The organism is Flexivirga lutea (assembly GCF_054778955.1).
The window spans coordinates 1017636-1072776 of sequence record NZ_BAAGZB010000002.1 but is presented as its reverse complement, the minus strand read 5'-3'; the positions used below and the strand labels follow the sequence as shown (position 1 = coordinate 1072776).

Genomic DNA, 55141 nt, shown 5'->3' with positions numbered 1-55141 from the left:
GATGCAGGACATGCTCGGCTTGGTGGAGCAGGCCGGCATCGAGGCGATCCGGGAGAAGTCGATCCGGCTCACCGAGTTCGTGGTCGACGTCGCGGACCAGGCGCTGGGACCGTTGGGCGTCACGGTCGCGTCGCCGCGTGACCCCTCGCTGCGCGGTGGGCACGTCACGCTCGAGCACGACGCGATGCAGGACGCCATCGCCCAGTTGTGGCAGCGTGGCGTCATACCCGACTTCCGGCGGCCGCGCGGTTTGCGTGCGGGTATGTCGCCGCTGTCGACCAGCTTCGTGGAGGTGGCGACCGCACTGGCCCACTTGCATGAGATCCTCAGCAGCCAGCACGAATGACAGGAGCAAAGTCATGCAGCAGGTGAAAGCCGTTGTCGCCATGGCCAAGGGCGAGCCGGTCAGCATCCAGACGATCAACGTCCCCGACCCGGGGCCGGGCGAGGCACTGGTCAAGATCCAGGCGTGCGGGGTGTGCCACACCGACCTGCACTACCGCGAGGGCGGCATCAACGACGACTTCCCCTTCCTGCTCGGGCACGAGGCCGCCGGCATCGTCGAGGCGGTCGGTGAGGGCGTCACCGACGTGACACCGGGCGACTTCGTGATCCTCAACTGGCGCGCCGTCTGCGGGGAGTGCCGGGCCTGCAAGCGCGGTGAGCCGCAATACTGCTTCGCCACTCACAACGCCACTCAGAAGATGACGCTGGAGGACGGCACCGAGCTGAGCCCCGCGCTCGGCATCGGAGCGTTCGCCGAGAAAACGCTCGTCGCGGCGGGCCAGTGCACCAAGGTGGACCCGGACGCGCGCCCGGCCGCGGCCGGTCTGCTGGGCTGCGGCGTGATGGCCGGCTTGGGCGCCGCGATCAACACCGGCGGCGCCACTCGTGGCCGCTCGGTCGCCGTCATCGGCTGCGGCGGTGTCGGAGTCGCGGCTGTCGCCGGCGCGGTGCTCGCCGGCGCTTCCCCGGTCATCGCGGTCGACATCGACCCGCGCAAGCTGGAGGCGGCGAAGCGGGCCGGCGCCACGCACACCGTCGACTCCTCCCAGGCCGACCCGGTCGAGCAGATCAAGGCGATCTGCGAGCAGGTCTACCCCGGCGCCGAGGGTGCCGACATCGTCGTCGACGCGGTCGGCCGCCCGGAGACGTGGAAGCAGGCGTTCTACGCACGCGACCTGGCCGGCACCGTGGTGCTCGTGGGCGTGCCGACACCGGACATGAAGCTGCCGGACCTGCCGCTCATCGACGTCTTCGGCCGCGGCGGAGCCCTGAAGTCCAGCTGGTACGGCGACTGCCTGCCCAGCCGCGACTTCCCGATGCTGATCGACCTCTACCAGCGCGGCCGGCTCGACCTCGACGCGTTCGTCAGTGAGGAGATCGCGCTCGACGAGGTCGAGCAGGCGTTCGCCAAGATGCACGACGGCAACGTGCTGCGGTCGGTCGTCGTCTTCTAGGCACCCGAGGACGGGAGTCTCGGCGCTAGCGTTGGGGGCCCACGGTCCGGCCGGCAGGAGGAAGCGCGCCAGATGCAGCAAGGTGACCTGTCGGAGCTGTTCCGGATCCTCGACCTGACCGGCGTCTTCGCCAACGCGATCCTCGGCGGGCTGGTCGCCCGCCACGAGCGCCTGGACCCGATCGGTTTCCTCACCTTCGCGGTGCTGTCCGGACTCGGCGGCGGGATCGTGCGGGACGTCCTGTTGCAGCACGGGCCGCCGGTGGCACTGCAGGACTACGCCTACCTGCTCACGGCGTTCGCCGGAGCGGCGATCTCGTATGTCGCCAACGTCAGCGGCCCGCTGTGGGATCGCGTGTGGCCGGTCGTCGACGCCATCGCGCTGGGCACCTGGGCCGCCGCCGGCGCGCAGAAGAGCCTGGCCGTCGGCATCGGCTGGCTCCCGGCGATCCTGCTCGGCACGATCACCGCGGTCGGCGGCGGCGCCATACGCGACATCGTGACGCGACGCATCCCCACCGTGCTGGGTGGCAACACGCTCTACGCCTCGTGTGCGATCGTCGCCAGCGGGGTCCTCGTCGTCTGCTCCGAGAACGGTCGGCCGACCGTGGGTCTGGTGGCGTCCACGGTCACCGGCGCGGGGCTGTGTCTGGTCGCCCGATGGCGCGGGTGGATGCTGCCGGACGCCGATGCGTGGACCGTGGCCCCACGACGGGTCGCGGCCAAGGCCGGCCTGGACCGCGCCCGCCGGGAGAAGCTCGCGCGGGCGTTGCAGACCAGGAGACGTCCAGCCGGGCGGCGCAGGGTGGATGCCGAGGCGACCGACCACGAGGAGGAACCATGACCAGCACCGACTCCGCCCGGAACGTTCTGGCCGGACTCGACGGCATGCGCCACGATCTCGAGGACTTCTACCGCGATCTGCACGAGCACCCGGAACTCTCGCACCAAGAGGCCAGGACCGCGAGCAAGGTCGCCGACCGCCTGCGTGCCGCGGGGTATGACGTCACGACCGGCGTCGACGGGACCGGCGTGGTCGGCGTCCTGCACAACGGCGACGGGCCCCGTGTGCTGCTGCGCGCCGACATGGACGCGCTCCCGGTGCAGGAGGCGACCGGTCTGGCCTATGCCAGTGACGTCACCACCACCGACGCTGCCGGCGACACGGTCCCCGTCATGCACGCGTGCGGGCACGACGTGCACGTGGCCTGTCTCGCCTCCGCGACGGCGCTGCTCGCCGCCGCACGAGACCAGTGGTCCGGCACCCTGGTCGCGCTTTTCCAGCCGGCCGAGGAGGTCGGCGACGGCGCCCGCGGCATGCTGGACGACGGTCTGCAGGAGGTGGTCGGGCCCGTGGACGTGGCGCATGCCCAGCACGTCCTGGCGATGCCGGCCGGGATCGTCGCAACCCGTTCCGGCCCGGTTCTCGCCGCCGCCAACAGCATGCGGGTCACCGTGCACGGCCGCGGGGCGCACGGCTCGATGCCGCAGGCCGCAGTCGACCCGGCGGTGCTGGCGGCGATGATCGTCGTCCGGCTGCAGACGATCGTCTCCCGCGAGATCGCACCGACCGAACCCGCCGTGCTCACCGTCGGTGCGATCCGGTCCGGCACCAAGAGCAACGTCATCGGCGACAGCGCCGTCCTCGAGCTCAACGTCCGCACCTACAACGACCGGACCCGAGAGCAGGTGCTGGACGCCATCCGGCGGATCGTCGCGGCGGAGTGCGCGGCGTCGAACTCGCCGCAGGAGCCGGAGTTCGAGCTGTATGACGAGTTCCCGCCGACGGTCAACGACGAGGCCACCACCGAGTTGCTCGCGGCGGCGTTCGCCGACTTCTTCGGCAACGATGCGCAGGAACTGCCGCTGCAGAGCGCCAGTGAGGACTTCAGCGACATTCCGACGGCACTGGGAATCCCTTACTCCTACTGGGGAATCGGCGGCACCGACGCCGATGCGTATGCCGCCGCGGAACAGGCCGGTCGGGTCGGTGCTGACATCCCGGTCAACCACTCGCCGTTCTTCGCTCCCGTCATACAACCGACCTTGGATCGTGGTGTGCAAGCGCTCGTCGTCGCGGCGCTGGCACACCTCGGTAAGGACGAGTGACCGAATCCGCTGAGCGGAGTGGGGTGTTCGGCGCCGGCGCGCGGTGCGCTGGAATGGCTGGAGTGGCGCATTTCCGTACCACCGATACGCTTTACCGAAAACGTGTTCGATGAATTCCTCGCATCGTCCACGCGTCTAGAGTACAGTGAAGGTACGTCGAAAGCATTGCGCGGGAGGGAGGTTCGCGACATGGATGCCTATTCGGGACTGCCCGGCGCACCTTTTACGCTCTCCCCGTGGGCACCGGTTCTGGAGACGTTGTCACACCTGCCGCGCCCGGTCGGGGACCGGAGCTACTCGCCGCCCTGCACGATGTGGCGGACCTATTGGACGAGGTGCCGGGGGCGGTGCACCAGCTCGGCACCGCCCAGGAGGACGAACTGGTCTCGGTCCTGCTGCGGTTGCACGGCCGGTCCGCGCAAGTGGCGACCCTGGTGACCGCCGACGCGGTCGACCGGGGTGTCGTCTCACCCTCGGATGCGGCCACCACCAGCCAATGGATCACCGGACACCTCACCGGACAGCAGGGCGGTGGGGTGCCGGTCGAACCGCGCACGATCCGGGCGATGGCAGCAGTGGCCGACGCGTGCCAGCACCGCCAGAACACCGTCATCACGCACGCGTTACGGCAAGGGTCGTGTTCGGTGGAATCCGCCCGGACCGCGCTAACCCAAGCCGACAAAGTGGGTCCGGTGATCCCCACCGCCGACCGCGACGACATCCTGGGCTGGTTCCTGCAGATCGACCCCGGCCTCGGCTGCGCCGGGCTCACCCTGCTGACCCGCCGCATCATCGCCCGTTTCACCCCCGAACAACTATCCCTGGGCGACGAGAAACTCGAACGGGTCGAAACCCTGACCTGGGGCACCACACCGACGGGCATGACCCGGCTGGTGGCCGAACTGGCACCCGCCAACGCCGCAATCCTCCAAAACGCGATCACGGGTGCACCTTCCCCGGCTGCGACCGACCACCCGGCTTCTGCGAAATCCACCACCTCACCCCCTGGTGGGCCGGCGGCCACACCTCCGTGATCAACTCCGCACTCCTGTGCAGCCGCCACCACCACACCGTCCACCGGCAGGGCTACACGGCCGAGGTCCGACCCGACGGCGTCCACTGGGACCTCACACCCGGCCGCATGCCCGCACACCACACCGCAGCAGCGTGAACTCGAGGAGAGCCATGCCCGACCGGCCCGAGATCATCTGCCTCTGCGGCTCGATCCGGTTCGCCGACGAGCTGGATGCGGCGAATCGTGCGCTGACCCTGGAGGGTGTCATCGTCGTCGCGCCGAGTGTTCCACCGCGGGCCGACGCTCACGGCGACGGGTCGATCACCGAGGAGCAACGGGAGACGCTCAGTGCCCTGCACCTGCGCAAGATCGACCTCGCCGACCGGGTGCTGGTCGTCAACCCTGGCGGCTACCTCGGTGAGTCCACGAGCCGGGAGATCGCCTACGCGCGCGAGACCGGCAAGCCGGTCTCGTTCAGCGACGATCGCCGGGCGGAGTGAACGCGGCCAGGGCGGCGGCATCACTGTGTGCCGCGCGGATGTACTCCTCGGCCCACGATCGCCGCAGCGGGTACTCCGACTGCGCGACCACGGCGTCGACGGTGGCCTCCACGTCGATCGATGTATGCCGCAGTGACACACCGCCGTCGTGGAGCAATGCCCAACTGCCGCCTGCACGTCCGTAGGGCATTCCGATGCTGCCCGCGTTGACGACGAGACGGCGATCGACCAGTCGAGCGAACGGCATGTGCGTATGACCGCACACCACTGTGCGGTGCTCCGTGGACAGGCCGGCGAATGCCTCCGACCACCTCTGCAACGGTGAGTCGACGAGCAGGATCTCATCGTGGCGGCGCGGGCTGCCATGGCAGAAGACAACCGGCCCGAAACCGTCGACATCGACAACCCATGGATGCGGCAGTCCGGCGAGCAGAGTGAGGTGAGCCTCGGTGAGCTGTTGCGCGGCCCACGGTGTCACCTCGTCAGGCACGTCGACGTGCTGCCCGCGACGTAGCGCCACGAGTTCACGGTCGGCGTTGCCCTGCACCAATCGCAACCTGTCGCCCTCTGCCAGCAGCCGATCGAGAACACCGCACGGCTGCGGACCTGACGCGTGATCACCGGTGACGACGAGCAAGTCGGCGCCGCGCACCTCCGGCTCTGCCAGCACTGCTTGCAGAACCGGCAGCACGCCATGGACATCCGAGAGCGCTGCGACCGTGGCCACCATGAGTCGATGATCCCAGACCTGCGGCGGGACAACAGCCGGTCAGACCCAGGGCTCGCCCCTCAGCTCAGGGAGCGGTGGCGGCGCGCCAGCAGCACCAGCGCGACGAGCAACGCACCGAGCGCGCCGGCGACGGGTATGTCGCCGACGCCCAGCCCGTGACCGAACGACGGCGGCTTCGCGAAACCGTCCGCGAAGGAGGCACCGAGCGGACGAGTCAACACGTAGGCGCACCAGAACCAGCCGATCTCATGCCGCCCGGTGAGCTGCCACCCGATCGCCGGGATGAGGATCATCGCACCGAAAAGCAGTGCGGACGGGAAGAACCCGAGGCCCAGGGTGGCCGCGGTCAAGTCACCGACGGCGGTGCCCAGCGCGAAGGTGCACATCACCGCAGCCCAGTAGAAGCGTTCGCGACGCGGGTTGTCGATCCGGTGGATGGAGATGGTGCCCTCCGACCGCTTCCACATCACGAAGACGGCCGCGGTGGCGACAGCATACAGCGTGCTGGTGAACGGATAGGTGAGTCCGAGCGCGACGTGCAGTCCGTCGGCGAGCATCGTGCCGAACACCGCGACGGCTGCGACGGCCGTCCAGTAACGCTCGGCGACGTAGCCGTGCGTGCGCAGTTGCCAGCGCAGTGCCGCCGCAAGACCGACGACGCCGACCAGGACTGCGAGGGCCGGGCTGATCCCGGCGAGCCCGTCCGACGCGGCCTCGCCGAACGCCGTCGTGGTCAACTTGAGGACCCAGAAGAGCACTCCGACCGGCGCAACCCACGAGGTGGTCGTCGCCGCGCGCTCGGCGCGCGAGGAAACAGTAGTCACCAGCGCAGGGTGCCCGCACAGCACTGAGGAAACGCTGAGATGTTCCGCGCCGCAGCGGTTCTCTGGCGCAGTATGGCGGAGTGGACCTCCTCACGGCGACTCGCGCACACCGCCGCGCACGCGGACTGCGGGCGCGTCTGGCGGCGGTCACCGCGGTCGCCGTCATCGTGCCGCTGCTGGTCGGTGTCTTCGTCCTGGCCACCTTGCTGCAGCGCTCGCTCACCGGCAGCCTGACCTCCCGGGTGGAGCAGCAGGTCGAAGCGGTCGCCACCGCGGTCCGGCAGGACGGCGTGCGGCCCTCGGTGCTGACCGACGTCGACCCGGCGATGCGGACCGTGATCCTGGACTCCGCCGGCCGGGTCCGGGTGTCGCAACCCGCCGGGCAGACCCGTCCGCTGAGCCAGGACCGGCCGGCCGGCGAGCACCGGTCGGTGCGGAACGCGCGTCACTGGTGGCGGCCCGGTGACGTCGACACACCGCTCGTGGTCAGCCGCGGCGTGCGCACGCCATCCGGGACCTACGTCGTCCAGGTCTCGGCGTCCCAGGAGCCACAGCACGAGGCGATCAGCACCGACGCCAAGATCCTGTTGCTCGGCACCCCGGTGCTCGCGCTGCTGGCTGCGGCACTGGCCTGGTGGGTCGCCGGCCGGGCGCTGGCCCCGGTCGACCGGATGCGCGCGGAAGTCGACGCGGTCGAGGGCGGCCACCTCGACACTCGTGTCGAGGTGCCACCCCAGCAGGACGAGATCGCCGCATTGGCAGTCACGTTGAACCGCATGCTGGACCGGTTGCAGTCCGCACAGGCCCAGCAGCAACGCTTCGTGGCGGACGCCAGTCACGAGTTGCGGTCGCCGCTCGCGACCTTGCAGGCAGCGACCGATCTCGCCTCGGCCGATCCCGCCGGCGAGTGGCCGGTGGTGGCGCCCACGGTGCAGGCCGAGCTCGAGCGGATGAACGCACTGATCGGCGACCTGCTGCTGCTGGCACGCCTCGACGAACGCCGGGCTGCCTCGCCCGTCGGCGAGGTCGATCTGGACGACATCGCGCAGGCGGAGGTCGGCCGGTGGCGCGCCGGCACCACGGTGACCGTGCGGTATGCCGGGACGCCGAGCCGGGCCCGGGCACGGGAGGCCTCGGTGCAGCGCATCGTGCGCAATCTGGTCGACAACGGCACCCGGCACGCCCGGCACGAGGTGCTCGTGACCACCTCGACGGTCGCCGGCCGCGCGGTGCTGACCGTCGACGACGACGGGCCGGGCATCGCCGCACGGGACCGCGAGCGCATCTTCGACCGGTTCGTCCGGCTGGACGCGAGCCGCAGTCGTGGCGAAGGCGGTTTCGGCCTCGGCCTGGCGATCGTGCGCGAACTGGCCCGCAGCACCGGCGGCGAGGTGAGCGCCGGCGAATCACCCTTGGGCGGCGCGCGGTTCACCGTGGTGTTGCCGCTGCCTCAGGAGTCGCGGGCGTCCTCCGTCGACGCGCCGCGGACGTCCTCGAGCCGGTAACCGACGCCACGGACCGTGGTGATGGTGTCCGTCCCGAACGGCCGGTCGATCTTGCGGCGCAGATAGCCGACGTAGACCTCGACGACATTGTCGTCCCCGCTGAACGCGGGGTCCCAGACGTGCGCGAGGATCTCGGACTTGCTGATCGTGGTGTCCGGCCGGCGCATCAGGAAGTGCAGCAGGTTGAACTCCCGGGGTGTCAGCTCGATCTCGTCGTCACCGCGGAACACTCTGGCGGCGGCCGGGTCGAGCCGCAGCCCGCCGGCCGTGACGGTGACCGGCCGGGACACCGGCGTGCGGCGGGTGAGCGCCCGCAGCCGGGCGACCAGCACCGGGAAACTGAACGGCTTGGTCAGGTAGTCGTCGGCGCCCAGGTCCAGGGCGTCGACCTGGTCGAACTCCCCGTCCTTGGCGGTCAGCATCAGCACCGGCGACCACACCTCGCGCTCGCGCAGCCGGCGCAGGACGTCATACCCATGGACACCGGGGAGCATGATGTCCAGCACGATCGCGTCGAAGGTCTCCTCGGTCGCGTGCCACAGGCCGTCAATGCCGTTGTGGGCGACCTCGACGACGAAGCCGGCCTTGCTCAGCCCGCGTTGGATGAGCTGCGCGAGCGGCACCTCGTCCTCGACCACCAGAACCCTCATGGTGCAGGAGTATCGCCCTTCGGGTCTCGTATGACGAGGCGGTGCAACCAGGCCGGCAGGAACGTCGGACCGGGACCGGCGAAGCCGAGGGCCACGCCGACGGCGATCGAACCCCACGCCAGCAGCGGTGCGGCGACGACGTCGGCCAGGAAGTGCGCGCCGATCACCAGCCGGCTGGCGGCGACCACGACGACCAGCGGGAGCCCCACCAGCAGGATGATCCGCTGCAGGGCCCGGTGACCGGCCACGGCGAGGAAGACCCCCCCGACGAGCGAGGCGGTGAAGGCGGTGTGCCCACTGGGGAAGCTGTCCGGTTTGGTCTCCACCACCAGGGCGTGCACCAGGTGCGTCGGCGGACGGTGCCGGTGGAAGAGGAACTTGAAGATCTCGATGGACAGCCAGCCACCCAGCGTCAGGATGGCGGCGCGCAGCGCCACGACCCGGCCCAGGGTGCGCCACAGCACGACGCAGATCAGGATCAGCCACAGCGGACCGACAACCGGGCCCAGCACGACGTTGATCACCTTGCTGATGTCGGCCAGCACGGCGCCCCGGTCGGCAGCCAGCGTCTCGTCGAGACGCAGTTCGCCGGTCCCGCGGGACCCGGTCCCGACCGCCCAGATGCCGATGCCGAGGCCGAGCGTCCAGAGCACCACGGTGGCCAGCAGCGCCCGCGCGCGCGGGAAGGGGGTACTGGCAGACGTTCGGTGTTCCGACGTCATACGGTCGGCATCGGCCTTCAACATGACGGCCAGCCTGACATGCCGCCGCTGAGACGACGCTGAGAGTCAGCCGAGAGGCCGCCCGCGGTAGATCGTGTGGCCGTCGACGGTGAGGATCGTGCCGTCCTGCGCGAGTCCGTGGCGCACCTGCGCCAGGTAGCGCGGGTCGTCCGGCCAGAGCACCACGGCGTCGGCCGAGCGCAGATAGCGCAGCTCCACGTCCTGCCAGCTGCGGCCGCGCGCCCGCAGCGCGGCCGGGTCGTCCGGGCCCATCACCCGCCCGCCGACGTCGATCCATTCGGGACAGCCGGCCGCGAGGTCCTTGCTGAGCACGCCCAGGCGCAGCAGCACCGTCGCGTTGTTGGACGAGACGCACCGCTCGTGCCGCACCGCGCGGGCGAGCTGCGCGGCCCCGGCATACGCGGGTATGGCGGAGGCGCCGGTGATCGTGATCAGGGCGCTGACCACGGCCGTGGTCGCGGTGACCAGCGACGCGGGCACCCGCACCCACTGCTCACCGCGGATGGCGACCGCGGCGGCGCCCATCGTGACGGCGAGCCCGACCGCTGGGTAGTCGTTGTAGTAGGGGAACCACGACGGCGCCGCGAGCAGCACCAGGACCTGCGCCAGGGTCACCACGACCAGCCACCGGGCGCGCCGACTGCCCCGCCAGGCGAGCGCGCCGGTGAGGGCGAGCACGGCGACGGCGACGATCGCCAGCACCGTTCGGGCGGTACTGCTGGTGTGCAGCAGCACCGGGACGGTGGTCATCTCGGCCAGCCGGCCGATGATTGGGGAAGTGCGCGGGCGACCCAGCTGGCCGGTGATCACCGACTGCCACATGGCGGCCGGGTCGGCCAGGAAGAACGGCAGGCAGACGGCGGTCACCGCCGCGGCGGCGCCGAGGAGGGCGTGCACCGCCGGACGAACGCTGCGCCGGCAGTGGCCGTGCCAGACGATGATCAGCAGCACTGGGACGACCCACCAGATCTTGACGGTCAGCGGCAGCCCGATCACCGCGCCGGCCAGGACCGCGGACCACCGTCCCGGCCGGCGCTGGTCACGCAGCAGTGCCAGCAGTCCGAGGAGCAGGAAGAAGTTGCCCAACGGTTCGAGCTTCACCTCGAACTCGGCGATGACCGACCCGAACCAGGCCGCGTAGAAGAGGCCGGCGACCAGGGCGCCGCGGCGCGCCATACCCAACCGGCGGCAGAGCAGGACCACCAGCACCGCGTTCGCCGCGCCCAGCAGACAGAAGAAAAGGGTCGCCACGATGAACGCGTGCCAGTCGGTCATCAGCCGCGTCAGCGCCGCGAACGGCGTCAGCACCAGCGTGATGGCGGGCGGGTGCACCATCGTGAAGTCGCGGTACGGCAGCCGCCCGTGCAGCAGGGCGTCGGAGCCGGCGAAGTAGACACCGCAGTCGTATCCGATGATCCCGTGGAAGCCGCCCTTGCGCAGGACGACCCCGAGGCGGAGGACCAGCGCCAGCGCGAAGACGGCGATCGGTCCGACCCGGACCCGGCGGCGCGGCGGCGCGACGGAGGGAGCTGTGTCGTCCTCGACGATCAGCGCATGCACCGCGTCACTGTCGCTCGGCGCCCTGGCAGTTCCCTCCACGGATCCTGTATGCCGCCCGCTGCACGGACTACGTCGTGTCGCTGGATCGGGATGGCAGCGCCCGGATCTGCACGGTCTGCTCCTCGATGCCCGCGGCCACCCGGTCGAGGGCCGCGGCGACGTCCGCGCCGGCCCGCTCGAGGGCGGCGGCGAGGCGCTCATCGGAGGTGGCGAGCAGGGCGGCGCCGTTGTCGCTCATCCGCACGACCGTCTTGCGACGGTCTGTCGGATGCGCCGATCGGGTTGCCAGACCTGCGGATTCGAGGCGGTCCAGCAGCGCGGTGACGGTCGACGGGGTGAGGCCGACGCGGTCGGCGACTTCGCGCGGGGTGAGTGGCCCGGCCAGTCGCAGGTGCGTCAGCGCCATGGTCTCGGACTCGGTGACGCCGAAGTGGTCGGCGATGGCGTGCCGGAACTGCTCACCCGCGGCGATCAGGTGTCGCAGGGCGGTCGTCGGCTGCACCTCGTCGGGACCCTGGGGACGCTCGGTGGGGGGCATGGCGGCCCGTCCTTCCCGGTGAACGATTGACTGAGTGAGGGCGAGAACGTTCGTTTGTGACATTGTTTGACAGTCGAAGAGCTTACCATTACTTTACTCGCCGTTGACCTTTTTGTGGTCATGCTGGGACCCAATCACCGGCGCCCGCTCCTGCTTCGCGTCCGCCTCGAAAGGTGTTGCCATGCCTGCTTCCTCCCGCCCCCGCCGCCGTACCGCCCACGTCGCGACGGTCGGCGCCCTGCTCGCCGGTCTCGGTGTGTCCGCTGCCTTCGTCTGGCACGCGTCGTACTCGGCGTTCTCGGCCACCACGGCGAACCCGACCAGCAACTGGTCGGCCGGTAGCGTCCAGCTGTCCGACGACGACAGCAACACCGCGCTGTTTTCGGCCACCAACCTCAAGCCGGGTGCCACCGGCACCAAGTGCCTCGCGGTCACCTCGACCGGCTCGCTGCCGTCCGCGGTGAAGCTCTACGGCACCAACCCGGCCACCACCAACGCGCTCTCGTCGTCGATCAACCTGACGATCACGCAGGGCACCGGCGGCGGTTTCGGTTCCTGCTCCGGTTTCACCCCGGCGACGACCGGCCCCACGGTCTACAGCGGCACCCTCGCCGGCTTCGGCAGTGCGGCGTCGAGTTACGCGACCGGCCTGGGCTCCTGGGCGCCGACCGGCAGCGCCTCGGAGACTCGCGTCTTCCAGGTCACGTACACGCTGGACCCGGCGACGCCGAACACCGCGCAGGGCGGCACCGCGTCGGTCGGTCTGACGTGGGAGGCGCAGAACAGCTGAGCCGCCTGAAGCTGCCGGCTCCGGTGCGCATCCGCACCGCCAGGGCCTGACGACCACCGACGAACCCACTGACAGGAAGCCGATCCGTGTCCATCACTCAGATCGCCGGGCCGCTCGCCGCCGCACGCCTCTCGGCGCGGCGGTCGGCCCGGCGCTCGGGCCGGCGCTCGGGCTGGGCCGCCCTGCTGCTGACGGCCGTGTCGCGCGCCGTGCTGACAATGCTGGCCGGACTGCTGCTGTGGTCGGTGGTCCCGTCGCTGCTCGGCTGGCACTCGACGGTGGTCATGAGCGACTCCATGGCGCCGCGGCTGCGCGTCGGGGACATCGCGATCTCCCGCCCGGTCGCGGCCGGTCAGCAGTTGCGCCTCGGCCAGGTGTTGCTGGTGTCTGACCCGGACCACCCGGACCGGCTCCGGCTGCACCGCCTCGCGGCCATCCGTCCCGACGGGAGGCTCACTCTCAAGGGCGATGCGAACCGGGCCGACGACTCCAGCCCGGTGGCGCGCAGCGCGGTGCACGGGATCGGTTCGTTGCGCGTGCCCTTCGTCGGCACACCCGCCTATTGGGTGTCGACCGGTCATCAGGCCCGACTGGTCCTGCTGGTGCTGGCGTTCGGCGGTCTGCTCGCCGGCGCGGTGGCGTTCCGGCCCGATGAGATTCCGGAGGACGACGACGCGGACGACGCGCACGGCGGCGCGCACGGCGACGCTGACGACGATCCGGTCGGCCATGCCGACGGCCGCGCCGACGGCTCGTCCGGTGCCGACGGTCGGGGCGAGCCGGCTGGCACACCGGAGCAGCCCGGGCCGTCCCGCCGCCGGCGGGCAGTGGCCGCGTTCGCCGTCACCACGATCACCGCCACGGGAGTGGGCGTCGCCGGTCCGGCCGATGCCGCCACCACATTCAGTGCGACCACCACCGAGAGCGCCGGCTGGGCCGCCGCCACCTACTTCAGCTGCACGGGAGTGGTGCTGGGCGATCAGGCGAATCCACCGTTCCTCTACTACGAACTCACTGACAGCAGCACCCGGAGCGGGAAGGCCGCCGCGGACTCCTCCGGCAATGCGCGGACCGGGACCTATCAGGGCACGGTGACGGCCGGTGCCGCGGGGCCGTGCAGCCCGGGCGGAAAGGGCGCCACCCTCAACGGCAGCAGCGGCTGGATCTCGACGCCCACGAAGGTCGCCGGCCCGAACACCTTCACGCTGCAGACCTGGTTCAAGACGACGTCCACGTCAGGCGGGGAGCTCATTGGCTTCGGCGACTCGCAGACCGGCCAGCCGAGCAACTATGACCGGCACCTCTACCTCACCGACAGCGGGCAGGTCGTCTTCGGCGTCTACCCGGGCTCGGTGCAGACGATCAACAGTCCGGGCACGTACCGGGACAACGCGTGGCACCAGGTCACGGCGACCTTGTCCTCGGCCGGAATGCAGCTGTACGTCGACGGGGTGCGCGTGGCCGCGAACGCCGCAGTGACGACTGCCCAGAACTACGACGGCTGGTGGCACATAGGCTGGAACAACCTCACCAACTGGGGTTCCACGACGCCGACGGGCCGCTACTTCGCCGGATCGATGGCGGGCGTCGCGGTCTACCCCACCGCGTTGTCGTCGAACGTCATCGCCGCCGGGTACGCGCTGCGGAACGGACCGCAGTAGACCCCGTCAGCGGGTGTCCCCGGATCCGCTCAGCACACCCCGACGCTGCCGGTCGGCCAGCTTGTCGACGTTGCGCTGGGCGATGTCGTCCAGCGAGAGGTCCAGGAAATCGGCGAGGACGGCGGCATACCAGAGCACGTCACCGAGTTCGGAGGCCATGTCGTCGCGGTCCAGCTGCGCCAGGTCGCTGTGCTTGTCGCGCACCAGCTTCTTGACCTTCTCGGCGATCTCGCCGGCCTCGCCGACCAGGCCGAGCACCAGGTGCATGAACTCGTCGGGCGCGTCCTTCGCGCGTGCGGTGCGCAGCGCGGCCTGCTGGTAGTCGTTCATCTGCATCGGGCAACCGTAGTCCGGCCGGCGATGCCGCCTCGCCGGGTACGCGGCTGTCGCCCGGCGGACGATCCGCGCGACCCGGAGACACGCCTGTCGGCCCGGGGTTACGTTGGAAGTTCCACTTCACGACGTAAGAGCCGTGATCGACGCAGATCGGAGCGATATCCCATGACTGGAAACCGAGTCGTCGTCTACAAGGGTGCGGGCGAGGTCGCCGTCGAGTCGATCGACTACCCGAAGCTCGAACTTCCCGAGGACGTCGCGTCCGGGTTGAAGCTGAAGAAGAAGGCGCCGCACGCGGCGATCCTCAAACTCGTGACGACCAACATCTGCGGCAGCGACCAGCACATGGTGCGCGGACGCACCACGGCGCCGGTCGGGCAGACCCTCGGTCACGAGATCACCGGTGAGGTCGTCGAGACCGGCGATGACGTGCTCTTCGTCAAGGAGGGCGACATCTGCTCGGTGCCGTTCAACATCGCCTGCGGCCGATGCCGGATGTGCAACGAGGGCAAGACCGGGATCTGCTTGAACGTCAACCCCGCTCGCGCCGGAGCGGCATATGGGTATGTCGACATGGGCGGCTGGATCGGCGGCCAGGCGGAGTACGTGATGGTGCCGTATGCCGACTTCAACCTGCTGCGCTTCCCCGATCGCGATCACGCGCTGGAGAAGATCCTCGACCTGACGATGTTGTCCGACATCTTCCCGACGGGCTACCACGGCGCCTACACCGCCGGCGTCACGACCGGCTCGACGGTGTATGTCGCGGGCGCCGGCCCGGTCGGCCTGGCGGCTGCGCACGCTGCACAGGTGCTGGGCGCGTCGGTCGTGGTGGTCGGCGACATGAACGCCGACCGGCTCGCGCAGGCGCGCAGTTTCGGCTGCGAGACGATCGACCTGTCGACCGACGCGAGCATCGAGGACCAGCTCGAGCAGTTGCTCGGCGAGCCCGAGGTGGATGCCGCGGTCGACGCCGTCGGCTTCGAGGCGCGCGGCCACGGGTCCGGTGCCGCGGAGGCCCCTGCCACCGTGCTCAACGACATCATGAGCATCTCGCGGGCCGGTGCCTCGCTCGGCATACCCGGCCTCTATGTGACCGGTGACCCCGGTGCGGCCGACGAGAACGCTCAGGTCGGGCAGCTGGGCGTGCGTCTGGGGCTGGGTTGGTCCAAGTCGCACTCCTTCACGACGGGCCAGTGCCCGGTGAAGAAGTACAACCGCCAGCTGATGAACCTCATCCTGGCCGACAAGGCGCACATCGCGAAGGCGGTCAATGCCACGAAGATCAGCCTCGACGAAGCGCCGCAGGGCTACGCGGACTTCGACAAGGGCGCGGCGAAGAAGTATGTGATCGACCCGCACGGCATGGTCGCCTGAAGCCACCTGGTGGTTGGCGAACGTTGAACGGTGGCATGGATCCTTCCGCCGAGGGTCCATGCCACCGTGGGATGTGCGGCGTCAGCGACGGTAGAGCAGGTACTGCCGGCGCGTCCGCTCGAATGCCTTCAGCTCCGGCTGCCAGGCCGCCACGATCTGTGCGGCGCTGTCGCCGGCGGTGAACATCTTCAGGAATCGGTCGGAGCCGGTGAGCAGATTGATCCACCGGCCGGCGTCACCGCGCCAGTCGAAGTCGTCATACAGGTCGCGCAAGGTGGTCATCATCGTGGTCGCGGTGCGGATCGCGTCGACGCGGTGGGGCTCGATGATGTGCACCTGCACCCCGCCGCACACCGTGCCGGCGTTCTTGGAGAAGGTCGGGTTGAAGTAGGCCTCGCGGAACTCCACGCCGGGCAGCCGCTCCTTCGAAGGCCGCCCAGCCCACTCGTAGTCGACGTATGGCGCGCCGATCAGCTCGAAGGGCCGGGTGGTGCCGCGGCCCTCGGAGAGGTTCGTCGCCTCGAACATGCACAGTCCCGGATAGAGCAGGGCGGTGTCGGTGGTCGGCATGTTCGGTGACGGCATGATCCAGGGTGCGCCGGTGTCGGCATACAGCTCGTCGGGCGACCAGCCCTCGACCTCGACGACGTGGAGGTCGGTGACCTTGGCGCCGGCGACGGTGGGCATGAACTCGCCGTTGAAGAACCGCGCCAGTTCGCCGACGGTCATGCCGTGCTGCTGGGCGATCTTGTCCAGGCCGACACCGGAGGTGAAGCCGTCCCGGAGGACCGGGCCCTTGGCCTCTCCGCCGACCGGGTTCGGCCGGTCCAGCACGACGAAACGCTTGCCGAGCTTCGCGGCGGCGGCCATCGCGTTGTACATCGTCCAGATGTAGGTGTAGAACCGGGCGCCGACGTCCTGGATGTCGAAGACGATCGTGTCGACCTTCGCAGTGTCGTAATAGCCGGCGAACTTGTCGATGCTTGCGCCGTAGGCGTCATACACGGTGACGCCGGTGCGTTCGTCGACGTAGGTCTCCTCGGACTCGCCGGCCTGGGCGGTGCCGCGGAAGCCGTGCTCCGGTCCGAAGATGCCGCCGATCTCGACCTTGCCCGACTCGACCATGACGTCGACGATGCTGCGCAGTCCGTCGCGGATCACGCCGGTCGGGTTGGTGATGACGCCGATCCGCTGACCGGAGAAGACCTTCCAGCCGTCGGCGGCCGCGACGTCGGCGCCGCACCGGAACCGGTAACCGTGCCGTCTGTGATGCGCGGCCGTGGTTGCGCTCGCCCGCTCGGTGCCGCCGATCGACAGTGCGCCGGCGCCGGTGACCGCCGCTGCGCCGAGGAAACCGCGGCGGCCCATCCGCTTCTTGGTGAAATCGCTGGTGTTGTCCATCGTCCGAGCCTGCCGCACCGGGACGCGCCATGGACGTGCGAAGGACAATTGTTTTCACGCACCGACTGAGCGGTGGTAACGAACCACTCTTCGGATGCGGGCTGAGCGGTGGATGATGCTCAGGCGAGCGGGGTCAGTGGATGGATGGCGGGCGGTGCGGCGAGGTGCTCGCCCGCCGCACTGAGTGCCGTCTTGACGTGCTCGGTCTCCAAGTGCGCGTCCAGGTCGGACGATGCTCGCCACTTCTCAGTGGTGATGAAGACCGTGGGGTCCACCGTAGAGACGGCCAGTTGGTAGTCGACACAACCGGGCTCGGCACGGGTGGGTTCGACGAGCGCGGTGAGTGCGGCCTGCACGGCCGTCTCCGATCCGGGTTTGGCGGTGATGATCGCGGTCACGGCGATGTCTGGCATGGCGCTCCTTCGGTGATCGGCGGCCGAGGTCTTCGTCCGGTCGATGTCCACCGTATGCCGGTCTGACGGGCCGCGCCGGTGAATGCGGACCCGGCATCGGCGGTGTTGCGGTGCCATGGCCGCGGTCAGCGACGCGACAGCAGGCCGAGCCGGACGGTGCGATCGAGGATGCCGAGGGTCGCTCGCAGCCCGACCTCGGGGATCACCGGGAAGACCGAGGCTTCGATCCGCCCCGGATCGACCTGCGACCAGTCATAGAAGCTCGTCACCCGCGTCGCGTCGCCGGCCGGCTCGAGCGTGTATCCGTAGATGTGCCGCAGCGGTGGCTGGATCGTGCCGTCGATGGTCCAGGCGATGCGCCGGTCCGGCTCATAGTCGGTGATCACGACGGTGACGTCATACCGGCCCATCCGGGGTATGTCGTTCAGCGGCTCGCGGTCCATGTGCACCAGGAAGCGGTCGCCGACGGCACTGACCGGATCGCCCTCGACGTCCTGCAGCATGCCGGAGGCGTCGATCGCCAGGTGACCGCGCGGGGCGCGCAGCACGGCGAAGATGTCGCCGGCCGCCGCCGGGATCGTGCGGGTGATGGTGAAGCGCTTGGGTTCGCTCATGGTGCTCAGCGTCGCATGCCGGCGTATGGCGCGGTATGCCGTCCTGGCGGCGGGACCGCGTGTGCGGAATCTCGACGAGCGCGGGCGCCACATCGGTGGCTTCAGCACATAGTGCCGCCAGCCCCTGGACAGAGTGCGTCGGGTCGTCAGTCAGCGCGCTCCCACACCGGCGCTGCGCCTGGCTCGAGCACTTTGTAGTCCGGTGCTCCTTGCAGCTCCGCCTCGGCGCCGCCGGGGCTGTAGATCGCGATCAGCCGCAGCTGCCGCCAGCCGGTGTTGAAGGTGGAGTGCTCGGTGCCGCGCGGGATGTAGACGCTGTCTCCGGCTCTGACCGCGAATTCGCCTGAGTCACCGACGGTTTGCACGCCTTCGCCTTCAATGACGTGCAGCACCTCGTCGGACTCGGGGTGCGTGTGTATGTCGTGGCCCTTGGTCGGGTTGATCACCACCTCGCCGACCGTGATCGGCGCGCCGGGGAACCGGTCGGCGGTCACGCCCCATTTGATCGAGCCCCAGGAGAACGTCTCGGTGCTCAGGTCCTGCTGGCTGCTGTGCGTTGTCGTCATACGCCTGCTCCTACTTGTCGCCGAAGGTGACTGCCTTGAACTTCTCCGTCTGTGCCCGTATGGCGACCTCGGTGGGCAGCCGCTCGATGGAGCTGGCGCCGAAGAAGCCGACGACGCCGTCGGTGCGTTCCAAAACGTATTGAGCATCCTCGGGTTCGGCGATGGGACCGCCGTGGCACAGCACCAGCACGTCGGGGTTGATCTCGACGGCCGCGTCGCGCATGGCCTGGACACGGTCGACGCACTCGTCGAGGGACAACGCGGTGCTGGCACCGATGGATCCCTTGGTGGTTAGGCCCATGTGCGGCACGAGCACGTCGGCGCCTGCCTCGGTCATCGCGCGCGCCTGGTCTGGATCGAAAACGTATGGCGTGGTGAGCAATTCGCGCTCGTGGGCCGCGCGGATCATGTCGACCTCGAGGTCGTAGCTCATCCCCGTCTCCTCGAGGTTCGCGCGGAAGACGCCGTCGATGAGCCCGACGGTCGGGAAGTTCTGGACGCCGGCGAACCCCACGCCCTTCACCTCGTCGAGGAAGCGGCCCATCACCCGGAACGGGTCGGTGCCGTTGACACCGGCGAGCACCGGCGTGTCCTGCACGACGGGAAGCACCTCGTTGGCCATCTCCATGACGATGGCGTTCGCGTCGCCATACGCCAGAAGTCCCGCGAGAGAGCCACGTCCAGCCATCCGGTAGCGACCCGAGTTGTAGATGATGATCAGGTCGATGCCGCCGGCTTCGGCCGATTTCGCGGAGAGTCCGGTGCCGGCGCCGCCGCCGATGATCGGCCGGCCGGATGCTGCGGTTTCGCGCAGTCGGGTCAGCGCCGTATTGCGATCCATGTTCCAGCTCCTTGGTGCTGCGAGATGCGTGGTCAGTGCGCGTTGGTGATGAGGGCGTGCAGTCGGCGCGCGGCGTCGCGGCCGAACCCTTCGTCGTTGAGGTGCTGGTCGATCTCGACCACCTCGACGGCGTCGCCTGCTGCGGTGCGAACAGCGTCGAAAAGCGCTGTATCCGCTGCGGAGTCGCGGAATGGCCCGCCCTCGATGTCGATCCCGCTCAGCCCGCGCAGCGGCAGCAACAGCGTGGTCGGTCCCTTGGCAGCCGCGAGCTTGGCGCCGATACGCCGGCCCAGCTCGGCGTTCTCCTCCGGCGTGGTGCGCATCAGCGTCACCGTCGGGTTGTGCACGACGAAGGTGCGGTCGTCGAAGCGCTCGGGGACGAGTTCGCGTGGCCCGAAGTTGACCATGTCGAGTGCACCCAGGGAGACGACCTGCGGGATGCCGGCCGCACCGGCCGCTTCCAGCCGATGGGGTCCGGCACTGAGCACGCCGCCGACCAGGTCGTCGGCGAGTTCGGTTGTGGTGAGGTCGAGTACGCCGGCCAGCCGTCCGTCGGCGGCAAGTTTTTCCAAAGCCCGGCCGCCGGCGCCGGTGGCGTGGAAGACCAGCGGCTCGTAGCCCAGCTCCACCAGCTCGGCACGGGCCTCGTCGACCGCGGGCGTGGTCAGCCCGAACATCGACAACCCGATCAGCGGCTTGTGGTCACCGCTGTCCGGCGCGTGCCGCCGCTTCTCTTCGGCTGCGGCCATGGCGGCGATGGCTGCCGCCGCGTTGCCGAAGACCTGGGCGGAGACCGAGTTGATCCCGGCGACATCGACGACCGAATACATCATGGTCACATCGGATTCGCCCACGTATGGCGCGACGTCGCCGGCCGCCATGGTGGAGACCAGCAGCTTCGGCACCCCGACCGGGAGGGCGCGCATCGCACGGGACGCGACGGATGATCCACCGGACCCGCCGAGCGCGAGCACGCCGTCGACCTTGCCCTCGCCGAAGAGCCGCAGCAGCACATTCGCCGCGCCGTCGGCCATCGCGTCCATCGCCGCACCGCGGTCACCGCTGTCCCGGAGTTGAGCCAGGTCGTGTCCGGCAGCCTGCGCGACTTCGGCCGGGGTGATGTCGGCGTGCGCGTCGGAGTAGGTGCCGACGTCCAGCAGCAGCGCCTGCGCGCCATACCCACGGACCTGCTCGGCCAGCCACGCGTATTCCGCACCCTTGGTGTCCATCGTGCCGATCAGAGCCACAGTCGCCATGCCACGTTCTCCTTGGAGTCCCGACGTCGTGGCAAGCTCATCATGTTCGGCGGCGAACCGGAAGGCCTGCGCACAGACGCCTAAGCTCGAAGTCGTGGACGAACGCACACGATTCGACGAGGAAGCAGCAACGTGGGATGACGACCCCGGGCACGAGAAGCGTCAGGTGGCCGTCGCGCGTGCCATCGAACGATCCGTGGAGCTCAGCCGCGAGATGCGCGCCCTGGACATCGGCGGCGGCACCGGTCGGCTGAGCATCCTGCTCGCGCCCCGTGTTGGTTCCGTGGTGGTGACCGATCCCTCGGCGGGGATGGTGGAGGTCGCCCAGCAGCGGATCGAGGCCGCCGGCCTCGCTGACCAGCTGCGCGCCATACGAGCGGACCTCACCAGGGAGACGCTCGTCGGACGGTATGACGTGGCCTGGAGCTCGATGGCGCTGCACCACGTGCACGACGTCGATGCGCTGTTGCGCTCCGTGGCCGGCCTACTCGCCACCGGTGGGCGGCTGGCCCTCGCGGATCTGGACGCCGACCCGGATGGCGCCTTCCATGCGGGCAAACCCGACTTCGACGGCCATCATGGCTTCGACCGGGACAACCTCGCCACGCGGTTGACCCGCGCCGGGTTCACCGACATCGGCTTCGTGGACGCGACGACGATCACCAAGGACGACCGGGAATTCGGCTTGTTTCTGTGCACCGCGACCAAAGCGTAGCGCGCTCAGAACCCGGGAAAGACCTCACGTAACTCGTCGAGCGTGACGTTGCCGGTGACCGTCACGTCGGCCGGTGTGTATGCCGGACCGAGCCGCCCGAAGACCAGCCGCAGCGCGGCTTCCGGCGCTCCGGTGAACGTGGCGGTCGCCTCTTTCGCGCCGGGTTCGAGGCGCACGCTGTCGTCGATGCGGAGGGCATACCCGGTGTCGCCGACGGCGAGGACGACGCGCCGATCGATGCGGTCGGCCTTGCCGGCGAACCCGACCAGGACCGCGAGGTCGCCCGAGAGCTGTTCGAGCAGGGCAGAGGTGCTGTCGTCGGAGAGGGCCGCGTTGCGATCGGTGGCGACCCGGACGTCCCAGCTGTGATGAGCGACCTCGTTGAGCCGCAGGCCGGCGAACGTCGCCACGCTCGCCGGTGCCGGCAGGAATCCGATCGGCAAGGTGAGCGACGCATGCTGCTCCGGCGTCAGCGCCTCCAGCGCTTCGACGAGGCGGCGGTCGTGTTCGATGAACGCGTCACGTTGTTCGGCAGGCGTCGACGCGTCCCAGCGGTCCCACACCGACCGGTTGAAGTCATCGCCGGGCGCATCGCCCTCGCCGAGCTCGGCGCGGAGGATTGCAAGCGAGATCTCGGCGCCGCTGCCCAAGTGCGAAAGCACCTGCGCGACGGACCATTCGCTCGCGCCCGATGGTCCGGACGGTTGGTCGTCGGTGAGGTTCTGCGCGATGCCGACGAGTGCGTCGTGCTCCTGGCGGAGGGCGTCGATGGTCCGTATGGCGAGAGTGGTCATGGGAGTGCCAACCGCGATTGCCCGCACGATGTTCCGTGCGCCGCCTGCGCTGAGTGGTGCCGGGTATGGCGTCACCGTGTCCCACCCAGGTGCCGGGCGAAGAACCGGCCGACGTCCTCTCCGGCGAATGCGGGGACACCCGTGTGCCCGCCCAGATTGGCTTGGAGCGTCTTCTCCTGCGAGCCGAAGGCGTCATACAACTCGAGCGCCCGGGTGCGGTCATTGCCGCGGTCGTCCCACTGCAGCAACACGTGCAGCGGGATGGTGACGTGCCGGGCTTCCTCGAGGGTGGCGCGCGGGATAAAGCTGCCGGCGAAGAGTCCCGCCGCGGCGATGCGCGAGTCGACGGCGGCGAGCCGGGTGCCGACGGCGATGACGCCACCCGAAATCCCCACGGGGCCAGCAATGTTCGGCAGCTCCAGCAATGTGTCGAGGGCTGCCTGCCATTCGGGGACGGCCTGGTCGACCAGCGGCCGGATGAAGGAGTCGATGGCGTCCTCGCTCAGCCGGCTACCGTCCTTCAGCGCCTTGTGCAGCGCGGCCCGCCCCGCCTCGATCGGAGCGGATCGTGCACGTTCGCCGTTGCTGGGGAGTTCGATGGCGGCGGAGGCAAACCCCAGCGCGGCGGTGGCGCGCGCCCGCGCGGCCAGGCGGGGATGCATCGGCTGCAGCCCGCCGGGGTGCCCGATCAGGACCAGCGGCAGCTTTGTTGCGGCAGAGGCAGTTTCGGGTGTCCACAGGATGCCCGGTATGTCGCCGAGCGCGAATGCGCGCTCGACGATGCCGTCGGCTGAGTGCGCTTCAGAGAGGAAGTGCATGGTCGTGCCTTTCGGGAGAGCTCAGGTATGGCGCTCCCGGACGACCTATCGCCCGACCGTGACCCCCGCAGGGAGCACCCATGTCGTTGTGTTCATGGGTACCACCTCCTCGGTCACGTGCACGGTTCACGAACAGTAGCAACGCGCTAGCGGTGGCGTCGCTTCAATTTCGTGTGCAGCTTCAACGCTGCTTGGTGTTGTCGTCCACAGCGGGCCATCAGCGCCCGCAAGGTGATCGACACGACCACCGCCGGCAACGCCGCATCCGGGTCACCCACGGGTCGAAAACCTCCGAGCCCCGTGCCAAGTGAGCACCGGCACGTCGGTGTCGGTGAGCAACAGCGCGAGATCGCCCGGGTCGGACGTGACCACGACGGCAGGTGCCGCGAGGCCTGACGCGGTGGCGGCGACGATCGCGTCGACCGTGATGTCGCGTGGCTTCCTGCGACGGCGTGCGGGACCGGCACGCAATGCGCCGGCTCGGTAGCCGATGGCGTCATCGACGTCGACCAAGCGGACCAACTTCGCCACCTGCCGGATCCGCGCGTCTCGCGACGATCCGTCGGTGATCCCCACGAGGGTGGCAGCGGAGGCATAGAAGATCGAGTCGGTACGACGCGCAACCTGGGCCCAGGGCTGCATCCGTCGCTCGCCCGACGCCAACGCCGACAGCGCCTCCGCGTCGAGCAGGATCGACTGCGGGCCGACGATCGCGTCGTCAACCGGTTTCGAGATCTCGGTGACTTCGGCGATTTGCGGCAATCGGACGGAAGTCACTGTCGCCGACCATGAGTCGGTCATTGACCGGGCCGTTTCTTATTGGGTTGACCACGGCGAGTCCAGAGGGTCTCGCGTTCTACGTCATCGGTTGCGGATTGCGCTGGCCAGTTCAACGAGCTGGTTGTCGACGATGTCGAGGATGACGTCGGGATTCACGCGGAAGTACTCGTGCACGACGATGTTCCGCAAGCCCGCGATCGCAGCCCACGGCACGTCAGGCATCGTCCTTCGAGTCTCGACGGGCAGCGACCGCACGGCCTCACCGATGACAGCCAGGTTGCGCAGAAGAGCGTCGTACGCCATCGCTTGCAGATCGTTGGAACGCAAGTGCGGCGCATAGTCCTGGCATCGCTGAATCGCGTCGAGGATATCCGTGAACCGCTCATCCTCTGACCGGGTCACACGGCCACCGCGTCAGCCAGTGCGCTGGAGGAGACCTCGGTGCGAAGCAGCGATGCAGCCACGACATCCACTCTGGTCCCAAGAAGTTCGCTGAGCTCCTCGGCGATGCCCGAAACTCGAAGCAATTCGTTGCCGCCACCGGGCACAAGATCCACCAACAGGTCAATGTCGCTGTCCGCCGTGGCGTCGCCGCGTGCAACCGAACCGAACAGTCGCGGGTTCGTCGCCGCGTAGCGCTGGCAAATCTCGTCGAGGGCACGACGATGACGCAGGATCGTTGCGCGAAGCGCCTCGCTCTGTGCCGTGACAGTGCTCATGCCCCAAGGGTAGACGGGCAACGGCCTCCCGACCCATCTCGGACTCGCCTCGCCGTGATGCGGCCTGTGCGATCGACTCAGAACGAAATCAAGCAGCGTCATACCGCCGCGAATGTGGTGGTCACCGAGGCTGCAGACGCCGTCAGCTGACGCTACGCAGGTACCTGCCGAAGTGCGGGACGGTGAACGCGATGCGGCCGCGTTCACCGGAGTAGATGAGGCCCTTCTTCAGCAACGCGTCACGGGCTGGCGAGAGCGACTGCGGCTTGCGGCCGAGGACGCTCGCAACGGCGGACGTCGGCACGGACTCGACGTCGTCGCGTTCGTCAGCGGGTATGTCGGTCGCGGCGTCGGCCATGGCTCGCAGATACTCCCGTTCGCCGGGAGTGGCTCGCTCGTAACGGGATCCGAAGAACCCGACGGCCAGTTCGGCCTCGGCGGCGGGTGCTGCCACGTCGATGTCGGCCGCACTGACCGGCGAGCCGGGCGCCACGTCCCACGCCACCTTGCCGTAGGCCTGGATGAAGTAGGGATAGCCGCCGGTGGCGGCATACATCGCATCGAGCGCGGCATCGTCGAACTTCGCGTCCTCCTCCTGCGCCGGCGACTGCAGCGCCTTGTCCGCGGCTTCGCGCGGGAGGCGGTCGATGCGTGCGTAGCGGAAGAGGCGTTCGCTGTAGGACTTCGACGCCGACAGTACGGCGGGCAGGTGCGGCAGGCCGGCGCCCACGACGATGATCGGCAGTGATGCCTGGCTGATCTCGTGGCACGCGGCGCACAGCGCCGACACGTCCTCGGGGTCCAGGTCCTGCATCTCGTCGATGAAGATCGCGATCCCGCGCCCCATGTCGGCGGCCAACCCGCCTGCGTCCGACAGCAATTCGACCAGGTCGATCTCGATGTCGCCAGAGTCGGCGCGGCCGGACACTGCCGGCGCGTCGATGCCGGGGCTCCATCGGTCACGCAGCTTCGCATTCGCCGGGGCGTCACGCTGCGCGAACGACTTGATGACGCCGAGCACCTGGTCGACGTCCTCCTGCTGGGAGTGACCGAGTTCGCGGACCGCCTGGTGCAGCGCCGACGACAACGGGCGCCGCAACCGCTGGTCCGGGCGAGCCTCCAGCTTGCCGGTGCCCCACTTGGCACGAACAGCCGCCGAGCGCAAGGCATTCAGCAGGACCGTCTTGCCGACGCCGCGTAGGCCGGTGAGTACGACGGAGCGCTCCGGGCGGCCGCGGGCGATGCGCTCGAGCACCACGTCGAAGGTGCGCAGCTCGTCGTCACGTCCGGCCAGCTCCGGTGGGCGCTGCCCGGCACCGGGCGCGTAGGGATTGCGTATCGGGTCCACGCGAGGACTGTATGTGCATATCTAGGTTCGCCCTGATACATCCTTAGCGTGTCGCATCGAATGGCCATCTACTCCACACCCACGCCATCGAGCTATCCGAAATATGTTCGGGAAACTCTGTACGGTGTCATGCCTCGCTGGTATCCTGTAGATACGCGAAAACGCCTCAGAGTGAAGGAGATTGGGCGATGCACTCGAACTCGTCGGCGCCTGCTTCTACCTTCACGAGCCTTCCGACCGAAGCCATCACCCCAGCCGTCGCCGAGCCGGGACGCGGACCTGAAGTGCTGGCCTTGTTGCAGGCTGCGGCGGCCGTCCTGGACGAGGTCCCCGGCATCGTGCATCAACTCGGTGCCGACCAGGAGGACGAGTTGGTGTCGGTGCTGCTGCGGATGCACGGCCGCTCGGCGCAATTGACGACCGTAGTGACAGCAGATGCCGCGGAGCGGTGCGCGGTGACCGAGTCGGACGCCCCGAACACGAGCCAGTGGCTGAGCGCGCACGCGGCCGACGGACCGCCCGTGGAGCCTCGCACACTGCGCGCGATGGCAACCGTGGCGGATGCCTGCCGGGCACGCAGGAACACCGTGCTCGCCGGCGCGCTGCGCGAGGGATCGTGCTCGGTCGACTCCGCGCGCACCGCACTGGCCCAAGCGGACAAGGTCGCACCCGTCATCCCGACCGCGGACCGTGACGAGATCCTCGGCTGGTTCCTGCAGGTGGACCCGGCGCTCGGCACCACCGGACTGACCCAGCTGACACGACGGATCATCGCCCGGTTCGCACCCGAGAGACTGTCCCACGACGACGAGAAACTCGAGGCCACCGAGGCGCTGACCTGGTCCACCACACCGACCGGCATGACGCGTCTCGTCGCCGAGCTGTCGCCGGCAAATGCGGCGATCGTCAAGGACGCGATCAACGCCACCTCAGCGCCCCGCCCGGCGGCGCCCGGCGACGGCACCGCATCGGTGCGCGACGAGCGCACGCCCGGCAAACGACGTGTCGACGCACTGATGGATTTGCTCGCGGCTGGTGCCCGCACCGCGACCGGCGACGGTGTGCAGGCAGGCGCCGCCACCGTCCTGCTCACCATGGGCCTGCGCGAACTCCTCGACGGCCACGGCGCGACCACTGTCGACGGGGACGTGCTCGACGCCGGGGCGGCCAGGCGATTCGCCTGCAGCGCCGACCTGATCCCCGCAGTGCTCGGCGGACCCAGCAAACCGCTGGACGTCGGCCGACGAGAACGGCTGGCGACCAAGGCGATCCGTGCAGCGGTGATCCTCCGAGACCGAGGATGTTCCTTCCCCGGCTGTGACCGACCACCAGGATTCTGCGAGGTCCACCACGTCCGGCCCTGGTGGGCCGGAGGTAAGACGTCTCTCGCGAACTCCGCACTGCTCTGTTGCCGGCACCACCAGACCGTTCATCGACAGGGCTACACCGCACTCGTTCACCCCGATCGGGTCGAATGGTGCCTGACGCCTGGGCTTCTGCCCGGCCACCAGACGACTGCTGCGTGACTCCGGCAGAAGCTCAGCCGAGCGGCATCGCCTTCAGAATCACCACGGCCGCAGCACCATTCCACGAGTCGACCGTTGTCGGCTCGTCGAGCTGCACCAAGTCGAACGTGCCGAGCTCCAGGCCGCAGGAGACCGCGCCGTCCATGCAGCAGACGAAGACTTCCGCGCCGGTCGGCACCTCGACATCACGGCGCGCGCCGACCACGGTCGTGACGTCGGCGACATACACCCCACGCCGGGTCATCACGTTGAAGTCACGCGTCGGGCCGTCCGGCACCTTGCAGTCGATCTGAGTCCCACCGTCGAAGGCGTATGGCGAGAAGCGTTCCAACGGCTGGGGTTCCGGAGTGTGCAGCACCATCCGGCCGGGCGAGCAGAGCACGATGACGCGGTCGACGCCGTCCAGGCGGGAGAATGCTCCGTCCTGCTGGACCTCCGCGACGCTCAACCGCCAGGCGAAGTCGCCCTCCGCCGGTTGACGCGCGAGCTCGTGCGTGATGCCGCCACCGCCGAGCCACGACATCGTCGTGGCGTCGGTGAAGCGAATGATGTTGTGGGACATGAGTTCTCCTGGTTTGGGCACGTGGTCTCGATACACCTCCCCCGCTTCGCTCCTCCGGCACTCGACCAGCGTGCTCCACGGGTCTCGATACGGCCTCGCCTAGCGGCTCGCCTACTCGACCAGCGTGGGTGGGTGCTCGACCGACGCTGAGCTCACATCATGTGGGCGGGGCCGTGGTAATCGTCGTCGGTCAGGTGCTCCTTCCAGACCGTCGTGTCGGCGGGGTCGTCGCCCGACTCGAGCATCGCGAGGTGCTCCATGAAGCAGTCCGGCGGTGCGGCGTGCCAGTGGTCCTCGCCGGGCGGTGTGTAGATCGTCTGCCCGGCGTGCACCTCGAACACCGTGCCATCGCGCTGGCCGAACCACGCGACACCCTGGGTCACCCGCAGATACTGCCCGCGGGCGTGACAGTGCCAGGCGGTCCGCGCGCCGGGCGCGAAACGCACCAACGCCACGGTCATCCGCTGATCGGCCTCATGCGGCACCGCGATCGGATCCAGCCACACGTCACCCCGGAACTGCTCCGGCGGATTCTTGACCGTCGGCGCCGTTTCCTCGATCCTCATCACCGCTCCTCTCACACCGTCAGCAGCGTCTTGATCGCCCGCCGCTCGTCCATCGCGCGATAGCCCTCGGCGGCTTCCTCCAACGGCAACGTCAGATCGAAGACCTTGCCGGGGTTGATCTTTCGCGACCAGATGAGCTCGATCAGCTCCGGCAGATAGCGCCGCACCGGCGCCGGCCCGCCGTGCAGATGTATGGCGGAATAGAACATCTCCTGCCCCGGCAGTTCCACACCGTGCGACACCCCGACGAAACCGACGTGGCCGCCGGGACGCGTCGACCGGATCGCCTGCATCATCGACTCCTGCGTGCCGACCGCCTCGATGACCGAGTGCGCGCCATACCCGCCGGTGAGATCCTTGATCCGCTCGACGCCTGCGTCGCCGCGCTCGACCACGATGTCGGTGGCGCCGAACTCGCGGGCCAGCCGCTGGCGTGACTCGTGCCGGCTCATCGCGATGATCCGCTCGGCGCCCAGCTCCCGCGCGGCGAGTATGCCGAGCAGCCCGACCGCGCCATCACCAACAACCGCAACGGTTTTGCCCGGTCCGACGGCCGCAGCGTCGGCGGCGAACCACCCGGTGCCCAGCACGTCGGACGCCGCGAGCAGCGACGGGAGGAGGTCGGCGTCCGGCATACCAGGGGTGGCGACCAGGGTGCCGTCGGCCCACGGGATGCGCGCTCGTTCGGCCTGGGTGCCGATCGCACCGACGGGTTGCACGTGGGCACAACGGGACTGGTAACCGGCCCGGCAGATCTCGCAGGTGCCGTCGGACGCCATGAACGAGCCGACGACGAAATCACCCGGCTTCACCGTCCTGACGTCGGCCCCGACCTCCTCGACCACGCCGACATACTCGTGACCCATCGGGGACGGCTCGGTGACATCGTTGACCCCACGGTAGGACCACAGGTCGGACCCGCACACGCAGGTCGCTGCCAGACGGATCACCGCATCGGTCGGCAGCTCGATCCGCGGCTCGGGCCGCTCCTCGACCCGCACGTCGCCCGGGCTGTGCAGCACCACTCCACGCATTGCTTCTCCTTCGCCACCATGGCTGATTGACGTCTATCGACGATTATCGTTCCGTTGCTAGAAACCGCTAGATCACCCGATCAAGGCTCCGCGTGGCTCACGATCGGTGGCAGCGCGACCAGCATGCCGCTCGACCACACCACATGCACCACCACCGGTGCCAGCACCGAACCGGTCCGCGCACGTTCCCAGCCGGCGAGCGTGCTCAGCAGCCCCGAGGCGACGACCAGCACCGGGTTGCCGATCGTCGCGGTCACCGCCACGTGCAGCGCGGTGGTGGCGGCCACTGGGTGCAGCTTCGCCTCCGCCGCCAGGTCGTATGACGCCCCCCGGAAGAACAACTCCTCCGCCGCGCCGGTGAGGAGCGCGAGACCGGCAACCGGCAGGACCGGCCCCTTGCGGGCGTGGTCCATCACATCCGCGATCTGATGACGCACGAACGGGATTCGTGCTCCGACGAATGCGCCGGCGGCGCAGACGCCGACGGCGGCGCCCGCGGTGAGCGCCGGCCGGACGAGCACGTCATACGGGCGCGCCGTGCGGGCCCGACCGACATTCGAGGCCGTTTCGACGGCGACGGCGCCGGCCGTCCAGATCGCAGCGAGGCCGACCGTCCGCCGGCGGAAGAGCGAGCCGCCGCGCGCACTGCGCAGAGCGCGCCGTTGCCACAGCGCACCGAGCCCGAGCGTTGCCGCCTCGGCCGCAAACGCCGCCGTCCGGCGGGAGACGCTCAGCCGGCCCATGACGCGTCCGCCCTGGTCAACCACGCCGGATCCGCTTGGCCCGGCTCGGGAAACGCCATCGAGTCACGCCCCGGACCGCCGAGCGCGGCCGCGAGGGCGTCGTCGAGCGGCAACGGGTCGGGAGCGCCGGGCAGATCCCAGACATCACGTTCGCGGCATACGACGTCGTGCACCAGACTCCCCACGAGCGGCTTGGCCACCCCGGTCGGCACCGCCGTCACCGCGCTGAGCCACTGACCGGCCAACCAGGGCGTGAGCACCGGCACGGGGAACATCCGGCGGCGACCGAGACCCGCCGCGTCGGCGAAGCGGTCGACGAGCTCGCGGTAGGTGAGCACCTCGCCGGCGCCGACGTCGAAGGTCCGGTTGCTGTCCGCCGGCAGAGCCGCGACCGCGACCAGCAGGTCGAGCACGTCGCGCACCGCGACGGGCTCGATGCGACTGTCCAGCCAGGGCGGCGCGATCATGACCGGCAGGCGGTGCGTCAGCTGCCGCAGCAGCTCGAACGACGCCGAGCCGGAACCGATGATCACCGCGGCCTGCAGCACCGTCGCCGGGACCGCACCGTGCAGGAAGACCTCGCCGACCTCCACCCGGGAAGCCAGATGGGAGCTGAGGCGTCCGCCCTCCGGGTGCAGCCCCGAGAGGTAGACGATGCGTCGCACGCCGGATCGCGCTGCGGCAGAGGCGAATCCCTCCGCCATGACGCGGTCGCGCGACCGAAATCTGCCCTTGCCGTCCATCGAGTGCAACAGGTAGTAGGCGACGTCGACACCGTCCATGGCCCGCTCCAGGTCCGGCGCGCGTGTCGCGTCACCCGGCACGATCCGCACCTGCTGTTCCTGCGCCCAGTGCCGCTCGCGGACCAACTCGGGACGGCGTGCGAGCACCGAGACCCGCCGTCCGGACGCAACGAGCCGGGGCGCGAGCCGCGACCCGATGTAGCCGCTCGCGCCGGTCACGAGCACCCGCCCGGCCGTGTCATCCATCGATCCAACCTAACCCCCGGCTGTCGCCAGGACGATCATGGAGGTATGACGACAACGACACCGGACACCGCGCTGCACCGGCCTGGCCGGTCGGGCCACCGGCACGCGTTCTGGCTGATCGCCGCTGGTTTCGCCGCCACCATGGCGTTCACGACCGTGCCGACGCCGATGTACGGCCTCTACCAGGCCCGCGACGGCTTCCCGACGCTGATGATCACGGTCATCTTCGCGGCATACGGCTTCGGCGTGATGGGCGGACTCTTCTTCGGCGGCCACGTGTCGGACTACCTGGGCCGGCGTCCGATCCTGCTCGGGGCGGTCGTCACCGAGCTGGTGTCGTGCCTGATGTTCGTCTTCCTGAAAGACGTCGCCAGCCTGCTCATCGCGCGCTTCATCTGCGGGGCCGGCATCGGTGCCGTCACCTCGACCGCGACCGCGCACCTGGCCGAGCTGCGGCGGGTCGGCGCTCCGGAGGAGGACGGTCGGCGCGCCAGCCTGGTCGCGAGCGCCGTCAATACCGGTGGCCTCGCGCTCGGCCCGCTGATCGGCGGCATCCTCACCGAATGGCTGCCGCATCCGCTGACCCTGCCCTACGTGATGTTTCTGGTCGCGCTCGTCGGCGTCGGGGTCATCGCGCTCCGTGCCCCGGAGACGGTCGAGGTGCCGGCGCAGCGGCCGTCATACCGGCCACAACGCGTGAGCGTTGCACCGGACGTGCGCGCCGAGTTCGTCGCCACCGGGCTGGCTGCGGCAGGGTCGTTCGCGGTGCTCGGGTTCTTCACCTCGCTGACCGGCAGTGTGCTCGGCGAGGTGATGCACCAGCACTCGCGGCTGGTGACCGGGCTGGTCGTCTTCGGGACCATGGGCGCCTCGTCCGTGTCGCAGGTGGCGTTCTACGCGTTGCGGCCGCGGCCGAAGCTGCAGGCGGGGATCGGGCTCATCGTGGCGGGGCTGGTGATGGTCGGCGTGGGCACGATGGCTGCGTCACTGGCGCTCTTCGCCGCAGGTGGTGTCGTCGCCGGCTCGGGGATCGGGCTGATCTTCGCGTCCTCGATCGCGGCGGCCAACCGGATGGCCGACCCGGCCCGGCGCGGGGAGACGGTGGCGGGGATGTTCCTCGCGGCATACGCGGGCATCACCGTGCCGGTCATCGCCTGCGGCGTGCTGCTGACCTGGGTGCCGACGGTCACGCTCGTGGTGTGTTTCGCGGCGCTGATCATCGTCGTCGCGACCGCCTCGACCTGGCGGATGCTGAAATACACTCCGTGACGCTGGGCGTCGGGCTCAGCGCAGCCGCACGACCTCAAAGCGGCCCTGCGGGTGCGCGATCGCGTCCTGTGACTGGATCAACTGGATCTCCCGGGTGCCCGCCTGATGGGTGCGCTCCATGATGGAGAAGACCGAATCCGCCGTGTCGGCAAGCGCTTTGGCGGGTTCCTCGGTCAGCCAGCGGGCCAGGAAGATCGCGGCGGTCGCGTCGCCGGCGCCGGAGACGTACATCGGCAACAGCGGGGTGGTGATGAGCCAGGCACCGTCGTCGGTGACCACCGCGAGTTGCACTGAGTCCGCAGGGGTTTCGTCCGTCTGCACCGAGGTGACCAGCACGGTGCGCGGGCCGCGTTCGCGCAACGCGTCCACCGCCTGCAGCAATCCCTCGACGGTACGTACCTCCGAACCGGTCAGGTAGTCCAGCTCGAACTGGTTGGGTGTGACGATGTCCGCCGCGGGAATCACCTTGTCCCGCATGAATTCCGGGATGCCCGGCCGCACGAAGAAGCCGCGCTCGACATCGCCCATCACCGGGTCGGCGCAGTAGATCGCCTTCGGGTTGGCGGCCTTCACCCGGGACACCGCGTCCAGGATGACCGCACCGACCTGCTCACCGCCCTGGTAACCGGACAGCACCGCATCGCACTCGCCGAGCACGCCCCGTTCCTCGATGCCGGTGATCACCTCGGCAACGGTGCCGGGCTCGAAGACCGGGCCGCGCCATTCGCCATACCCGGTGTGATTGGAGAAGTGCACCGTGTAGACCGGCCACACCTCGAAACCCAGGCGCTGCAACGGAAAGACCGCCGAGCTGTTGCCCGCGTGACCGTAGGCGACCGAGGACTGGATCGACAGGATGTTCACCGCGGCAGTGTATGGCGACGGCCGGTGTCAGATGACCTGGGCGTCGGCCCCCGAGTCGGCGACGACCGGCTTGCCGGCGGACGCCCACTGCTTCATGCCGCCGTCGACGTTGATCACGTCGAAGCCCTGCTGGCTCAGCCATGCCACCGCACGACCGGAGCGGTTGCCGGAGCGGCACATGATCGGCAGCGGGTCGCGTTCGTCGGCTTCGGGCAGCTCGTCCAGTCGCGCCGGCAGGTCACCCAGCGGGATGTGTATGGCGCCCGGCGCGTGCCCGGCGTCCCATTCGTTCTGCTCGCGCACGTCGATCATGACGGCGTCGTCGGCCAGTTGCTCGGGCGTCGTGGAATCAGTCATGGCTCCATCTTCGCCGTACGGGCGGTTCGGCGGCGACCCTGGGGAGAGTTTGGTACGGGTGCCGGGGCAGATCCGTGCCGAACCCCGCCCTGGGGAGAGTTTGGTACACGCACCCGGCCGACCCCGTACTAAACCCCGCCCTGGGGAGACTTTGGTACGGCGCCGGCTGGCCAGGTCCGTACCAAACCCCGCCCTGGGGAGACTTCGGTACACGCACCGCGCCAGGTCCGTACCAAACCCGGCCCTGGGGAGACTTCGGGTACACGCACCGCGCCAGGTCCGTACCAAACCCGGCCCTGGGGAGACTTCGGGTACACGCACCCAGCCGACCCCGTACCAAACCTCACCCTGGGGAGACTTTGGTACACGCACCGCCCGACCAGGATGCCGGGCGCTACTTCAGCAGCCGCGACATCCGGCGGTCGGCCAGCGGTTTGCCGCCGGTCTGACAGGTCGCGCAATATTGCATCGACCGGTCGGCGAAGGAGACCTCGCGCACCACGTCGCCGCACACCGGGCAGGTCTCGCCGGTGCGGCCGTGCACCCGCATCCCGGCCCGCTTGGCGTCCTTGAGGTCCTTGGCCGGTTTGCCGGATGCCGCCGCGATCGCCTCGGTGAGTATGTCGCGCAGCGCGTCATACAGCCGGTCGATCTGCTCGTCGCTCAGCTTCCCGGCCACGGTGTATGGCGAGAGTTTCGCCGCGTGCAGCACCTCGTCGGAGTAGGCGTTGCCCACCCCGGCGAGCACCGACTGGTCCCGCAGCAGACCCTTGATCTGGCGCGACGACTCGTTCCTCGCCGTCGTGCCAGATCCTGTGTTTGATCCTTTTTCGCTGACCTGTGTCCGCGAGCCGCGCAACAGTCCCGCGAAGTCGGCCCGCGACAGCGACAGCGGGTCCGGACCGAGCGAGGCGATGCCCGGCACCTGCGCCGGGTCGCGCACGACGTGGACCGCCAGCCGCTTCTGGGTGCCGGCCTCGGTCAGGTCGAAGCCGGAGTCGTCGGCGAAACGCACCCGCAACGCGATCGGCGACTTGCCGGGGCGCACCACCGTCTGCGGCAGCGCGTCGGACCAGCGCAACCAGCCGGCGCGCGACAGGTGGAAGACCAGGTGGATGCCATCGACGTCCAGGTCGATCCACTTCCCGTGCCGGGTCACGCCGGTCACCGACAGGCCACCGAGCGCGTCGACCGGCGGGTCATAGGTCTTCAGCACCGAGAACGAGCCGAGCTCGACGCGCGCGACCGGCAGGTCGAGGACGCGCGAGCGCAGGAAGTCGACCAGTCCTTGCACCTCTGGCAGCTCAGGCATCGGCATCGCTCCGTTTCTCCGCGCCGAAGGTGGCCGCAAGCGCCTTGCGCACCAGCCGGTGCAGGGTGAAACCGTCCGGCCCCTCGCAGACCATCATCCGGATCGGCCGGCCGCGCAACTCCTCCCGGGCCAGCGGGTGACCGTGCGACAGCAACTGCTGGGTGGGGGTCAGTTGCCGGATCGCGATGCAGGCGACGTTGTCGGGATGCTCCACGGCGAAGTCCTCGTAGATCACCGGGTCGTGCTGACCGTCGTCGCCGACCAGCAGCCACTGGATGTGCGGGAACTCCGCGGCCAGCCGGCGCAGCGAACTGCGCTTGTGCGCCTGGCCGCTGCGGAAGATGCTGTCGTCGGTCGGGCCCCAGTCGGTCAGCAGCGCCGGCCCCAGCGGGAAACCGTGCCGGCGCAGGAAGCGGGTCAGGATCGGCTGAGTGTTCCAGGCGCCGGTGGACAGATAGAAGATCGGTGCCTCGGGTTCGGCGGCGAGCAGCGAGCGGTACATCGCCGGCATACCGGGGACCACCTTGCGGGCGGTCTCCTCCAGCACGAAGGAGTTCCAGGCCGCGATCATCGGCCGCGGCAGGGCGGTGACCAGGCAGGTGTCGTCGACGTCGCTGATGATCCCGAAGCGGGTGTCCGGCGAGATGATCTGCACCGGCACCTGCACGTCCAGATCGTCGACGCTGATGGTGGCGGTGTGCCAGCCGGGCTCGAGCCCGTGGTCGGTCAGGTCGACGTCGAGGTAGCCGCCGCGGTCGGTGGTGGCGGCCGCGGTCGCCGTGCCACAGCGCAGCCGCACGTCGACGCCGGCGAGCGGGGCGGTGAAGAAGACCTTGAACCCGCGCCGGATCGGCGCTTCCTCCGCATCCGGCGCGGTCGTCGGCTGGCCGTCCCGGGCGAGCACCACCCGGGCCAGCAGCCGGGCGAAGCCCGGTCCGCCATACCCGATGTAGGGCATGACTTGCAGCTTCCACCCGCGCTTGCGCAGCCGCCGCGCGACGACCGCGTTGATCGCGTCCTCGGCGCGCGCTGCGGGGTGGACCTTCGGCATACCGCTCAGGTTACGGGGCGCGGGTGACTACCGGTCACCGTCGGCGGGGTGAACTATCCGCAGGATGATCTCCGTCGCGGCGCGCAGCGACTCGCGTTCGTCTTCGCTCAGCCGCGCGACCTCCGGCGCCAGCGCCGCGGCACGCGAGGCGCGCAGCTGCTCCAGCTGCGCGCGCCCGTCGTCGGTCAGCTCGATGAGCGCGACCCGCGCGTCCGAGGCGTCGGTCGAGCGTGTCGCCCAGCCGGCCGCCTCCAGGCGCTGCACCTGGGTGGTCATCGTGGGCTGGCTGCAGTGGTCGGCATGCGCCAGCTCGCCGATGCGCGCGGGGCCCAGCTCGTCGATCAGCGACAACAGCCGGCCCTGCGCGGGTGGGATCCGCACCTCGGCGTGGCGGGTCGCCCAGCGGTTGAGTCGCGCGACGGCGCTGAGCAGCCGGGCGCCTTCGGGGATGGCGGATTCGGACGGCATGGGTGTAGATTACATAGATTTTCTATGTGTCGTCAAGCCGGCCCTGTTCACTGCGCCACCTCACGCAGTTCGCGCTTGAGGATCTTGCCCGTCGCACCCTTGGGCAGCGCCTCGATGAAAGTGATCTGCCGCGGATACTTGTATGCCGCCACGCGCTCCCGCACGAAACCGGTCAACGTCTCGGAGTCGAGGTCGGATCCCGCACGGACCACCACGTATGCCGCCACCTCCTCGCCGTAGTGCTCGTGCGGCACACCGATGACCGCCGCCTCGACGACGTCGGGATGCTCGTAGATCACTTCCTCGACCTCGCGCGGATAGACGTTGTAGCCGCCGCGGATGATCATGTCCTTGGCGCGGTCGACGATGAAGAAGTAGCCGTCCTCGTCCATCCTGGCCAGGTCGCCGGAGTAGAACCACCCGTCGCGGACCGCCTCGGCGGTGGCCTCCGGACGCCCCCAGTAGCCCTTCATGATCAGGTCGCCCTTGATGGCGATCTCACCTACTTCACCGGCCGGCGTGTCGGAGCCGTCCGACTCGGCCAGCCGCATCTGCACCCCGTCCAGCGGCACGCCGATGGAGCCGACCTTGCGCTCGCGGTCGGGCAGGTTGAACGACGCGACGGGCGAGGTCTCCGACAGGCCGTAGCCCTCCAAGATCTTGGCCCCGAAGCGCTCCTCGAACTTGCGCATCACCTCACCCGGCAGCGCCGCACCGCCGGAGCAGCAGGTGCGCAGCGACGAGACGTCGACCTCGAGGTCGGCCGCGGCCACCAGCATCGCGTTGTACATCGTCGGCACACCCTGGAAGATCGTCGCCTTGTCGCGCTGCATGATCTCCAGCACCCGCACCGCCTCGAAGCGCGGGATGAGGGTGACCGTGGCGCCGCTGACGACGGCGGCGTTGAGGCCGCAGGTCAGGCCGAAGACGTGGAAGAGCGGCAGACAGCCCATGATCACGTCGCCCGGGCCGATGTGCACCAGCTGGTCGACGACCATCCGCGCGTTGTCGTCCAGGTTGTGATGAGTGAGCTCCGCGCCCTTGGGCCGGCCCGTGGTGCCGGAGGTGTAGAGAATGACCGCGGTGTCGTCGTCGGCGCGCTCCACCGGCTCGGGCAGCGGGTCTGCGTCGCCGAGCAGGCCGGCACGATCGGACGGGTCGACCAGCTCGAAGTCGGTGCCCGCCTCCAGCGCGCCCTGCGGGCCGTCGCCCGGCATACCGAACATCACCGAGGCGCCGGAATCGCTGAGGTAGTAGGCGATCTCGCGCGGTTTGAAGAGCGGATTCATCGGCACGACCGTCGCCCCCGCCCACAGCGTGCCGTAGAAGATGACCGGGAACGTCGGCAGGTTGGGCTGCGACAGCGCGACGCGGTCGCCGGGCCGTATGCCGCGCGCCACCAGCTTGCCCGCGAACTTCACTGCGGCGTCACGCAATTCGGCATACGTCAGCGTGGCGTCATCCAGCTTGACCGCGATGGCGTCCGGGTGCTGCTGGGCAGTGCGGGCCAGATTGGCGGCGAGATTGGTCATGCCGACAACTGTAGAACCGTCCCGTGGTGCGGGTCAGGCTTTGCGCAAACTGGCGGAGACGCTGCCGTCCCCGGTGTCGAGCAGCTGCTCGGCCGCCTCGGCGTCCACGCCCGCCAGCAGCATCACCACGGCGACCTTGGTGCGCCCGTCGGCGGCCTGCAGCGCGTCGGCCGCCGTCGACTCGTCCACCTCGGTCGCGGCGGCGACGATGCGGCGCGCGCGGTCGACCAGCTTGGCGTTGGTCGGACGCATGTCGACCATGAAGTTGCCGTAGGTCTTCCCGATCCGCACCATCGCCGCGGTCGAGAGCATGTTGCAGACCATCTTCTGCGCGGTGCCGGCCTTCAGCCGGGTCGAGCCGGTGAGCACCTCGGGGCCGGTGGCGACCTCGATCGCGACCTCGGCCTCCCGGCCGATCAACGAGCCCTTGTTGCAGGCGAGGGCGACGGTCCGGGCGCCGCGCTCGGTGGCGCGGCGCAGGCCGCCGATGACGTAGGGCGTCCGCCCGCTCGCCGCGATGCCGACCACCGTGTCGTCGGGGCCGACGTCGAGCCCGTCCACGTCGGCGGCGGCGGTGTCGAGGTCGTCCTCGGCGCCCTCGACCGCCTCCACGAACGCCCATCGGCCACCGGCGAGCAGGGCGGTCACCTGCCCGGCGTCGGTGTCGAAGGTGGGCGGGCACTCGACGGCGTCCAGCAGTCCCAGCCGGCCGCTGGTGCCGGCGCCCAGGTAGATCAGCCTGCCTCCGGCACGCAGCGAGTGGGCCACCAGCTCCACGGCCTCGCTGATCGCGGGCAGCGCCTCGCGCACCGCGAGCGCGACCGTCTGGTCCTCGTCGTTCATCAGCTCCAGCAGCTGGCGTGTGTCCATGGCATCGAGGCCGACGCTGCGCGGGTTGCGCGCCTCGGTGGTGAGGTCACCTAGGTTCATCGATCTACTTTTTCCTCTTCGCCGCGGTCTTGCGACGTTTCATCGGGGTGGCGTCGCGGACTGCTTCGTGGGTGCGGCTGAGGGCCTCCGTGGTGGCTTCGAGGGAGGTGCGGGCCACGCCGACGAAAAGGAAGTCGACGACGGCCAGCTGGGCGGTGCGGCTGGCGAGCGCACCGGACCGGAACGCGGTCTCACGCGCCGCGGTGGTCAGCACGATGTCGGCATACTTCACGATCGGCGACCCGGAGTAGTTGGTGATCGCGATGGTCGTGGCACCGGAGTGCTGGGCGGCGGCGAGTGTCTCCACGACGTCCTGGGTGCTGCCCGAGTGGGAGATGCCGATCGCCACGTCGCCCTCGCCCAGCAGCACGGCCGAGGTCATCGCCGCGTGGAACTCGGTCCAGCAGAACGCGACTCGGCCGGCCCGGATGAGTTTGTACTGCAGGTCGGTGGCGACCAGCCCGCTGGCCTGGACACCGAAGATCTCGACGCGCGCGGCCTGGGCGACCGCCGCGACGGCGGCGTCGAGCGCGGCCAGGTCGAGGTGCTCGGCGGTCTCCTGCAGCGCACGCACCTCGTGGTGCACGATCCCGGCGACGATGTCCTCGGTGGTGTGTGCCTCGTTGAGATCCGCGGGAGGTTCGCGGGTCGTCGCTCCGAGCGCCGACTCCCGGGCCGCGGCGCCGGCGAGAGCGAGCCGCAGCTGCGGGTAGCCGCCGAAGCCGACGCTGTGGCTGAAACGGGCCACCGTCGCGACCGAGGTGTCGGCGCGCTGGGCCAGCTCGGTGATCGACAGGTGCGCGGCGCCGGCGGGATCGCGCAGCACGACGTCGGCGACGCGGTGTTCGGCCGGTTGCAGCTGCGGGAGGGCGGACCGCATCCGGACCAGCACGTCGCGCGTCGGGTCCCCTGCCGGGTCCCCCGATTCCTTTGCCATGACGTCCCTTTCGACCTTCGGCGCGGGGCGTCGCAAGGTGCCTGTTGCGGTCAGTCCTGCCCTCGAACCAGCTGATGTTGCTGCCGGTCACTGTAACCATCGTGTGGAAACTAGGTGCCAGGACCGTGCGTTCTGTTGGAAAAGATTGACATATCCTGACCGAGGTCTTGCGTGACACATAGTGCAGCTTTCCTGCGGTTTCCGGCACGCAACACCGGAATTTCCACGTTCGCTGCCAGTTATATGCCAGTTGTCTGAACACCAGCTGCACGCGCAGGAGGATTTGTGATCGTCGTCGGCTGCATCTCGGGCACGTCGGTCGACGGTATCGACGTCGCCGTCGCCGAGCTGGACGGCGCCGCCGACGGCGGGCTGCTGCTGCGCCCGCTCGGGGCACACACCCACTCGTGGTCGCCCGCGACCCGCGAGGCGCTGCTGGCGCTGCTGCCGCCGGCGACCACCACCGCGGCGGAGGTGTGCCGCCTCGACGTCGTCGCCGGCCGGGAGATCGCCGGGGCGGTCGCGTCCGCCATCGACGATTTCGCCGGCGGGTCGGCCGATCTGGTGGTCAGCCACGGCCAGACCGTCCATCACTGGGTGGACGGTCCGACGGCGCACGGCGGCCTCCAGCTCGGCCAGCCTGCCGCGATCGTCGAGCGCACCGGACTGCCCGTGGTCAGTGACGTCCGCAGCCGCGACATCGCGGCCGGTGGGCAGGGGGCGCCACTGGCCGGCACGCTCGACCTGCTCCTCCTGCGCGGGCTTTCGCGGGCCGGCGCACTGCTCAACCTGGGCGGCATCGCCAACGTCTCCGTGGCGTCGCCGTCCGGCGTCGCCGCCTTCGACACCGGCCCGGCGAACTGCCTGATCGACGCGGCCGTGTCCGCCGCCACCTCCGGCACTCAGCGGTATGACGCCGACGGGCGCCTGGCCGCTGCCGGAACCATCAACGTGCAGCTGCTGGAGCGCCTGCTGGCCGAACCGTATTACGCGCTCCCGGCGCCGAAATCGACCGGGCGAGAGCTCTTCACGACGGACTACCTGGCGTCATACGAATGCGACGTCGAACTCGCCGACCTCGTCGCCACACTGACCGAGCTGACCGCGGTCACCGTCGCGGACGCACTGCGTCCCTACGGCGTGACCGACGTCTACGGCTCCGGCGGCGGCGTGCGCAACCCGGTGCTGATGGACCGGCTCGCCATACACCTGGCGCCGGCGCGGCTGACGACCAGCGACGCACTCGGGCTGCCGGTCGACGACAAGGAGGGGTATCTGATGGCGCTCATCGGCTACCTGACCTGGCACGGCATCCCGGGCGTGCTGACCGGGCCGGACGGGCGCGCGCTGACCGGCGCCGCCGCCCCGCGGGTGCTCGGGAGGATCAGCCCGGGTGACAAGCCGTTACGGCTACCTGAGCCGGGTGTCACACCGCGCAGCCTGCGCGTGGTGGACTGAGCCGGTGACCGAGCAGGGCCCGCCCCGACCGCTGCACCCACTCCTGCGGCAACGGTGGAGTCCGCAGGACTTCCGCGATGACCACGTGGTCACCGCGAGCGAGGTGGCCACGCTGCTCGAGGCGGCGCGCTGGGCACCGTCGGCAGGCAACTCGCAGCCGTGGGCCTTCGTGGCGGCGCGGCGCGGCGACGAGACTCACCGGCTGCTGGTGCCGCACCTGCGCGGCGGCGCCCGGCGGTGGGCGGCGGCGGCCAGTCTGCTGCTGGTCAATCTGTGTCATCGCTGGGTCGACGAAACAGATTGTGAATACTCGGGGTTCGCAATGTATGACCTCGGTCAGGCGGTCGCCCACCTCACCGTGCAGGCCCAGGCGATGGGGTTGTCGGTGCGGCAGTTCCGCAGCTTCGAGCGCGACGCCGTCGAGACCTCACTCCGGGTGGCCGCGGGCTGGGAGGTCGCCACCATGGCCGCGGTCGGCGTGCCGTCGCCTGCGGCGCCCGCGCCATACGCCGTGCAGTTGCCGGACGGCGGCATCGTGCCCCGTGCGCGCCGCGACCTGGATGACATCGCCACCGATGGCCGGACTCACACCGACCCCTGAGGCCCGCGACGGCGCGTGTCGTCCACCGGCGGCCGGGGTGCCGGGCGGTGATTCGCCACCCGACACCTCAGGAGAAGCAGATGACCAACGGAAGACTGCGCGCCGTGGCACTGGTGTGCACGCTCAAGCCCGGGCCGACACAGTCCAGCAGCGAGCTGCAGGGCCGGCCGCGCACGTTCGGCAAGGTCGCCGTCGCCGTCGTCGTCGGCAACGAGGACGGCGCCCACCACATCACCGGCATCCTCTACCAGTCGCTCAGCGATGTCGGCTTCACCGTGCCGGCGCAGGGCGTCACCTACTGGAACGGCGCGGCGATGCAGAGCACCGACTACCAGGACCTGGAGTCGACCCCCGAGAAAACCGCGTCGACCACCAAGGTCGCCGCGGCGAACGCCCGGCATCTGGCCGGGCTGTTGAGCTCACAGCCCTACCCGCCGGCGAACTAACCGGCGGCTCAGTCGATCCGGGCCGGTGCGAAAGCCGCTGAGCTGCGGGCATATCCGATCGCGAGCACGATCGCGCCGGCCAGCACCGCGGTGCCGGAGCCGAGCGTGGCCGCGAAGCCGCCGGCCAGCACCACGATGCCCGGGTGCATCGCCCACAGCACGCCGCCGCCGCGGCCCGGGCCGGACATGAAGATCGACGGCGCCGGACCCTTGTGCGCATAGAGCAACTGGCCGCCGGCGACCAGCAGCGCGATCGCCGCACCGTATGCCGGCGCGTCCGGGCCCGAGCCGGTGAGCAGTCCGACGACGGTCGCGATGACGAACTGACCCAGCGCCAACGGCACCAGGTGCAACACCGATTCGTGGGGCCAGGTCAGCCCGAGCAGCGACTGGTCACCGGCCGCCGCGGCCTGCCCCTGCAGGCCGCGGGTCAGGCCGGAGGCGCCGATGTGTGCCAGCACCACCAGGATCGGCAGCAGCAGCGGTGAGTTGGCGTGCTGTACGGCGTGCAGACCGGCCAGCGCGACGGCGACGACCTCCAGCACGACCCAGCCCAGTGACGACCAGCCGGTGCGCAGTAGCCCGGTCACGTCGGCCAGGACGACCGTGAGGTTCGGGCCGGCCACCCGGATCCGCTCGGGCTTGTGCCGCAGCTTCAGTGAGAACGCCTGCGCGCGGGCGCGCCGGGTGTCCGACACGATCAGTGAGGAGGTCACCGCTTCGGACAGCAGCGACTGCCGCAACAGGTCCGTGCCCGGGATGGCCTCGACCAGCGGCCAGCTCGCCATACCGCCCAGGGGTGCGTGACCGCGGACCTGGCCGCGCAGCCACGACTGCACGATGAGGACTCCGCCCAGCAGACCGAGCACCACCCCGACCGCGAGCGCCGCCGCCGAGCCGCCTGCCATGGTGTAGCCGATCGGGATCGCAACGCCGAGGCACAGGCACGAGGTGAGCACCATCAGCTGGCTGCCGCGCCAGGCGTCACGCAGGGTGAGCCGCCGCGGCAGGTCCGTGGCGACGACGAATTCGATGTGTCCGGGCTCGGGCAGCACCGGCCCCCTCGCGGCGCCGACCTTGAACGCGACCGCGGCGACCAGCAGCACGACCAGGACCGCGATGCCGGTGGCGGCGACCGGCTGCCGCTCGATCCAGTGCAGGATCTGCGGCCACTCCTGGAAGACGTAGTGGGCCAGCACCGAGCCGTAGACCGTGCCGACCAGCGCCGCCAGGTAGGCGCCGAAGAGAGCGGACGACATCGGGCCGCCCTCGCCGCGGTAGCGCAGTTCGTAGGCGTCCGAGAGGCGTTCGCGTTCCTCCTTGGTGGCCGTGGCCATCAGGCGCCCTGCGGGAAGTGGACGGTCCGGGTCGCGGTCGACGTGGCCAGCTCCTTGTCGTGGCAGACCCACACGACGGACCCGCCGTCGGCGACCCGCTCGCGCAGCACCTCCCCGAGCAGTGCCCGGCGGCCTTCGTCGAGGCGCTGCTCGGGCTCGTCGAGCACCAGCAGCGCGGACGGCCGCAGCAGCACCATCGCCAGCTCGACGAGTTGCCGCTGTCCCGAGGAGAGTTCGGCCAGGAAGCGGTTGCCGAAGCGCAGTATGTCGAGACGGTTGAGCACGGCGGCGATGCGCTCGCCGGCGCCGTCGCGGTCACCGCCCCAGGTCTGGTCGATGAGGATCAGGTGGTCGGCCACGGTCAGGTCCCGGTAGCCGGCGACCGGTCCGATGAGCGGCGCGATGACACGCCGGGTGGCCGGGTCGCGTTCGTCGATCGGCTGGCCGTTCATCGTGACGGTGCCGGTGGTGGGCTGCAGGTTGCCGGTCAGCACCCGCAGGAAGGTGGTCTTCCCGGCGCCGTTCTCGCCGAGGATGGCGATGTTCTCGCCGGCCTTCACGGTCAGCGAGGTGGGCGGCAGCATGGTCACTTCACCTTGGACACAGCTGACCTTGTCGACCTTGATGCGGTCGAAGGTGGGAGCGCCTGCGGCGGTCACTGCAACCACCCCACGTGGTCGTGCAGCAGGGCGTAGCCGACGAACGCGACCGAGTCCAGGATCGTGTGGGTGAGGATCAACGGAAGAATTCTCCTGGTGCGTAGATAGACGGTGCCGAGGATCAGCCCCATCACGATGTTGCCGGCGAAGCCGCCGAAGCCCTGGTAGAGGTGGTAGCTGCCGCGGATGACCGCCGAGCAGACGATCACCACCGGCAGCGGCCACCGCGCCTGGCTCCAGCGGGTGAAGAGGTAGCCGACCATCACGGTCTCTTCGACGATCGCGTTCTGCAGCGCCGACAGCAGCAGCACGGGCGTCGCCCACCAGTGGCTACCGAGGTCGGCGGCCACCACGGTGGTGTTGAAGCCGAGGTCGCGCGCCACGACATACAGCACGAGGCCCGGTATGCCGATCAGCGCCGCCAGTCCGGCGCCCCACAGCAGGTCGCGGCCCGGCCGGGTCCGGTCGACACCGAGGTATGCCGCGGGCCGGCGGATCTCCCGGCCGAGCAGGTGGATTGCCAGCAGGGCCGGCACGACGCCGAGCGCGATGCCGACCAGTTGGTAGGTCAGGTCGAGCCACGACTGGGTGGCCTGCGAGCTGTTCAGCGACGAGGTCTGCTGATTGAGCGCCACGTGCGACTGCAGGTCGCGGATGATCGACAGGATCGAGTAGATCGCCGAGGCGCCGAGGCTGAGCAGCAGGACCAGCACCGTCTCGGTGACGAGGGTGCGGGGCGACAGTCGGGTGTCGGGGACGGTGAGCGGTCCACGCCACAGCGTGCGGAGTTCACGCGTCAGGCCCGTCACCCGGCCATATAACCACCCGACCCTGGGTCGGCGCAGGTCGCGCCGCCCAGGGTCGGGTGGTCAGGAGTGACTGGCTGCTACCGCTTGCGATGGTCCCAGTGCTGGAAACCGGCCGCCTTGGCGGACTCTTCGTCGGCGAACCACACCTCCGCCTCGGTGCGGTCGTAGTGCGGGCTGTCGGAGGTGTGGAAGAGCATCGTGTCGGCGTTGCCCTTGATCGTATGGCGCTCCGAGGGCGCGCTGCCGTCCGCACGCGGCGAGGCCGCGCCCTCGCCGAACTGCTCACGCATCGGGTCGGGCTCGGTGGGCTCGACCGGCTCGGTGGGCTCGACCGGCTCGGTGGGCTCGACCGGGTCGGTGGGCTCGACCGGCTCGGCGGCCGGCACCTCCGGCTCCGTCGCCGGTTGCGACGTGCCGGTCAGACCGGTCACCGCCACGCCGGTGTCGCTCGTGCCCGTGGTGTAGGAGGTGCCGCCCGCGGGCTCCTCGGGCGCCTGGCCCCGCTTCTCCCGGTCCCAGTGCGCGAAGCCGGCGGAGGTCGCGGCGATCTCGTCGGTGAACCAGACGGCGGCAGTCGTGGCGTCATACCGCGGGCTGTCCGGGGTGTGGAACAGCATCGAGTCGGCGTTGCCCTTGATGGTGAAGCCGTCCGGCGCCGCACCGTCAGAGCGCGGCGATGTGGCGCCCTCGCCGAAACGCTCGGTCATCGGGTCGCGTTCGACCGGTGCATCGACGGGTTCGGCCGGTGTGGCAGCCGGCTCGGCAACCGACTCGCGAGCCTCGCCGGACGCGGCGGCGTCCGGCGCGATCGAGCCCTCGGACGGGTGCTGCACCTCGGTGCCCCGGAACTCCACGTCGTCGTGCCGTGCCGTCGCGGCCGCGCTCTGGGTGGGTGCGTCGCCCACCCGAGGTGCTGGGTCGTCGTTCAGCGCGGCGACCTCCTCGTCGGTGCCGCCGCGCCGTGGTGCGCTGTCGACCGCGGCGGTGACCCGCTGTGGATCGGTGGCTGTGGGCAACGGCGGTTGCGCGTCGGTGACGTCCTGCGGTGCGGCGGTCGGCGAGTGCGCCGTGTCGACCGCGTCGTGCACGTCGTCGAACTCATCGGAGCCGTCGGCCGGCAGCGCCGAGCCGTCGTCCTGACCGTGCCGGTCCTGCCCCACGACCGGGACCGCGGTGCTGGGACCGTCGGCATCGGCGGCGCCGGCCTCCACCGGCTCGCCGGCCGGCATGGCCGACGCCGAGTCGGGTGTCGGGTCGGCGGCCGAGCCGTAGTTGGTCGTGGTGTGCTCGGTGCCGCGGGTGAACTCGTTGGTATCGGCGCCGCCCGCCGGTGCCGTCTCGGCGCTCATGGCGGAGCCGGCGGAGCTGTCGCGGGGTTCGGTGTCCAGGTCGGGGCGTGTCGGGGGCGTCGACGCCATTCCCGGCGGCGGGCCCGACCGGTCCTCACCGGACGCGTGCCGTCCGACCGATGGCTGACCGGCGGCGCTCCTCGCGCTCCTGGCACGCATCAAGAACCAGATGATGAGCGCGATGATGATGATCGCAATGATGATCCAAACCCACACCATTTTGACCGACTCCTTTCCTGGAGAACGTCGACGGATGTCGGCGTCCGGACACGGACACCGATCATCATTCCCTTTCTATCCCTCCTTAAGCTGGCGGCCGTGTCAACACTCTTCCGTCACCCGCGCGTTTTCACCGGAAACGCCAGCCAGCCCTTCGTGTCCGGGATCCTGGTCGAGGACGACCGGATCACCGCAGTCGGTGACGCCGCCGAGCTGACCGCCATACATCCGTCGGCCACCGTCGTGGACCTGCCGGGAGCGTTGGTGTTGCCGGGCATGCACGACGCCCACATCCACACCGCGGGCATTGCGCGGTCGCTGGTGGCGGTGGACCTGCGTGGCGCGCGGTCGCTGCAGGACGCGCTCGAGCGGGTGCGCGAGCACGCCGAGCTGCTGCCGCCGGGCAGCTGGATTTTCGGCGGTCGGTGGGACAGCAACAAGTGGGAGCGTCCGGTGCAGCCGACGGCTGCCGATCTGGACACTGTCAGCGGCGACCACCCGATCGCGCTGTCGACCATCGACGGGCACACCATGTGGGCCAATTCGGAGGCGCTGCGCCGCGCCGGCATCGACGCGCGATGGCCGGACCCGCCCGGCGGTATGGCGGTCCGCGACGCCGACGGCAATCCGACCGGCATCCTGCGCGAGGCCGCGCAGGACCCGATCGGCGAGATCGCGGCCGGCCCGGACGCCGGGGACCTGCGGCAGTTGCTGCTGGCCGCACAGACCCACCTGCTGTCGGTCGGCCTGACGGCTGTCACCGATCTCAACGGCGAGGAGGCGCGAGCGGCATACCTGGCGATCAAGGACGCCGGCGAACTGGCGATCCGCGTGGTCAAGGCGGTGCCGATGGAGGCCCTGCAGTCTGCGATCGCGGAGGGGCGGCGCACCGGTGACGGCGACGACTGGTTCCGGGTGGGGCCGGTCAAACTGTTCAGCGACGGTGCGCTGGGCTCCCGCACCTGCCACATGAGCCGTGGTTTCGCGGACGACCCGAGCAACCGCGGTATGGAGGTGATGACCCACCAGCAGCTGTATGCCGCCGCGCACGCCGCCGTCACCGCCGGGATCGCCGTCGCCGTGCACGCGATCGGTGACCAGGCCAACCACGTCGTGCTGGACGTCTTCGAGCAGATCCGCCGCGAGACCGGCAGCACCTTGCCGTTGAGCATCGAGCACACGCAGTTCCTGCAGCCGGGCGACGTGGCGCGGCTGCGGACGTGGGACGTCACGGCGTCCATGCAGCCGACGCACTGCACGAGCGACATCGACCTGGTGCGGGCACTGCTGCCCGAGCACGACCTGGTCGCCTACGGCTGGCGCAGTGTGCTGGACTCCGGCGCGGATCTGGCGTTCGGGTCCGATGCTCCGGTGGAGGAGGCCAACCCGTTCCACGGCATCCACGCGGCGGTGACGCGGCAGCGCGGCGACAGCACGCCCGATGGCGGCTTCCAGCCCGCTGAGCGCGTGACGGTGGCCGAGGCCATCGCCGGCTACACGACCGGCCCGGCGAAACTCACCGGTGCCGCGGATCACCGCGGCACGTTGGCCGCCGGCATGCTGGCCGACTTCATCGCGGTCGACACCGACATCACCGACCCGGCGATCCTGGCCGACGAGCCGCTGCGCATCCGCGACACGCAGGTGCTGCAGACGATCGTCGGCGGTGAGACCCGCTGGCAGCGGGACTGATTCGCGCCCGCGACTGATTCAGTCGTTTCCGACTCCGGGTGCTCGGGTCCAATGGGCCCACGTGATGTCGATGAGGGTGCGTTCGATGTGTGATCGGGTCGGCGGCGGCAAACCGGGTGGACTTGGCGGGTGACTCGTTGCCAGGAGGCCGCCCGTCGCGACGGTGGTCTGCGTGGCATCACCGCTCACATGATGATCCGGGTGCTCCTTGACGTAGTTGCACCGCTCGCAGAACCCTTCGCCGTTGCGCTCGGACGTTTCGCCGCCTTCGGCGTGCGCTTTGATGTGATCGATGTGTCGGATCGGCGCCGAACAGAACGGGGTGCGGCAGGTCTGATCGCGCAGTTTGATGAACTTCGCCAGGAGACCGGTGTAGGTGCGGCCGCGGCGCTCCATCCCGACAAGGTCACCGGAGCCGGGGAAACTGAACAGGCGCCGCACCCGCACGTCCTGCTGCGGATCGATGACCCACTCCCGGGCCAGGTCCGCCGGGATCGGGCCGTAATCCGGGATGTATGCCGGGACATCGCCGGTCAGGCTGTCGAGCGGCATCACGAGGTTGACCTCGACATGAGCGCCGTCTGCCGGAGAGCGGCCGGTGACACGTTCGACGAGCGTGTCGGCCATGACCTGACCACGCGGGTGCTCTGGTGTTGCAGTGGCATTCGCGACTGCGGACAGCGCGGCATAGCAAGCCACGCCGCCCTTGACCGGCAGCAGCGCGGTCAGCCGCGTCATACAGTCCGGTGCCGGCCGCAGGGTGACCCGACGCTCGGACTCGGCTCGCGCGCGGCGTGCGGTGACGGCCTCGGGGTCCAGCCGGTAGGCGTGCTCCCGAGCCGAGGACTCCAAACGCTGGTGACTCACGGAGCCCAACTGGCCGGCGATCGCAGCGTCCACCGCACCACGGTCTTCCCGGCTGAGGCACGCGGTCTCGCGGCACAGAGCCGTGGCATCCCACTCGGAGATGACGCCGGCTGCCAGCGCGTCACGCGTGTGCGGCATCTCTTCGGTGACGGCATGTGCCAGCCCCAGTAGCCGCGAACCCGCCTGTGGGGCACACCGGCGCGCGAGGGCGACGTCGGAGCCGACCTTCCTGGCGGTGTCCGCCGCCTTGATGCCGCGGGGAACGTCACGCGCCTGTTGTTTCTCGTGCACCGCCACCGCAAGGCGCGCCTGCCGGGCGGCCAGGGCGTTCTTCAACTCCTCACATGCCCGCAACTCCGCCAGCAGGTCATTGGTGTCGATCTTCTCGTCCAATCGGTCATGGAACGCGCGCAGCACAGTGGCATCGAGAACGTCTCCGAGGTTCTCGATCACATCCACAAGACTATCGCTCATGTGTTCGAGTATTTCACGAATTACCATCAACCACAACGGGTTTCGGAAACGAACGTTATCCACATCCCCCTATTTCCGCGATCGTTGTGCACAGTCAGCAGGACAGGGATGTGGACACAGAGTCGCTTTCTTCCGATCCGTTACGCCGACTCCCCTCCGGCGTCTGTTCAGTCAGACGCCAACGCCCAGCCACCGACCAGGTACGCGGTCGTGCCAGGCACCCGTACCGACACGGCGGCCACGAAGCGCCCCAGGTCGTATGACGCGAGCCGCCGCTCGGCTTCAGCCGGCACGAAGAATCCAAACCGGTCTCCTCCAACAACTCCCGTTGAGCGCCGGCATGCGGCGCTTCGTTGTGCTCGACAATCCCTCCCGAGCGCAGCCAACCGTCTTTGCAGGCTGAGCGGCCGTCAGTCCTGGATCCTCGCCCACGGCTGCGCCTGCTCGATCTGCAGCGCCAGCCGCAGCAGCATTGACTCGGTGCCGTGGTGGGACGACAGCATCGCGCCGATCGGCAGGCCGGCGTCGGTGAGCCCGGACGGGACGGAGATCGCCGGGCCGCCGGTCGCGTTGTGCAGCGGCGTGAAGCCGGTGTAGTCGACCAGGCGGCGGAAGTGCTCCTCCGCGGGCAGCTCCGCGCCGAGATGACCGAGCTTGGGAGTGGTGTGCGTGAGCACCGGACTGAGTACGACGTCCGGACCCTTGGCGAAGGCGACCCGGGAGGCGACCGACGATGCCAGCAACCGGCTGATGAAGACCGGGGCCTTCCACAGCCGGCGCCTGCCCTGCTCGGCGAGGCCCAGCGTCAGCGGCTCGAGCTTGTCGCGGTCGAAGCCGGGGCCGAACATCCGCTGGCCGCCGGACACCGCAGCCATCGCGAGGAATCGCCAGTAGTCCACGAAGTCGTCCTTGAAGAACCCGGGCACCGGCAGGTCGTACGGCTCGACCCGGTGGCCCAGCGTCTCCAGCAACCTTGCGAGCGCTTCGACGGAGGTGCGGGTGGCGGCGTCGGTGGCCGGCGCGACCGGCGAGTCGAGCAGCAGCCCGATGCGCAGCGGCCGGTCGACGGGCCGGTCGACGCCCTCGATGGGCGGCAGCAGCCGGTTGCGGTGGACGCGCTGTGCGGCGAGATAGAAGTTGGCGACGTCCCGCACGGAACGGGCGAGCACGGAGTCGGTGACGATCCGGACGGGCATGACCTCCCCGCCGTCGGTCACCCGCAGCCGGCCCCGCGTGGGCTTCAGCCCCACGAGTCCGCAGACGGCGGCCGGGATCCTGATCGAGCCACCGCCGTCGTTGCCGTGCGCGATCGGCACCACGCCGGAAGCGACCCAGGCCGCCGACCCACCGGAGCTGCCGCCGCTGGAGTGGTCCAGGTGCCACGGGTTGTGCGTCCGGCCGGTGAGCGTCTCGGTGGTCGCCGTCCAGCCGAACTCCGGCATGCTCGTGGTGCCGATCGGGATGATGCCGGTCTGCCGGAACTGCGCGGCGATGCGGCCGTCCTTCGGCTGCGCCGTGGGCGGTATGGCGGCCGATCCCTCGGTCATCGGCATACCGCCGACCTTGATGTTGTCCTTGAATGCCGCTGGTACGCCGGCGAATTCGGCGGCGCCCGGGTTCTGTGCGCGTTGTCGCGCACGGTCGAAGTCGGGGTGCCGAAGCGCGTGCAGGGCGTCCTCGACCCGGTGGCTGCGCTCGATGGCGGCCTCGACCGCCTCGGCGGCGCTGATCTCGCGGTTGCGGATGCGCTGGGCCACGCCGGTGGCGTCGAGGTCGCCCAGCGCGTCGTCGATGAAGGCGTGGACTCTGGTCGCCGGCTGCAGATCGGTCACCCGATCAACTTACTCATCGGTCAACTCGCGAGTAGCGCTTCGTGGAAAGAGGGTGCAAGCTGCGGACCCGGCTCGGCGCTGGCTCACCGGATCCGCAGCCGCACCAAGGGGTCATCACACAAGGGAGAAATGGTGACCCGACAGGTGACCGGGAGGGTGTCCTCCCGGTCACCTGGCCTCGAGGTGACGGTGCGTCAGTCGATCACTTGACCCACAGCTGCGACAGGCTGGGCATGCTGATCAACGGGTTCATCTCGACGTTCTCGACGTTCGAGCCGAAGGTGGCCGTGTTCATCGAGTAGTAGTCCGGCAGCGACGGCAGGTACTGGGTCATCAGTTCCTTGTCGAGCGCCGCCCACTTCGGTGCCGCAGCGGCCGGCGACAGCTGCTCGATGGCTGCCATCTGCGTGTTGACCGCGGCGTTCTTGAACTGCCCGACGGACAGACCGTTGGGTATGCCGGCACCGTTGAACAGCACCGGGTAGACCGAGTCGCCGGTCGGCCAGTCGTAGCACCAGCCCGGTGTGCCCTGGCCCATGTTCACCGGAGCGTTCGGGTCGGCGATCTTCTTCTCGAACTCCGCGGTGGACACCGGGATGTCCTTGACCTTGAACCCGGCGGCCGTGAGGGCGGCCTTCAGCGCGTTGTTCGCGGCGACCTTGGTGGGCTTGTCGCTCTGGTAGTAGTACGAGAGCGCGAAGCCCATCTTGCCGGCCTTCTGCAGCATCGACTTGGCCTTGGCCGGGTCGCCGTTGCCCTGCCCGGTGGCGTACGGCAGCGGCGTGTACTTCTTGAAGCCCTGCAGGCTGGGCGCCGCGAAGGTCGTCGCCGGCTGGTAGTTCAGCTGCGAGAGACCCGCGGCCTTGCGCATCTCGTTGTACGGCCAGGCGTAGCCGATGGCCTTACGGATGTTCAGCGGGATCTTGCGGCTGTCGAGTTCGTCGAAGTACTCGCACGAGGAGGAACCGATCGCGAACTGGTTCTTCTGCGCCCCGGTCACCTTGCTGGCCAGCGAGGCGTCGATCGCGTCGATGTTGATGGTGTTGGTGCCGGTGCCGCTGTTGGACAGGATCCGCTGCTGCGACGGCAGGTCGACGACCGAGAAGTTGATCTGGATCGTGTCGGGGTAGGCGTTGCGCACCGGGTCGGTCTTCGGGTCCCAGTTGGTGTTGCGGGTCAGCACCATCTTCTGGCCGATGTTGTAACTGGCCACCTTGTACGGACCGGTGGTCAGCGGCTGCTTCTGGTAGTTGCTCTTGGTGTCCGCGCTCTGCGGGATCGGGCTGAACTCCGGGAAGGACGCGAAGTAGTTGAACGACGGCAGCTTCTTGGTCAGGTGGAAGACCAGCGTGTCGTTGCCCTGGGTGGTCACGCCCGGGAAGTTGGCCTTCGGCTGCTTGAACGGTCCCTTGTAGGTGCTGCCACCCTTCAGGTACTGCATCTGGTAGTTCGTGCCGTTGGCGGCGACGCTCTCGGTGGCGAAGGACCGCTTGATCGCGTAGACGAAGTCCGCGAGCTTGACCGGCTGGCCGTTGGAGTACTTCAGCCCGGGCTTGATCTTGAACGTCCAGGTCAGCCCGTCGGCCGACGGCGTCCCGACGTTGGTCGCCATGTCCGGCACCAGCACGGGCTTGCCGTTCACGATCTTGTACTGCGTCAGCGTGCGGTAGAGATACTGCGTGGCATACGCGTTCGAGTCGATGTAGTAGATGCCGGAGGGGTCCATGGTGGGCGGGTTGGACCCGTCGTCGATGTAGAGCGTGCCGCCCTTCTTGGCACCCTTGACCGCCGGCGCCGGGCCCTGGAGGTTGGGGTTGGTGGCGGCGACGGCCGCCTTGGTCTGAGCTGCGGCGGCCGAGTTGTTGCTGCCGCCGCCACCGCTCTTGCTCGGCGACCCCCCGCTGCCGCAGGCAGCCAGCGACAGAGCTGCGGCACCCGAGGCCGTGAGCGCAACCAATTTTGTCCAGCGCATGGTGTTTCTCCTTGTCGTCACTCCCCGGTTCGTGCCGGGAAGAGCCGGTTCATCACTCCATTTCTGCTGACTGGGCATGGCTGTCCGCCCCCCGGCGCCGATCGCTCAGTCAGGATGTGAAACCGACTAGCGACCATCGTGAGAGCGCTTCATGCGCAGCCGCTGGGAGCTACCTGCAAGGAACGAGTTCGATACCAAGTCGTGACCTGCACGTTCGCGCCGTGGGTGTATGCCGCCCGGCGGCGCCTCTCGGTTCAGCCGACGCCCGAACCGGAGCGTGCGCCGGCCGCCGCGGTCACGGCATCCCATACGCGCACCCGGTCCTGGTATGCCGGGACCTGCGCCAGTCCGTCGTGTGCGACGGCCGCACCGAGCCAGCCGAGCAGCGCGGGTTCGGCACGGTCCACGAAGACACGCAACTCCGGCTCCGGCAGGGCCAGCACCCGCCGGCACAGCCGTGCGTTGGGCACGAAACGGCGCCCGTCGGCGATGTCCAGCAGGTCACCTGCGCCGACGACGGCCGCTTCGTTGAGCACCGACTCGATCTGCGGGCAGTCGGCAAACCGTGCCGCGTCGACGACATACAGGTGACGGACGTCGCCGACGCCGGCTTCGAGGAGGCAGCGATCCATGGCGCGTTCGTGGTTGCCGGTGACCCGGATGTCGTCCAGTGCGAGCACCAGCGCGCCGGTGACGTCACGCTCCGGGCTCAGGTCGCCGGCCCCGATCGCGGTGCGCCGGTCGGCCGCGGTCATCTGGGAGTAATCACCGTTGCTCACGCCCCGCCGGGTGATGCGGAAGGTGCCGATCTGCAGGTCGGGGCGCAGCAGCCGCAGCTGCTGCACGAACGGCAGCAACAGGCTGTATGCCGCCGGCGGCACCCGGTCGAAGGCCGAGGTGGTGACCAGCACCGGCCGGTCACCCAGGCGTTGCGCGGCCAGTGCCGCGAGGGCTACCGCGAACCGGCGACCGGCTGCCGCGTCGCCGTGCTTGAACCGGGAGTAGCCGCGTGCGTCGACCAGTGCTGCGTCCGGCAGCCCGCGCTCGGACCGTAGCTGTGCCAGGCAAATTCGCTTCTCGCTGGTCGAGTAGGGCGAGGCGCTAGCCGAGCCCGTATCGAGACCCGAGACGTCAGCCATGGCGAACCCCTTCCGGTGTCGCTTGCATCCGCCGCTCGGACTCGGCGCACAGCGCGGCGGTTCCCGCGGGATAGCCGGCCAGGAA

The 55141-nt window shown here is 69.6% G+C and carries 59 protein-coding genes and 1 pseudogene (2 of these 60 only partly in view); 17 read left to right on the top strand and 43 right to left on the bottom strand.

What is annotated here, in order from left to right; all coding sequences use genetic code 11:
* From ACYVBN_RS11555 to ACYVBN_RS11530, 6 genes are all read left to right on the top strand, one after another.
* A protein-coding gene (locus tag ACYVBN_RS11555) for a kynureninase (RefSeq protein ID WP_460600640.1) crosses the window boundary here: on the top strand, positions 1 to 346 show its end. The gene continues 902 nt to the left of window position 1, outside the view; only the last 346 of its 1248 coding nucleotides appear in the window; its start codon lies off the left edge, out of view; the stop codon is at positions 344 to 346.
* 13 nt (positions 347 to 359) lie between these two features.
* Positions 360 to 1460: an MDR/zinc-dependent alcohol dehydrogenase-like family protein gene (locus ACYVBN_RS11550; RefSeq protein WP_460600639.1), complete on the top strand. Its 1101-nt coding sequence runs from the start codon at positions 360 to 362 to the stop codon at positions 1458 to 1460.
* Positions 1461 to 1532: 72 nt separating this feature from the next.
* Complete coding sequence (locus ACYVBN_RS11545) at positions 1533 to 2303, top strand: trimeric intracellular cation channel family protein (protein ID WP_440281665.1); 771 nt, start codon at positions 1533 to 1535, stop codon at positions 2301 to 2303.
* Positions 2300 to 3568 carry a zinc-binding metallopeptidase family protein gene (locus ACYVBN_RS11540; protein WP_460600638.1) on the top strand — a complete coding sequence of 423 codons (1269 nt, stop codon included), beginning with the start codon at positions 2300 to 2302 and terminating at the stop codon, positions 3566 to 3568. Before ACYVBN_RS11545 ends, ACYVBN_RS11540 begins: the two co-directional genes overlap by 4 nt.
* Before the next feature lie 236 nt (positions 3569 to 3804).
* Positions 3805 to 4602: a hypothetical protein gene (locus ACYVBN_RS11535; RefSeq protein ID WP_460600637.1), complete on the top strand. Its 798-nt coding sequence runs from the start codon at positions 3805 to 3807 to the stop codon at positions 4600 to 4602.
* A 151-nt stretch (positions 4603 to 4753) separates the two neighbouring features.
* The gene (locus tag ACYVBN_RS11530; protein ID WP_460600636.1) at positions 4754 to 5083 is read left to right on the top strand and encodes a hypothetical protein; all 330 of its coding nucleotides are present in this window, start codon (positions 4754 to 4756) and stop codon (positions 5081 to 5083) included.
* On the opposite strand, the gene ACYVBN_RS11525 is transcribed toward ACYVBN_RS11530, so the two are convergent.
* Positions 5058 to 5813, bottom strand: coding sequence for a metallophosphoesterase family protein (locus ACYVBN_RS11525; RefSeq protein WP_460600635.1), 756 nt, complete (start codon positions 5811 to 5813; stop codon positions 5058 to 5060). The two genes, ACYVBN_RS11530 and ACYVBN_RS11525, sit on opposite strands and share 26 nt — an antisense overlap.
* A 59-nt stretch (positions 5814 to 5872) precedes the next feature.
* The gene (locus ACYVBN_RS11520; protein ID WP_460600634.1) at positions 5873 to 6637 is read right to left on the bottom strand and encodes a COG4705 family protein; all 765 of its coding nucleotides are present in this window, start codon (positions 6635 to 6637) and stop codon (positions 5873 to 5875) included.
* Between the two features lie 80 nt (positions 6638 to 6717).
* Between ACYVBN_RS11520 and ACYVBN_RS11515 the strand changes: the two genes are divergently transcribed.
* Complete coding sequence (locus tag ACYVBN_RS11515) at positions 6718 to 8142, top strand: sensor histidine kinase (RefSeq protein ID WP_460600633.1); 1425 nt, start codon at positions 6718 to 6720, stop codon at positions 8140 to 8142.
* Here the strand turns inward: ACYVBN_RS11515 and ACYVBN_RS11510 are convergent.
* The 4 genes from ACYVBN_RS11510 to ACYVBN_RS11495 are packed head-to-tail and all read right to left on the bottom strand — an operon-like array spanning position 8088 to position 11633.
* Entirely contained in the window at positions 8088 to 8792 is a 705-nt protein-coding gene (locus tag ACYVBN_RS11510) for a response regulator transcription factor (protein WP_460600632.1), read from the bottom strand. The two genes, ACYVBN_RS11515 and ACYVBN_RS11510, sit on opposite strands and share 55 nt — an antisense overlap.
* Complete coding sequence (locus ACYVBN_RS11505; protein WP_460600631.1) at positions 8789 to 9538, bottom strand: phosphatase PAP2 family protein; 750 nt, start codon at positions 9536 to 9538, stop codon at positions 8789 to 8791. Before ACYVBN_RS11505 ends, ACYVBN_RS11510 begins: the two co-directional genes overlap by 4 nt.
* A 42-nt stretch (positions 9539 to 9580) precedes the next feature.
* Positions 9581 to 11134, bottom strand: coding sequence for a glycosyltransferase 87 family protein (locus ACYVBN_RS11500; RefSeq protein WP_460600630.1), 1554 nt, complete (start codon positions 11132 to 11134; stop codon positions 9581 to 9583).
* A 28-nt stretch (positions 11135 to 11162) separates the two neighbouring features.
* Entirely contained in the window at positions 11163 to 11633 is a 471-nt protein-coding gene (locus tag ACYVBN_RS11495) for a MarR family winged helix-turn-helix transcriptional regulator (RefSeq protein ID WP_460600629.1), read from the bottom strand.
* Between the two features lie 181 nt (positions 11634 to 11814).
* Here ACYVBN_RS11495 and ACYVBN_RS11490 point away from each other — a divergent pair, with 181 nt between their 5' ends.
* Positions 11815 to 12423, top strand: coding sequence for a hypothetical protein (locus tag ACYVBN_RS11490; protein ID WP_460600628.1), 609 nt, complete (start codon positions 11815 to 11817; stop codon positions 12421 to 12423).
* Between the two features lie 86 nt (positions 12424 to 12509).
* A complete protein-coding gene (locus ACYVBN_RS11485; RefSeq protein WP_460600627.1) occupies positions 12510 to 14084 on the top strand; it encodes a LamG-like jellyroll fold domain-containing protein in 1575 nt (524 codons plus the stop codon).
* 6 nt (positions 14085 to 14090) lie between these two features.
* Here ACYVBN_RS11485 and ACYVBN_RS11480 read toward each other — a convergent pair whose 3' ends face one another.
* Positions 14091 to 14420, bottom strand: a complete 330-nt coding sequence (locus tag ACYVBN_RS11480; protein WP_460600626.1) for a nucleoside triphosphate pyrophosphohydrolase family protein — start codon at positions 14418 to 14420, stop codon at positions 14091 to 14093.
* A 165-nt stretch (positions 14421 to 14585) separates the two neighbouring features.
* On the opposite strand from ACYVBN_RS11480, the gene fdhA reads away from it, so the two are divergent.
* Positions 14586 to 15797 (top strand): formaldehyde dehydrogenase, glutathione-independent, encoded by a 1212-nt coding sequence (fdhA, locus tag ACYVBN_RS11475; protein WP_460600625.1) that lies wholly within the window; start codon positions 14586 to 14588, stop codon positions 15795 to 15797.
* An 81-nt stretch (positions 15798 to 15878) separates the two neighbouring features.
* Here fdhA and ACYVBN_RS11470 read toward each other — a convergent pair whose 3' ends face one another.
* From ACYVBN_RS11470 to ACYVBN_RS11445, 6 genes are all read right to left on the bottom strand, one after another.
* On the bottom strand, positions 15879 to 17198 hold the full coding sequence (locus ACYVBN_RS11470; protein ID WP_460600624.1) for an exo-beta-N-acetylmuramidase NamZ family protein: 1320 nt from the start codon (positions 17196 to 17198) through the stop codon (positions 15879 to 15881).
* 119 nt (positions 17199 to 17317) lie between these two features.
* Positions 17318 to 17611, bottom strand: a complete 294-nt coding sequence (locus tag ACYVBN_RS11465; protein WP_460600623.1) for a putative quinol monooxygenase — start codon at positions 17609 to 17611, stop codon at positions 17318 to 17320.
* Between the two features lie 125 nt (positions 17612 to 17736).
* Positions 17737 to 18225, bottom strand: a complete 489-nt coding sequence (locus ACYVBN_RS11460; protein WP_460600622.1) for an SRPBCC family protein — start codon at positions 18223 to 18225, stop codon at positions 17737 to 17739.
* Between the two features lie 146 nt (positions 18226 to 18371).
* Complete coding sequence (locus tag ACYVBN_RS11455) at positions 18372 to 18791, bottom strand: cupin domain-containing protein (RefSeq protein WP_460600621.1); 420 nt, start codon at positions 18789 to 18791, stop codon at positions 18372 to 18374.
* A gap of 10 nt (positions 18792 to 18801) precedes the next feature.
* Entirely contained in the window at positions 18802 to 19632 is an 831-nt protein-coding gene (locus tag ACYVBN_RS11450; RefSeq protein WP_460600620.1) for a phosphoenolpyruvate hydrolase family protein, read from the bottom strand.
* A gap of 32 nt (positions 19633 to 19664) precedes the next feature.
* A complete protein-coding gene (locus tag ACYVBN_RS11445) occupies positions 19665 to 20888 on the bottom strand; it encodes a Tm-1-like ATP-binding domain-containing protein (RefSeq protein ID WP_460600619.1) in 1224 nt (407 codons plus the stop codon).
* Between the two features lie 94 nt (positions 20889 to 20982).
* On the opposite strand from ACYVBN_RS11445, the gene ACYVBN_RS11440 reads away from it, so the two are divergent.
* Positions 20983 to 21603 (top strand): SAM-dependent methyltransferase, encoded by a 621-nt coding sequence (locus tag ACYVBN_RS11440; protein WP_460600618.1) that lies wholly within the window; start codon positions 20983 to 20985, stop codon positions 21601 to 21603.
* A gap of 5 nt (positions 21604 to 21608) precedes the next feature.
* Here the strand turns inward: ACYVBN_RS11440 and ACYVBN_RS11435 are convergent, their stop codons facing one another.
* From ACYVBN_RS11435 to ACYVBN_RS11410, 6 genes are all read right to left on the bottom strand, one after another.
* Positions 21609 to 22397, bottom strand: a complete 789-nt coding sequence (locus tag ACYVBN_RS11435; protein WP_460600617.1) for a maleylpyruvate isomerase N-terminal domain-containing protein — start codon at positions 22395 to 22397, stop codon at positions 21609 to 21611.
* Positions 22398 to 22468: 71 nt separating this feature from the next.
* Complete coding sequence (locus tag ACYVBN_RS11430; protein ID WP_460600616.1) at positions 22469 to 23215, bottom strand: dienelactone hydrolase family protein; 747 nt, start codon at positions 23213 to 23215, stop codon at positions 22469 to 22471.
* Between the two features lie 270 nt (positions 23216 to 23485).
* Positions 23486 to 23992: a type II toxin-antitoxin system VapC family toxin gene (locus ACYVBN_RS11425; RefSeq protein WP_460600615.1), complete on the bottom strand. Its 507-nt coding sequence runs from the start codon at positions 23990 to 23992 to the stop codon at positions 23486 to 23488.
* An 84-nt stretch (positions 23993 to 24076) separates the two neighbouring features.
* Positions 24077 to 24397 carry a HepT-like ribonuclease domain-containing protein gene (locus ACYVBN_RS11420; RefSeq protein WP_460600614.1) on the bottom strand — a complete coding sequence of 107 codons (321 nt, stop codon included), beginning with the start codon at positions 24395 to 24397 and terminating at the stop codon, positions 24077 to 24079.
* Positions 24394 to 24714 (bottom strand): nucleotidyltransferase family protein, encoded by a 321-nt coding sequence (locus ACYVBN_RS11415; RefSeq protein WP_460600613.1) that lies wholly within the window; start codon positions 24712 to 24714, stop codon positions 24394 to 24396. The genes ACYVBN_RS11420 and ACYVBN_RS11415 overlap by 4 nt, the downstream gene beginning before the upstream one ends.
* A gap of 142 nt (positions 24715 to 24856) precedes the next feature.
* Positions 24857 to 26062, bottom strand: coding sequence for an AAA family ATPase (locus tag ACYVBN_RS11410; protein WP_460600612.1), 1206 nt, complete (start codon positions 26060 to 26062; stop codon positions 24857 to 24859).
* Positions 26063 to 26250: 188 nt separating this feature from the next.
* Between ACYVBN_RS11410 and ACYVBN_RS11405 the strand changes: the two genes are divergently transcribed.
* Positions 26251 to 27588: an HNH endonuclease signature motif containing protein gene (locus ACYVBN_RS11405; protein ID WP_460600611.1), complete on the top strand. Its 1338-nt coding sequence runs from the start codon at positions 26251 to 26253 to the stop codon at positions 27586 to 27588.
* Between the two features lie 13 nt (positions 27589 to 27601).
* Here the strand turns inward: ACYVBN_RS11405 and ACYVBN_RS11400 are convergent, their stop codons facing one another.
* From ACYVBN_RS11400 to ACYVBN_RS11380, 5 genes are all read right to left on the bottom strand, one after another.
* Positions 27602 to 28150: a HutD/Ves family protein gene (locus ACYVBN_RS11400; RefSeq protein WP_460600610.1), complete on the bottom strand. Its 549-nt coding sequence runs from the start codon at positions 28148 to 28150 to the stop codon at positions 27602 to 27604.
* A 152-nt stretch (positions 28151 to 28302) separates the two neighbouring features.
* On the bottom strand, positions 28303 to 28716 hold the full coding sequence (locus tag ACYVBN_RS11395) for a cupin domain-containing protein (RefSeq protein WP_460600609.1): 414 nt from the start codon (positions 28714 to 28716) through the stop codon (positions 28303 to 28305).
* A gap of 11 nt (positions 28717 to 28727) precedes the next feature.
* Positions 28728 to 29750, bottom strand: coding sequence for a zinc-dependent alcohol dehydrogenase family protein (locus ACYVBN_RS11390; protein ID WP_460600608.1), 1023 nt, complete (start codon positions 29748 to 29750; stop codon positions 28728 to 28730).
* An 80-nt stretch (positions 29751 to 29830) separates the two neighbouring features.
* The gene (locus ACYVBN_RS11385) at positions 29831 to 30517 is read right to left on the bottom strand and encodes a CPBP family intramembrane glutamic endopeptidase (RefSeq protein ID WP_460600607.1); all 687 of its coding nucleotides are present in this window, start codon (positions 30515 to 30517) and stop codon (positions 29831 to 29833) included.
* A complete protein-coding gene (locus ACYVBN_RS11380; protein ID WP_460600606.1) occupies positions 30481 to 31482 on the bottom strand; it encodes a Rossmann-fold NAD(P)-binding domain-containing protein in 1002 nt (333 codons plus the stop codon). Before ACYVBN_RS11380 ends, ACYVBN_RS11385 begins: the two co-directional genes overlap by 37 nt.
* A 45-nt stretch (positions 31483 to 31527) precedes the next feature.
* On the opposite strand from ACYVBN_RS11380, the gene ACYVBN_RS11375 reads away from it, so the two are divergent.
* On the top strand, positions 31528 to 32751 hold the full coding sequence (locus tag ACYVBN_RS11375; RefSeq protein WP_460600605.1) for an MFS transporter: 1224 nt from the start codon (positions 31528 to 31530) through the stop codon (positions 32749 to 32751).
* Between the two features lie 15 nt (positions 32752 to 32766).
* Here ACYVBN_RS11375 and pdxY read toward each other — a convergent pair whose 3' ends face one another.
* From pdxY to ACYVBN_RS11335, 8 genes are all read right to left on the bottom strand, one after another.
* Positions 32767 to 33615, bottom strand: a complete 849-nt coding sequence (gene pdxY / locus ACYVBN_RS11370) for a pyridoxal kinase PdxY (protein WP_460600604.1) — start codon at positions 33613 to 33615, stop codon at positions 32767 to 32769.
* A 27-nt stretch (positions 33616 to 33642) separates the two neighbouring features.
* Positions 33643 to 33972, bottom strand: a complete 330-nt coding sequence (locus tag ACYVBN_RS11365) for a rhodanese-like domain-containing protein (RefSeq protein ID WP_460600603.1) — start codon at positions 33970 to 33972, stop codon at positions 33643 to 33645.
* A 394-nt stretch (positions 33973 to 34366) separates the two neighbouring features.
* On the bottom strand, positions 34367 to 35284 hold the full coding sequence (locus tag ACYVBN_RS11360) for an Fpg/Nei family DNA glycosylase (RefSeq protein ID WP_460600602.1): 918 nt from the start codon (positions 35282 to 35284) through the stop codon (positions 34367 to 34369).
* Positions 35277 to 36335: an App1 family protein gene (locus tag ACYVBN_RS11355; RefSeq protein ID WP_440281970.1), complete on the bottom strand. Its 1059-nt coding sequence runs from the start codon at positions 36333 to 36335 to the stop codon at positions 35277 to 35279. Before ACYVBN_RS11355 ends, ACYVBN_RS11360 begins: the two co-directional genes overlap by 8 nt.
* Positions 36336 to 36362: 27 nt before the next feature.
* A complete protein-coding gene (locus tag ACYVBN_RS11350) occupies positions 36363 to 36803 on the bottom strand; it encodes a MarR family winged helix-turn-helix transcriptional regulator (protein WP_440281971.1) in 441 nt (146 codons plus the stop codon).
* Positions 36804 to 36850: 47 nt separating this feature from the next.
* On the bottom strand, positions 36851 to 38335 hold the full coding sequence (locus tag ACYVBN_RS11345) for a long-chain-fatty-acid--CoA ligase (RefSeq protein ID WP_460600601.1): 1485 nt from the start codon (positions 38333 to 38335) through the stop codon (positions 36851 to 36853).
* Positions 38336 to 38368: 33 nt separating this feature from the next.
* Positions 38369 to 39265, bottom strand: a complete 897-nt coding sequence (gene murQ / locus ACYVBN_RS11340) for an N-acetylmuramic acid 6-phosphate etherase (RefSeq protein WP_460600600.1) — start codon at positions 39263 to 39265, stop codon at positions 38369 to 38371.
* Between the two features lie 4 nt (positions 39266 to 39269).
* The gene (locus ACYVBN_RS11335; protein ID WP_460600599.1) at positions 39270 to 40202 is read right to left on the bottom strand and encodes a MurR/RpiR family transcriptional regulator; all 933 of its coding nucleotides are present in this window, start codon (positions 40200 to 40202) and stop codon (positions 39270 to 39272) included.
* Between the two features lie 285 nt (positions 40203 to 40487).
* Here ACYVBN_RS11335 and ACYVBN_RS11330 point away from each other — a divergent pair, with 285 nt between their 5' ends.
* From ACYVBN_RS11330 to ACYVBN_RS11320, 3 genes are all read left to right on the top strand, one after another.
* Positions 40488 to 41660 carry an anhydro-N-acetylmuramic acid kinase gene (locus ACYVBN_RS11330; protein ID WP_460600598.1) on the top strand — a complete coding sequence of 391 codons (1173 nt, stop codon included), beginning with the start codon at positions 40488 to 40490 and terminating at the stop codon, positions 41658 to 41660.
* Between the two features lie 4 nt (positions 41661 to 41664).
* Complete coding sequence (locus ACYVBN_RS11325) at positions 41665 to 42261, top strand: nitroreductase family protein (protein ID WP_460600597.1); 597 nt, start codon at positions 41665 to 41667, stop codon at positions 42259 to 42261.
* Between the two features lie 80 nt (positions 42262 to 42341).
* A complete protein-coding gene (locus ACYVBN_RS11320) occupies positions 42342 to 42707 on the top strand; it encodes a hypothetical protein (protein WP_460600596.1) in 366 nt (121 codons plus the stop codon).
* Positions 42708 to 42715: 8 nt separating this feature from the next.
* Here ACYVBN_RS11320 and ACYVBN_RS11315 read toward each other — a convergent pair whose 3' ends face one another.
* From ACYVBN_RS11315 to ACYVBN_RS11300, 4 genes are all read right to left on the bottom strand, one after another.
* Positions 42716 to 44044 carry a hypothetical protein gene (locus ACYVBN_RS11315; RefSeq protein WP_460600595.1) on the bottom strand — a complete coding sequence of 443 codons (1329 nt, stop codon included), beginning with the start codon at positions 44042 to 44044 and terminating at the stop codon, positions 42716 to 42718.
* Positions 44044 to 44703, bottom strand: a complete 660-nt coding sequence (locus tag ACYVBN_RS11310) for an ABC transporter ATP-binding protein (protein ID WP_460600594.1) — start codon at positions 44701 to 44703, stop codon at positions 44044 to 44046. The genes ACYVBN_RS11315 and ACYVBN_RS11310 overlap by 1 nt, the downstream gene beginning before the upstream one ends.
* Positions 44700 to 45512: a CPBP family intramembrane glutamic endopeptidase gene (locus ACYVBN_RS11305; protein ID WP_460600593.1), complete on the bottom strand. Its 813-nt coding sequence runs from the start codon at positions 45510 to 45512 to the stop codon at positions 44700 to 44702. Before ACYVBN_RS11305 ends, ACYVBN_RS11310 begins: the two co-directional genes overlap by 4 nt.
* Before the next feature lie 77 nt (positions 45513 to 45589).
* Positions 45590 to 47080, bottom strand: a complete 1491-nt coding sequence (locus tag ACYVBN_RS11300; RefSeq protein ID WP_460600592.1) for a sunset domain-containing protein — start codon at positions 47078 to 47080, stop codon at positions 45590 to 45592.
* Positions 47081 to 47179: 99 nt separating this feature from the next.
* Between ACYVBN_RS11300 and ACYVBN_RS11295 the strand changes: the two genes are divergently transcribed.
* A complete protein-coding gene (locus ACYVBN_RS11295) occupies positions 47180 to 48772 on the top strand; it encodes an amidohydrolase (protein WP_440281982.1) in 1593 nt (530 codons plus the stop codon).
* Between the two features lie 18 nt (positions 48773 to 48790).
* On the opposite strand, the gene ACYVBN_RS11290 is transcribed toward ACYVBN_RS11295, so the two are convergent.
* The 7 genes and pseudogenes from ACYVBN_RS11290 to ACYVBN_RS11260 all read right to left on the bottom strand — a co-directional run.
* Positions 48791 to 50113 (bottom strand): HNH endonuclease, encoded by a 1323-nt coding sequence (locus ACYVBN_RS11290; protein WP_460600591.1) that lies wholly within the window; start codon positions 50111 to 50113, stop codon positions 48791 to 48793.
* 167 nt (positions 50114 to 50280) lie between these two features.
* Positions 50281 to 50406: a hypothetical protein gene (locus ACYVBN_RS11285; protein WP_440281984.1), complete on the bottom strand. Its 126-nt coding sequence runs from the start codon at positions 50404 to 50406 to the stop codon at positions 50281 to 50283.
* A gap of 14 nt (positions 50407 to 50420) precedes the next feature.
* Positions 50421 to 50495 (bottom strand): annotated as a pseudogene (locus ACYVBN_RS11280) (hypothetical protein); the annotation flags it as partial.
* 28 nt (positions 50496 to 50523) lie between these two features.
* On the bottom strand, positions 50524 to 51945 hold the full coding sequence (locus tag ACYVBN_RS11275; protein WP_460600590.1) for an amidase: 1422 nt from the start codon (positions 51943 to 51945) through the stop codon (positions 50524 to 50526).
* A gap of 202 nt (positions 51946 to 52147) precedes the next feature.
* Positions 52148 to 53917 (bottom strand): periplasmic substrate-binding domain-containing protein, encoded by a 1770-nt coding sequence (locus ACYVBN_RS11270; RefSeq protein ID WP_460600589.1) that lies wholly within the window; start codon positions 53915 to 53917, stop codon positions 52148 to 52150.
* Between the two features lie 254 nt (positions 53918 to 54171).
* Positions 54172 to 55056, bottom strand: coding sequence for a phosphoribosyltransferase family protein (locus tag ACYVBN_RS11265; RefSeq protein ID WP_460600588.1), 885 nt, complete (start codon positions 55054 to 55056; stop codon positions 54172 to 54174).
* Positions 55049 to 55141 carry the final stretch of a phosphoribosyltransferase family protein gene (locus ACYVBN_RS11260; protein WP_460600587.1) on the bottom strand. 777 nt of this gene lie beyond the right edge of the window, so the window shows 93 of its 870 coding nt (coding positions 778-870); its start codon lies off the right edge, out of view; the stop codon is at positions 55049 to 55051. The genes ACYVBN_RS11265 and ACYVBN_RS11260 overlap by 8 nt, the downstream gene beginning before the upstream one ends.

Bases quoted from the DNA above. Each gene is read 5' to 3' on its own strand.
- ACYVBN_RS11345 (WP_460600601.1), bottom strand. From the start codon at position 38,335: ATGACCAATCTCGCCGCCAATCTGGCCCGCACTGCCCAGCAGCACCCG.
- ACYVBN_RS11360 (WP_460600602.1), bottom strand. From the start codon at position 35,284: ATGCCTGAGCTGCCAGAGGTGCAAGGACTGGTCGACTTCCTGCGCTCG.
- ACYVBN_RS11545 (WP_440281665.1), top strand. From the start codon at position 1,533: ATGCAGCAAGGTGACCTGTCGGAGCTGTTCCGGATCCTCGACCTGACC.
- ACYVBN_RS11320 (WP_460600596.1), top strand. From the start codon at position 42,342: ATGACCAACGGAAGACTGCGCGCCGTGGCACTGGTGTGCACGCTCAAG.
- ACYVBN_RS11480 (WP_460600626.1), bottom strand. From the start codon at position 14,420: ATGCAGATGAACGACTACCAGCAGGCCGCGCTGCGCACCGCACGCGCG.
- ACYVBN_RS11460 (WP_460600622.1), bottom strand. From the start codon at position 18,225: ATGAGCGAACCCAAGCGCTTCACCATCACCCGCACGATCCCGGCGGCG.
- ACYVBN_RS11405 (WP_460600611.1), top strand. From the start codon at position 26,251: ATGCACTCGAACTCGTCGGCGCCTGCTTCTACCTTCACGAGCCTTCCG.
- ACYVBN_RS11465 (WP_460600623.1), bottom strand. From the start codon at position 17,611: ATGCCAGACATCGCCGTGACCGCGATCATCACCGCCAAACCCGGATCG.
- ACYVBN_RS11380 (WP_460600606.1), bottom strand. From the start codon at position 31,482: ATGGATGACACGGCCGGGCGGGTGCTCGTGACCGGCGCGAGCGGCTAC.
- ACYVBN_RS11550 (WP_460600639.1), top strand. From the start codon at position 360: ATGCAGCAGGTGAAAGCCGTTGTCGCCATGGCCAAGGGCGAGCCGGTC.
- ACYVBN_RS11300 (WP_460600592.1), bottom strand. From the start codon at position 47,080: ATGGTGTGGGTTTGGATCATCATTGCGATCATCATCATCGCGCTCATC.
- ACYVBN_RS11415 (WP_460600613.1), bottom strand. From the start codon at position 24,714: ATGAGCACTGTCACGGCACAGAGCGAGGCGCTTCGCGCAACGATCCTG.
- ACYVBN_RS11395 (WP_460600609.1), bottom strand. From the start codon at position 28,716: ATGAGGATCGAGGAAACGGCGCCGACGGTCAAGAATCCGCCGGAGCAG.
- ACYVBN_RS11525 (WP_460600635.1), bottom strand. From the start codon at position 5,813: ATGGTGGCCACGGTCGCAGCGCTCTCGGATGTCCATGGCGTGCTGCCG.
- ACYVBN_RS11430 (WP_460600616.1), bottom strand. From the start codon at position 23,215: ATGCACTTCCTCTCTGAAGCGCACTCAGCCGACGGCATCGTCGAGCGC.
- ACYVBN_RS11530 (WP_460600636.1), top strand. From the start codon at position 4,754: ATGCCCGACCGGCCCGAGATCATCTGCCTCTGCGGCTCGATCCGGTTC.
- ACYVBN_RS11505 (WP_460600631.1), bottom strand. From the start codon at position 9,538: ATGTTGAAGGCCGATGCCGACCGTATGACGTCGGAACACCGAACGTCT.
- ACYVBN_RS11350 (WP_440281971.1), bottom strand. From the start codon at position 36,803: ATGCCGTCCGAATCCGCCATCCCCGAAGGCGCCCGGCTGCTCAGCGCC.
- ACYVBN_RS11290 (WP_460600591.1), bottom strand. From the start codon at position 50,113: ATGAGCGATAGTCTTGTGGATGTGATCGAGAACCTCGGAGACGTTCTC.
- ACYVBN_RS11265 (WP_460600588.1), bottom strand. From the start codon at position 55,056: ATGGCTGACGTCTCGGGTCTCGATACGGGCTCGGCTAGCGCCTCGCCC.
- ACYVBN_RS11315 (WP_460600595.1), bottom strand. From the start codon at position 44,044: ATGGCCACGGCCACCAAGGAGGAACGCGAACGCCTCTCGGACGCCTAC.
- ACYVBN_RS11470 (WP_460600624.1), bottom strand. From the start codon at position 17,198: ATGGACAACACCAGCGATTTCACCAAGAAGCGGATGGGCCGCCGCGGT.
- ACYVBN_RS11390 (WP_460600608.1), bottom strand. From the start codon at position 29,750: ATGCGTGGAGTGGTGCTGCACAGCCCGGGCGACGTGCGGGTCGAGGAG.
- ACYVBN_RS11400 (WP_460600610.1), bottom strand. From the start codon at position 28,150: ATGTCCCACAACATCATTCGCTTCACCGACGCCACGACGATGTCGTGG.
- ACYVBN_RS11450 (WP_460600620.1), bottom strand. From the start codon at position 19,632: ATGGATCGCAATACGGCGCTGACCCGACTGCGCGAAACCGCAGCATCC.
- ACYVBN_RS11365 (WP_460600603.1), bottom strand. From the start codon at position 33,972: ATGACTGATTCCACGACGCCCGAGCAACTGGCCGACGACGCCGTCATG.
- ACYVBN_RS11490 (WP_460600628.1), top strand. From the start codon at position 11,815: ATGCCTGCTTCCTCCCGCCCCCGCCGCCGTACCGCCCACGTCGCGACG.
- murQ (WP_460600600.1), bottom strand. From the start codon at position 39,265: ATGAACCTAGGTGACCTCACCACCGAGGCGCGCAACCCGCGCAGCGTC.
- ACYVBN_RS11435 (WP_460600617.1), bottom strand. From the start codon at position 22,397: ATGACCACTCTCGCCATACGGACCATCGACGCCCTCCGCCAGGAGCAC.
- ACYVBN_RS11355 (WP_440281970.1), bottom strand. From the start codon at position 36,335: ATGCCGAAGGTCCACCCCGCAGCGCGCGCCGAGGACGCGATCAACGCG.
- ACYVBN_RS11540 (WP_460600638.1), top strand. From the start codon at position 2,300: ATGACCAGCACCGACTCCGCCCGGAACGTTCTGGCCGGACTCGACGGC.
- ACYVBN_RS11445 (WP_460600619.1), bottom strand. From the start codon at position 20,888: ATGGCGACTGTGGCTCTGATCGGCACGATGGACACCAAGGGTGCGGAA.
- ACYVBN_RS11270 (WP_460600589.1), bottom strand. From the start codon at position 53,917: ATGCGCTGGACAAAATTGGTTGCGCTCACGGCCTCGGGTGCCGCAGCT.
- ACYVBN_RS11495 (WP_460600629.1), bottom strand. From the start codon at position 11,633: ATGCCCCCCACCGAGCGTCCCCAGGGTCCCGACGAGGTGCAGCCGACG.
- ACYVBN_RS11455 (WP_460600621.1), bottom strand. From the start codon at position 18,791: ATGACGACAACGCACAGCAGCCAGCAGGACCTGAGCACCGAGACGTTC.
- ACYVBN_RS11335 (WP_460600599.1), bottom strand. From the start codon at position 40,202: ATGGCAAAGGAATCGGGGGACCCGGCAGGGGACCCGACGCGCGACGTG.
- ACYVBN_RS11375 (WP_460600605.1), top strand. From the start codon at position 31,528: ATGACGACAACGACACCGGACACCGCGCTGCACCGGCCTGGCCGGTCG.
- ACYVBN_RS11510 (WP_460600632.1), bottom strand. From the start codon at position 8,792: ATGAGGGTTCTGGTGGTCGAGGACGAGGTGCCGCTCGCGCAGCTCATC.
- fdhA (WP_460600625.1), top strand. From the start codon at position 14,586: ATGACTGGAAACCGAGTCGTCGTCTACAAGGGTGCGGGCGAGGTCGCC.